The 56,740-nt window shown below is 62.4% G+C and carries 52 protein-coding genes (1 of these 52 cut by a window edge); 19 read left to right on the top strand and 33 right to left on the bottom strand.

Annotated elements, in window-relative coordinates:
- Positions 1-1,211, bottom strand: the 5' portion of a protein-coding gene (locus CO670_RS13150; RefSeq protein ID WP_097590639.1) for a methyl-accepting chemotaxis protein. The gene continues 736 nt to the left of window position 1, outside the view; the window shows 1,211 of its 1,947 coding nt (coding positions 1-1,211); the start codon lies at positions 1,209-1,211; its stop codon lies off the left edge, out of view.
- Between the two features lie 217 nt (positions 1,212-1,428).
- Positions 1,429-2,424 carry a DUF4424 domain-containing protein gene (locus tag CO670_RS13145; protein ID WP_097590638.1) on the bottom strand — a complete coding sequence of 332 codons (996 nt, stop codon included), beginning with the start codon at positions 2,422-2,424 and terminating at the stop codon, positions 1,429-1,431.
- A gap of 130 nt (positions 2,425-2,554) precedes the next feature.
- On the opposite strand from CO670_RS13145, the gene CO670_RS13140 reads away from it, so the two are divergent.
- Positions 2,555-3,301 (top strand): TlyA family RNA methyltransferase, encoded by a 747-nt coding sequence (locus CO670_RS13140; RefSeq protein ID WP_097590719.1) that lies wholly within the window; start codon positions 2,555-2,557, stop codon positions 3,299-3,301.
- On the top strand, positions 3,298-4,548 hold the full coding sequence (locus CO670_RS13135) for a class I SAM-dependent RNA methyltransferase (RefSeq protein ID WP_097590637.1): 1,251 nt from the start codon (positions 3,298-3,300) through the stop codon (positions 4,546-4,548). The genes CO670_RS13140 and CO670_RS13135 overlap by 4 nt, the downstream gene beginning before the upstream one ends.
- Before the next feature lie 59 nt (positions 4,549-4,607).
- On the opposite strand, the gene CO670_RS13130 is transcribed toward CO670_RS13135, so the two are convergent.
- Positions 4,608-5,057, bottom strand: coding sequence for a helix-turn-helix domain-containing protein (locus CO670_RS13130; RefSeq protein WP_097590636.1), 450 nt, complete (start codon positions 5,055-5,057; stop codon positions 4,608-4,610).
- 84 nt (positions 5,058-5,141) lie between these two features.
- On the opposite strand from CO670_RS13130, the gene CO670_RS13125 reads away from it, so the two are divergent.
- Both CO670_RS13125 and CO670_RS13120 read left to right on the top strand, forming a co-directional pair.
- Positions 5,142-5,960, top strand: a complete 819-nt coding sequence (locus CO670_RS13125) for an oxidoreductase (protein ID WP_097590635.1) — start codon at positions 5,142-5,144, stop codon at positions 5,958-5,960.
- 82 nt (positions 5,961-6,042) lie between these two features.
- Positions 6,043-7,047, top strand: coding sequence for an MBL fold metallo-hydrolase (locus tag CO670_RS13120; RefSeq protein WP_097590634.1), 1,005 nt, complete (start codon positions 6,043-6,045; stop codon positions 7,045-7,047).
- A 145-nt stretch (positions 7,048-7,192) separates the two neighbouring features.
- Here the strand turns inward: CO670_RS13120 and CO670_RS13115 are convergent, their stop codons facing one another.
- Together CO670_RS13115 and CO670_RS13110 are read right to left on the bottom strand one after the other, a co-directional pair.
- Positions 7,193-7,945 (bottom strand): crotonase/enoyl-CoA hydratase family protein, encoded by a 753-nt coding sequence (locus CO670_RS13115; protein ID WP_097590633.1) that lies wholly within the window; start codon positions 7,943-7,945, stop codon positions 7,193-7,195.
- Between the two features lie 10 nt (positions 7,946-7,955).
- On the bottom strand, positions 7,956-9,734 hold the full coding sequence (locus CO670_RS13110; protein ID WP_097590632.1) for an acyl-CoA dehydrogenase: 1,779 nt from the start codon (positions 9,732-9,734) through the stop codon (positions 7,956-7,958).
- A gap of 207 nt (positions 9,735-9,941) precedes the next feature.
- Between CO670_RS13110 and CO670_RS13105 the strand changes: the two genes are divergently transcribed.
- Together CO670_RS13105 and CO670_RS13100 are read left to right on the top strand one after the other, a co-directional pair.
- Positions 9,942-10,937, top strand: a complete 996-nt coding sequence (locus CO670_RS13105) for a transporter (protein WP_097590631.1) — start codon at positions 9,942-9,944, stop codon at positions 10,935-10,937.
- A 160-nt stretch (positions 10,938-11,097) separates the two neighbouring features.
- Complete coding sequence (locus tag CO670_RS13100; protein WP_088678492.1) at positions 11,098-11,361, top strand: DUF982 domain-containing protein; 264 nt, start codon at positions 11,098-11,100, stop codon at positions 11,359-11,361.
- A gap of 108 nt (positions 11,362-11,469) precedes the next feature.
- Here the strand turns inward: CO670_RS13100 and CO670_RS13095 are convergent, their stop codons facing one another.
- Both CO670_RS13095 and CO670_RS13090 read right to left on the bottom strand, forming a co-directional pair.
- On the bottom strand, positions 11,470-11,940 hold the full coding sequence (locus tag CO670_RS13095; protein ID WP_097590630.1) for a BA14K family protein: 471 nt from the start codon (positions 11,938-11,940) through the stop codon (positions 11,470-11,472).
- 136 nt (positions 11,941-12,076) lie between these two features.
- Complete coding sequence (locus CO670_RS13090) at positions 12,077-13,321, bottom strand: aromatic ring-hydroxylating dioxygenase subunit alpha (protein WP_097590629.1); 1,245 nt, start codon at positions 13,319-13,321, stop codon at positions 12,077-12,079.
- A 416-nt stretch (positions 13,322-13,737) separates the two neighbouring features.
- Here CO670_RS13090 and CO670_RS13085 point away from each other — a divergent pair, with 416 nt between their 5' ends.
- From CO670_RS13085 to CO670_RS13075, 3 genes are all read left to right on the top strand, one after another.
- A complete protein-coding gene (locus CO670_RS13085; RefSeq protein WP_097590628.1) occupies positions 13,738-14,346 on the top strand; it encodes a DUF6656 family protein in 609 nt (202 codons plus the stop codon).
- 68 nt (positions 14,347-14,414) lie between these two features.
- Positions 14,415-15,389, top strand: a complete 975-nt coding sequence (locus tag CO670_RS13080; RefSeq protein ID WP_097590627.1) for an L-threonylcarbamoyladenylate synthase — start codon at positions 14,415-14,417, stop codon at positions 15,387-15,389.
- A gap of 33 nt (positions 15,390-15,422) precedes the next feature.
- On the top strand, positions 15,423-16,859 hold the full coding sequence (locus tag CO670_RS13075) for an FAD-binding oxidoreductase (protein WP_097590626.1): 1,437 nt from the start codon (positions 15,423-15,425) through the stop codon (positions 16,857-16,859).
- A gap of 12 nt (positions 16,860-16,871) precedes the next feature.
- Here CO670_RS13075 and CO670_RS13070 read toward each other — a convergent pair whose 3' ends face one another.
- Positions 16,872-20,207 (bottom strand): DUF1217 domain-containing protein, encoded by a 3,336-nt coding sequence (locus CO670_RS13070; protein WP_097590625.1) that lies wholly within the window; start codon positions 20,205-20,207, stop codon positions 16,872-16,874.
- A gap of 301 nt (positions 20,208-20,508) precedes the next feature.
- Between CO670_RS13070 and CO670_RS13065 the strand changes: the two genes are divergently transcribed.
- Entirely contained in the window at positions 20,509-21,075 is a 567-nt protein-coding gene (locus CO670_RS13065) for a DUF6101 family protein (protein ID WP_097590624.1), read from the top strand.
- Between the two features lie 84 nt (positions 21,076-21,159).
- On the opposite strand, the gene ubiA is transcribed toward CO670_RS13065, so the two are convergent.
- From ubiA to CO670_RS13040, 5 genes are all read right to left on the bottom strand, one after another.
- On the bottom strand, positions 21,160-22,119 hold the full coding sequence (gene ubiA, locus CO670_RS13060) for a 4-hydroxybenzoate octaprenyltransferase (RefSeq protein ID WP_097590623.1): 960 nt from the start codon (positions 22,117-22,119) through the stop codon (positions 21,160-21,162).
- A 160-nt stretch (positions 22,120-22,279) separates the two neighbouring features.
- Complete coding sequence (locus tag CO670_RS13055) at positions 22,280-23,092, bottom strand: MipA/OmpV family protein (protein WP_097590622.1); 813 nt, start codon at positions 23,090-23,092, stop codon at positions 22,280-22,282.
- Positions 23,093-23,255: 163 nt separating this feature from the next.
- Entirely contained in the window at positions 23,256-23,837 is a 582-nt protein-coding gene (locus CO670_RS13050) for a histidine phosphatase family protein (RefSeq protein ID WP_097590718.1), read from the bottom strand.
- Between the two features lie 37 nt (positions 23,838-23,874).
- Complete coding sequence (locus CO670_RS13045) at positions 23,875-25,134, bottom strand: cyclopropane-fatty-acyl-phospholipid synthase family protein (protein WP_097590621.1); 1,260 nt, start codon at positions 25,132-25,134, stop codon at positions 23,875-23,877.
- A 133-nt stretch (positions 25,135-25,267) separates the two neighbouring features.
- Positions 25,268-27,577, bottom strand: a complete 2,310-nt coding sequence (locus CO670_RS13040; RefSeq protein ID WP_097590620.1) for a Tex family protein — start codon at positions 27,575-27,577, stop codon at positions 25,268-25,270.
- Positions 27,578-27,814: 237 nt separating this feature from the next.
- Here CO670_RS13040 and glyS point away from each other — a divergent pair, with 237 nt between their 5' ends.
- A complete protein-coding gene (glyS, locus tag CO670_RS13035; RefSeq protein WP_097590619.1) occupies positions 27,815-29,929 on the top strand; it encodes a glycine--tRNA ligase subunit beta in 2,115 nt (704 codons plus the stop codon).
- 54 nt (positions 29,930-29,983) lie between these two features.
- Positions 29,984-30,472, top strand: a complete 489-nt coding sequence (locus tag CO670_RS13030; protein ID WP_097590618.1) for a DUF523 domain-containing protein — start codon at positions 29,984-29,986, stop codon at positions 30,470-30,472.
- A gap of 74 nt (positions 30,473-30,546) precedes the next feature.
- On the opposite strand, the gene CO670_RS13025 is transcribed toward CO670_RS13030, so the two are convergent.
- The 10 genes from CO670_RS13025 to CO670_RS12980 all read right to left on the bottom strand — a co-directional run bounded on the left by CO670_RS13025 (position 30,547) and on the right by CO670_RS12980 (position 41,483).
- Positions 30,547-32,370 carry a methyl-accepting chemotaxis protein gene (locus CO670_RS13025; RefSeq protein ID WP_097590617.1) on the bottom strand — a complete coding sequence of 608 codons (1,824 nt, stop codon included), beginning with the start codon at positions 32,368-32,370 and terminating at the stop codon, positions 30,547-30,549.
- A 363-nt stretch (positions 32,371-32,733) separates the two neighbouring features.
- Positions 32,734-33,195 carry a plant virulence effector HPE1-like domain-containing protein gene (locus tag CO670_RS13020; protein WP_097590616.1) on the bottom strand — a complete coding sequence of 154 codons (462 nt, stop codon included), beginning with the start codon at positions 33,193-33,195 and terminating at the stop codon, positions 32,734-32,736.
- Positions 33,196-33,288: 93 nt separating this feature from the next.
- On the bottom strand, positions 33,289-34,572 hold the full coding sequence (gene purD, locus CO670_RS13015) for a phosphoribosylamine--glycine ligase (RefSeq protein ID WP_097590615.1): 1,284 nt from the start codon (positions 34,570-34,572) through the stop codon (positions 33,289-33,291).
- A gap of 65 nt (positions 34,573-34,637) precedes the next feature.
- Entirely contained in the window at positions 34,638-36,572 is a 1,935-nt protein-coding gene (locus CO670_RS13010) for a DUF2207 domain-containing protein (RefSeq protein WP_097590614.1), read from the bottom strand.
- Positions 36,573-36,610: 38 nt separating this feature from the next.
- Complete coding sequence (locus CO670_RS13005; RefSeq protein WP_097590613.1) at positions 36,611-37,873, bottom strand: 3-phosphoshikimate 1-carboxyvinyltransferase; 1,263 nt, start codon at positions 37,871-37,873, stop codon at positions 36,611-36,613.
- A gap of 85 nt (positions 37,874-37,958) precedes the next feature.
- A complete protein-coding gene (locus tag CO670_RS13000; RefSeq protein ID WP_003588211.1) occupies positions 37,959-38,510 on the bottom strand; it encodes a LemA family protein in 552 nt (183 codons plus the stop codon).
- A 61-nt stretch (positions 38,511-38,571) separates the two neighbouring features.
- The gene (locus CO670_RS12995; protein WP_097590612.1) at positions 38,572-39,123 is read right to left on the bottom strand and encodes an AAA family ATPase; all 552 of its coding nucleotides are present in this window, start codon (positions 39,121-39,123) and stop codon (positions 38,572-38,574) included.
- Positions 39,120-40,076 carry a glycine--tRNA ligase subunit alpha gene (locus CO670_RS12990; RefSeq protein ID WP_097590611.1) on the bottom strand — a complete coding sequence of 319 codons (957 nt, stop codon included), beginning with the start codon at positions 40,074-40,076 and terminating at the stop codon, positions 39,120-39,122. Before CO670_RS12990 ends, CO670_RS12995 begins: the two co-directional genes overlap by 4 nt.
- Positions 40,077-40,412: 336 nt before the next feature.
- Positions 40,413-40,604 (bottom strand): hypothetical protein, encoded by a 192-nt coding sequence (locus CO670_RS12985; protein WP_088678513.1) that lies wholly within the window; start codon positions 40,602-40,604, stop codon positions 40,413-40,415.
- An 18-nt stretch (positions 40,605-40,622) separates the two neighbouring features.
- Positions 40,623-41,483 (bottom strand): S49 family peptidase, encoded by an 861-nt coding sequence (locus tag CO670_RS12980; protein ID WP_088678514.1) that lies wholly within the window; start codon positions 41,481-41,483, stop codon positions 40,623-40,625.
- 185 nt (positions 41,484-41,668) lie between these two features.
- Here CO670_RS12980 and CO670_RS12975 point away from each other — a divergent pair, with 185 nt between their 5' ends.
- The gene (locus CO670_RS12975) at positions 41,669-43,009 is read left to right on the top strand and encodes an Nramp family divalent metal transporter (protein ID WP_097590610.1); all 1,341 of its coding nucleotides are present in this window, start codon (positions 41,669-41,671) and stop codon (positions 43,007-43,009) included.
- Here CO670_RS12975 and CO670_RS12970 read toward each other — a convergent pair.
- Positions 43,006-43,782: a methyltransferase gene (locus CO670_RS12970; protein ID WP_097590609.1), complete on the bottom strand. Its 777-nt coding sequence runs from the start codon at positions 43,780-43,782 to the stop codon at positions 43,006-43,008. The two genes, CO670_RS12975 and CO670_RS12970, sit on opposite strands and share 4 nt — an antisense overlap.
- Positions 43,783-43,789: 7 nt before the next feature.
- Complete coding sequence (locus tag CO670_RS12965; RefSeq protein WP_097590608.1) at positions 43,790-44,017, bottom strand: DUF2007 domain-containing protein; 228 nt, start codon at positions 44,015-44,017, stop codon at positions 43,790-43,792.
- A gap of 108 nt (positions 44,018-44,125) precedes the next feature.
- Between CO670_RS12965 and CO670_RS12960 the strand changes: the two genes are divergently transcribed.
- The 4 genes from CO670_RS12960 (at position 44,126) to moaB (ending at position 48,556) form a co-directional block, all read left to right on the top strand.
- Positions 44,126-45,142 (top strand): polyprenyl synthetase family protein, encoded by a 1,017-nt coding sequence (locus CO670_RS12960; RefSeq protein ID WP_088688704.1) that lies wholly within the window; start codon positions 44,126-44,128, stop codon positions 45,140-45,142.
- Between the two features lie 133 nt (positions 45,143-45,275).
- Positions 45,276-47,108, top strand: a complete 1,833-nt coding sequence (locus CO670_RS12955) for a tetratricopeptide repeat protein (protein WP_097590607.1) — start codon at positions 45,276-45,278, stop codon at positions 47,106-47,108.
- Between the two features lie 12 nt (positions 47,109-47,120).
- The gene (locus CO670_RS12950; protein WP_097590606.1) at positions 47,121-48,005 is read left to right on the top strand and encodes a 4-(cytidine 5'-diphospho)-2-C-methyl-D-erythritol kinase; all 885 of its coding nucleotides are present in this window, start codon (positions 47,121-47,123) and stop codon (positions 48,003-48,005) included.
- Positions 48,005-48,556 (top strand): molybdenum cofactor biosynthesis protein B, encoded by a 552-nt coding sequence (gene moaB / locus CO670_RS12945; protein ID WP_097590605.1) that lies wholly within the window; start codon positions 48,005-48,007, stop codon positions 48,554-48,556. The genes CO670_RS12950 and moaB overlap by 1 nt, the downstream gene beginning before the upstream one ends.
- A 38-nt stretch (positions 48,557-48,594) precedes the next feature.
- Here the strand turns inward: moaB and CO670_RS12940 are convergent, their stop codons facing one another.
- Both CO670_RS12940 and CO670_RS12935 read right to left on the bottom strand, forming a co-directional pair.
- The gene (locus tag CO670_RS12940) at positions 48,595-48,909 is read right to left on the bottom strand and encodes a hypothetical protein (protein ID WP_097590604.1); all 315 of its coding nucleotides are present in this window, start codon (positions 48,907-48,909) and stop codon (positions 48,595-48,597) included.
- Positions 48,910-49,091: 182 nt separating this feature from the next.
- The gene (locus CO670_RS12935) at positions 49,092-49,610 is read right to left on the bottom strand and encodes a glycosyltransferase family A protein (RefSeq protein WP_097590603.1); all 519 of its coding nucleotides are present in this window, start codon (positions 49,608-49,610) and stop codon (positions 49,092-49,094) included.
- A gap of 140 nt (positions 49,611-49,750) precedes the next feature.
- Here CO670_RS12935 and CO670_RS12930 point away from each other — a divergent pair, with 140 nt between their 5' ends.
- The gene (locus tag CO670_RS12930; protein WP_097590602.1) at positions 49,751-50,908 is read left to right on the top strand and encodes a PA0069 family radical SAM protein; all 1,158 of its coding nucleotides are present in this window, start codon (positions 49,751-49,753) and stop codon (positions 50,906-50,908) included.
- Positions 50,909-51,164: 256 nt separating this feature from the next.
- Positions 51,165-51,854: a ribonuclease HII gene (locus CO670_RS12925; protein WP_097590601.1), complete on the top strand. Its 690-nt coding sequence runs from the start codon at positions 51,165-51,167 to the stop codon at positions 51,852-51,854.
- Positions 51,855-52,263: 409 nt separating this feature from the next.
- On the opposite strand, the gene CO670_RS12920 is transcribed toward CO670_RS12925, so the two are convergent.
- The 6 genes from CO670_RS12920 to CO670_RS12895 form a co-directional block, all read right to left on the bottom strand.
- A complete protein-coding gene (locus CO670_RS12920) occupies positions 52,264-52,755 on the bottom strand; it encodes a F0F1 ATP synthase subunit B (RefSeq protein WP_097590600.1) in 492 nt (163 codons plus the stop codon).
- 3 nt (positions 52,756-52,758) lie between these two features.
- On the bottom strand, positions 52,759-53,382 hold the full coding sequence (locus CO670_RS12915) for a F0F1 ATP synthase subunit B (RefSeq protein ID WP_097590599.1): 624 nt from the start codon (positions 53,380-53,382) through the stop codon (positions 52,759-52,761).
- 78 nt (positions 53,383-53,460) lie between these two features.
- Positions 53,461-53,688, bottom strand: a complete 228-nt coding sequence (locus CO670_RS12910) for a F0F1 ATP synthase subunit C (protein WP_003588243.1) — start codon at positions 53,686-53,688, stop codon at positions 53,461-53,463.
- 67 nt (positions 53,689-53,755) lie between these two features.
- On the bottom strand, positions 53,756-54,508 hold the full coding sequence (locus tag CO670_RS12905; protein ID WP_097590598.1) for a F0F1 ATP synthase subunit A: 753 nt from the start codon (positions 54,506-54,508) through the stop codon (positions 53,756-53,758).
- A gap of 63 nt (positions 54,509-54,571) precedes the next feature.
- Positions 54,572-54,910: an AtpZ/AtpI family protein gene (locus CO670_RS12900; RefSeq protein ID WP_097590597.1), complete on the bottom strand. Its 339-nt coding sequence runs from the start codon at positions 54,908-54,910 to the stop codon at positions 54,572-54,574.
- Between the two features lie 272 nt (positions 54,911-55,182).
- Positions 55,183-56,358 (bottom strand): cell wall hydrolase, encoded by a 1,176-nt coding sequence (locus tag CO670_RS12895; protein WP_097590596.1) that lies wholly within the window; start codon positions 56,356-56,358, stop codon positions 55,183-55,185.
- Positions 56,359-56,740: the final 382 nt, after the last annotated feature.

Genomic DNA, 56,740 nt, shown 5'->3' with positions numbered 1-56,740 from the left:
TTGCCGACGTCCTCGGCGCGCTTGGCGCTATCGCGGACCGTCGTCGTCACCTGCTCAAGCGCTGCGGCGGTCTCTTCGACGGCGGCGGCTTGCTGCTCGGTGCGGTGGGCAAGATCGTCGGCGGCCGAGCGGATCTCGCCGGCACCGGCGTTGATCGCCGAGGCGTTGTGGCCGACCGACTGGAGAGCCGCCTGCAGCTTTTCGACGGCATGGTTGAAGTCGTTGCGCAGGGTGTCATATTGCGACGCGAACGGCGTCTGGATGCGTGCGGCGACATCGCCCTCGGCAAGACCGGCAAGGCCGCCCGCCAGAGCATCGATGGCAAAGCGGAGCTCGCCTTCCTCGCGCGCCTTCTGTTCGTCGGTTGCCCGGCGCTGACGCTCGGCTTCGTCACGCATGCGGTCGGTCTCGCCGGAAAGGCGCAGCTTCTCGATCGCGGCCTGCTTGAAGACGAGCACCGACTGGGCCATGCGGCCGACTTCGTCGCCGCGGTCCGTGGCCGGAACCTCGATGTCGTTCTGGCCGCCCGCCAGGCGATCCATGGCGGCCGTCATGCCGACGATCGGGCGAACGATGGTGCGCGACATCAGCCAGGCGAGAACGGCGGCGGCAAGCGAGGCGACGATGCCGCCGGCAATCAGCGTCGTTTTCAGAACGCTGTTGGCATCGGCGCCGATCGCAGCCAGCTCTTCAGCCTTCTGACGTGCGGTGGCCTTGATCTTGGCCGAGGCCTGACGGAAGCCGTCGAGCTGACCCTTGGTGGCGTTGACGCCGATCTTGACGACCTCTTCGATCGGCATGTCGGTCTCCTTGCGCGCCTTGGTCTGCGGCTCGGCAAGCTCATGGAAATAGAGGTCGGCAGCCTTCTGCATGCCGTCGATCATCTCGACCAGTTGCGGTTCGCCGGCGGCCGTCTGCTTGGCGGCAGCGATCGCCTTCAGCATACGCTCGCGGTTGGCGAAGACATCGCCGTAGGTGCTGTCGCTGCGGAAGAGGATGAAGCCGCGCAGATTGACCGCCTGCTCGAGCATCGCCTGCAGTGCATCATCGATCTGATTGACGAGCAGCTCGGACTTTTCCTGCTCGGCAGAGGCGGCCGCGGACGCCGTCGCCTTGGAATAGACGAAGACCGAGATGGACATGAAGATGAGGATGAGGGCTGCGAACGTGGCCGCAAGCTTGCCGTTCAAGGATATGTTTTTAGCGGACATCGATGAATCTCTCCTGACGAGTCGACGCGGCGAGAGCCGGCGTCGCGCGAAACACGCAACTGCAAGGCTTCTGAATTTGGAACATGATCGGCGGGAAGACGCCTGCGCCTTCATGGCACGAAGCGGCTCACAGGAACCGCTGCAATCGAGCCGAACCTATGCGCGCAGGCTTTAAATTTGCTTAAATTGCAGGCCGCAGCGGCAGCAAAGCCCGCAATTATTGCGCCTCGGGCGGATTGAGAATGAGGATATCGAAATCCTTCTCCGGATCGAAATCCTCGGCCGTCATCCGGAACGTCGTCGGACCGATCTTCTGAACGCTGCTGCCGCAGAAGCTGATGAGGCTGCCGGGCTTGCCCTTGTCGACCGTCAGCTGGAAGCGCCGGATCGGTCCGGCCCAGTTGGAGCCGGTCGACAGCACATAGGAGATCCAGCTTTCGGTGTAGTTGGCGCCTCCCGCCTCGGCTTCGCTGGCGCGCTGCTGGGCGGTCCTGACGAAGTCTCCGTCCAGGCAGTATTTGCGGGCATATTGTTCGAAACGCTCGCCTTTCGCCTCACCGTTTTCGAGAAAACTGATGGCGACGGTGCCGCCGACGGCCGGTTGGTAACGGTGCTGGACGCTCACTCTCTTCTTCGCCGGAAAGACGGTGCGCCACCAGTAGGTCGAGCGCAGTGTCCAGAGCGGCACCAGATCGACCTTACCGGCGCCATCCGCCATGGGATAGACGAGACCGCGGGCAATCCAGTCCTTCCGGACGGTTTCGGGAAGCTTGGCCAACGCATCGGCCGTCTTCGGGCTCATGGGCATGACGGGAATGCCGAGCTTGGCGAATTCGTCGGTCACGTCGATGCCGAGCGAGACGACGCGCTGCTGCAGGTTGGCCTTGATCGGCCTGCCGTCCTGCACGGTGGAAAAATGCAGGAAATTGTCGCTGTCATAGTCGGAGATGGCGGTATCGCCATCCAGGCGGCCGGTGATATCGGGCATCGGAAAAGCGACCAGGCTCTCGACGTCCTTGTCCGAGCTATTCTCGAAGACATAGTCGACACGCACTTCCGAAGCGGAGATGAAAAGATCCTCTTCCGCCATGCTGACATCGTCGGATTGGGCAAAGATCAGCCCGCCTGTCTTGACCTCGGCCAGCGTGTCGTTCGCCGAAACAGGCGATGCGACCACCGCTGCCGTAACAAGAAGAGTGAAGAGCTTCATCATGAAACACCCCGTTCCTGCGGCCGCCCCGCGATTGCCGCGGCAGGATTATCGCCGAAAGCTTTTGAGGGTCAATGACGATCCCCGGAACAAAATGCTTGCAACCGGCGGCTTTGCCGGTCATTCACAGCCGATGTCCGATCAAAACAGCCAGCGCCTCGACCAGCTTCTCGTCTCCCGCGGCCTCTTTGCCAGCCGCTCGCGGGCCCGCGACGCGGTGCAGCGCGGCACCGTCCGGATCGGTGGCCAGGTGGTGACGAAGGCAGGCGCGCTCTTTGGCGACGACGCTGCCATTGAGATCGACGACCCGGCGCAGGACTATGTCTCGCGCGCCGCACTGAAGCTTGCCAGCGCCCTCGACCATTTCCGGCTCGATCCCGCCGGTCATCACTGTCTTGATATCGGCGCGTCCACCGGCGGCTTCACCGAGGTGCTGCTGCAGCGGGACGCCCGGCATGTCACCGCGATCGATGTCGGCCACGGGCAGATGCATCCGCGCATATCAGGCGATCCGCGGGTGACGAACAAAGAGGGCCTCAACGCTCGCAACCTGACGGCAGAAGATGTCGGCCATCCCGCCAGCTTCATCGTCTCCGACGTCTCCTTCATCTCGCTGAAACTCGCACTGGCGCCGGCGCTCGATATCGCCGAACCCGGCGCCATCGCCGTCCTGCTGGTCAAGCCGCAGTTCGAGGCGGGGCGCGAGGCGATCGGCAAGGGCGGCTTGCTGAAGGATCCCTCGTCCGCTCCCGCCGTCGCTGCGGAATTGGAGCGCTGGTTCATCGAGGACATGGGCTGGACAAGCCTCGGCCTCATCCCTTCCCCGATTGCCGGCGGCGACGGCAATCAGGAATTCCTTCTGGCAGGATTGAAACCGTGAGCACAGAAACCGTCACGATCGAAAAGCTCGGCGCCCAGGGCGACGGCGTCGCCGGCAGCGCCACTGGGCCTGTTTATGTGCCCTTCTCCCTGCCCGGGGAAACGGTGGCGGTCGCCCGCGTCCGGAGCCAGGGCACGATCATGTCGATCGCAACGCCCTCGCCCGACCGACAGGAGCCGCCCTGCCGGCATTTCGGTCCCGATGGCGTCAACGGCACCTGCGGCGGCTGCACGCTCCAGCATCTGGCCGACGCGCCTTACCGCGCCTTCAAGCGCCAGCTGGTCATCGATGCGCTGAAATCCAAGGGGCTTACGCCTGAGGTCGGCGAGGTCGTTCCGGCCCGGCCGGGCGAACGCCGGCGTGTGGTCTTTGCGGCCCGCAAGACCGAGAAGGATATGCTGATCGGTTTCAATCAGGCCGAAAGCCACCATATCGTCGCGATCGAGGAATGTCAGATCTCGTCGGCAGGGATCATCGCCCGGCTGCCGGCGATCAAGGCGATTGCGGCATCGCTGGCGACCGGCGCCGAACCTTTCCGGATTGCCGTGCTCGAAACGCTCTCCGGCCTCGATATCGCGGCCGACGAGGTGAAGAAACTCTCCGACCAGCAGCGGCGAAAGGCAATCGAGACGGTCCTCGGCCTGCGCGGCATCGCCCGCGTGACCGTCAATGGCGAGATCCTCGTCGAACCCTCGAAGCCGCTGATCGATTTCGGCGGCGTCCAGGTTTCACCGCCGCCGGGCGGCTTCGCCCAGGCGACGAAACCGGCGGAAGAGGCGATGGCGGAGCTCGTGCTTGCCCATGCTGGCAAAGCAAAGCGGATCGCCGACCTCTTTGCCGGCGCCGGCACGTTTTCGCTGAGGCTGGCGCGGATCGGCCGTGTGCATGCCGTCGAGGCCGAGGCAAAGGCGCTCGCAGCGCTCGATCACGCCGCACGCAATACGCAGGGACTGAAACCCGTCACCGTCGAGAAGCGCGATCTCTTCCGCCGCCCGCTGATGACGCAGGAGTTCAAGCCCTTCGACATGGTCGTCTTCGACCCGCCCCGCGCCGGGGCAGAGTTCCAGTGCAAGGAACTGGCCCGCTCGGCGGTGAAGAAGATCGCGGCCGTCAGCTGCAATCCGCTCACCCTGGCGCGCGACCTGGCGATCCTCGTCGAAGGCGGCTACCGGATCACCAGCGTAACGCCGATCGACCAATTCCTCTGGACCTCGCATGTCGAGGTAGTGGCGACGCTGGAGAAATAGGCGCCTGCCTTACGCGTCGCATCGACGGGATCGCGATATGCCGGAGCCTCGAGAACATCTTATCGATTGGCCGGCTCGCTGACCCCGGGTAAACTCATGCGCATTGGCCGCGTTCCGAGCTTTGCACCCGTGACGGCATCGATTGCGACCGGCTCGATCTCCAGGCCCGATTCGACATCGATATAGCGGGCGAGTTCTCCATCGCAATGGCGCTGCGCCCAAGCCCCGATCATCATCAACACAGGCAGAAAATCGCGACCGGCTTCCGTGAGGACATATTCTTCGCGGGGCGGCCGTTCGGAATAGAGTCGCCTCTCAAGCAGACCGTCCTCCGTCAGCGCCTTGAGACGCTTGGTCAACATGGTCGGCACGATGCCGAGGCTCTTCCTGAACTGATCGAAGCGGGTGAGGCCCGTATGGGCGTCTCGCAAGACGAGAATGCTCCACGCATCGCCGACTGATTGAAGGCCGCGGGCGACCGGGCACTGGGGAATCGGATTATTTTTCATTGGGTATCTTTTCGATAGTGACATGATATCGAAAAGATAGTAACAGATTGATGGACAACGATCCACACCTTGAAAGCTGACAATATGACCGACAGAAACAGAAAGGTTGCACTGGTCACCGGTGCGTCCTCAGGCATCGGCCTTGCAACGGCGGAATCTCTGGTGAAGGCCGGCTACCGCGTGTTCGGGACCAGCCGCAAACCAGTCGCCAACAGGCCCGGGATAACGATGCTGGTCTGTGACGTGGCCGAAGACGCTTCGGTGCAGGCGGCTGTTGCGGAAGTCGTCCGGCAAACCGGCCGGCTCGACCTCGTCGTCAATAATGCCGGTATCGGCCTTATCGGCGGCGCCGAAGAATCCTCGATCGCCCAGGCCCAGCGGCTTTTCGACGTGAATGTCTTCGGCGTGGCGCGCGTCGCCAATGCCGCATTGCCGGTCATGCGGAAGCAGAAGAGCGGCCGGATCATCAACATGAGCTCGATCCTCGGCCTCATTCCGGCTCCGTACAACGCCTTCTATGCTTCAACCAAACATGCGCTCGAAGGCTATTCGGAATCGCTTGATCATGAAGTGCGCAACTTCGGCATTCGCGTCGTTCTCGTCCAACCCGGCGTCACCAGAACATCCTTCGAGGAAAACCTGACGCGAGCAGACCAACCTCTTCCGGTCTATGCTTCGGAACGCGCCCGCAGCGAAGCGCTGATGCGCAAATGGGTGGAGACGGGCGATGCGCCTGAGGTCGTCGCCGACATGGTCGTGAAAGCCGCAACTGCAAAGACGCCGAAACTGCGCTACTCCGCAGGCAAGCAGTCGCGCCAGGTCCGCTCGCTTCGCCGTTACCTCCCGGAGCGGCTGGTCGACAGCCTGCTGCGGAAGGTCAATGAGTTTCCGGCCTCAGCCTGACTGTTTGATTGAGGACGGGATTCAGATTTCAAGCCGACACGCTTAAAGTCGTCCTGTCCTCGGCCAAGGAAACCGATTCCGAATGCGCAAGACCAGAAGACGCAATCCCTACTATGCCGGCCCGGTGTCCGATCACTTCGACGGCACCTTTTTCTTCAATCCCGAAGGGATTGCGCCGCTTGGTTTCCGCGAACTCTTGCGGTGGCAGTTCGGCGGCGGCCGTCAGCGGTGGCCTCGGTCGGTTCCCAGTCCATTTGCGGCCGTCAAACCGGGTCTACGTGTCGGTGGCGAGGATCTGCGGGTGACGATGGTTGGGCATGCAACCATGCTGGTGCAGGTCGCCGGTCTCAATATTCTCACCGACCCGGTGTGGTCGCAGCGGGTCAGCCCTTTCACCTTTGCCGGACCCAAACGCGTCGTCGAACCGGGCATCGCCTTTGATGATTTGCCGCCCATCGATCTCGTGCTGGTATCGCACAATCATTATGACCATCTCGATATCGCGACGCTGAAACGGTTGCATGCGAAGCATCGACCGAGGGTCGTGACGCCGCTCGGCAACGACACGATCATGCGCCGTGCCATGCCCGATATACAGACGACATCGATGGACTGGGGCGAGCGCATCTCGCACGCCGGTATAAGCATCGATGCGGAGCCTGCACACCATTGGTCCGCCCGCGGCACCGCCGATCGCCGGATGGCACTTTGGGCGTCGTTCGTTTTGTCGACACCAGCCGGCAAGATCTATCACGTCGGCGATACGGGCTTTCACCGCGGCATCAATTACAAAGCGGCACAGCAGAAGCATGGCGGCTTTCGCCTGGCCATTTTGCCCTTCGGCGCATATGAGCCGCGATGGTTCATGGAAGGGCAGCACCAGAATCCGCATGAGGCGGTGATCGGGATGAAGTTTTTAAATGCGGCCTATGTGGCCGGGCATCACTTCGCCACGTTCCAACTGACGAATGAGGCGGTCGACGCGCCGACAAGAGCGTTGCAAGACGCAATGCGCGAGCATGATATTTCCTCGGACCGGTTCCGGCCGCTCAGGGCCGGAGAGGTATTCGATGTGCCGGCGGTCTGATCGCTATCCGTTTGCCCCCGGGTTGTGGTGTCGACTACCTGCCATGAACTTCTCGGAGACGATCCAGATTACGGGCAAGCAGATGCCCGCGGCGGGTTGAAACCTCGCCAAACCATCCAATATGCCGCGGAAGGCTGCCGACCGTTCAGCGGCGCATGAAGGCTTCGAAGGCGGCGCGGGCTTCGGCGCTTTTCAGGCGCGCGGCGAAATGGCGGGCCTCGACATCGATGCGGGCGATGATCTCGTCCCGGGAGCCGCAGATGAGATCGCGGGCGATCTTCAGGGCCTCCGGCGGCTTGGCGGCGAGCTTTGCGGCCGCGGCAAGCGCGGCATTCTCCACCTCTTGCGGCGTCGTCACCTTCCAGACGAGGCCGGCCTCACGCGCTTCCTCGGCGCTGAAGGCCTCGCCGGCGGCCAGCATCGCAAAGGCACGCTGATGGCCCATAACGCGGGGCGCAATCAGGCTGGAAGCCGCTTCCGGCACCAGCGCCAGATCGACGAAGGGCGTGCGGAACTGGCTGCGGTCGGAGGCGATCGTCAGGTCGCAATGAAGGTTGAGGGTCGTGCCGATGCCGATCGCCAGGCCGTCGACCCCGGAGACGAGCGGCTTTTCGGATCTGGCGAGCGCGTAAAGGAAATCGATCAGCTCCTCTCCCATGCTGCCGCCCATGGCGGCGGCAAGAAAATCGCCGATGTCGTTGCCGGCCGAAAAGCTGCCTTCGGTGCCGAGGAAGACGCTCACCCGTATATTCGCGTCCGCATCGGCGGCAGTGAGCGCATCGGCCATGGTGCGATACATTGCCCGCGTGAAGGCGTTCTTCTTTTCCGGACGGTTGAAGCGGATGAGCTGGATGCCGGGATGGGCGGAAGGCTGCTCGACGATGATGTGATCGGTCATTGGGGTCTCCTCAGGCAAGCAGGATGCGGGCGGCAGCGAGACTTGCTGCGCCGTTGACGACCCGGTCGCGAAGGGCCGCGGTCTCGGCGAGCAGGTTTTCGGCAGCGAAGCGGCAGAGCGCGATGCGGCCCTCGCCGGCGCCATCGGAACTCTCGGCGAGAGCGCCCTTGGCGAGATAGCGGCCGGTGAGCGCAAGCCCGAACAGGCGCTGATAGGGCGTGGCGCCGGAGAGCGCCTCGGCGGTCCGGCCATCGGCAAGCGCCTTCAACAGCCAGGCGGTGGTCTCGTCGAGGTTGGCGACGGCAGCGTCGAGCCTGGCCGCCGTTTCGCCGAAGCCATCGAGATTGGAACGGCGGACGTCTTCCGCGATCTTCCTGATCTCGGCGATGAAACCTCTCACATGTTCGCCGCCGGAAAGCGGCAGCTTGCGGGTGACGAGGTCGATCGCCTGAATGCCGTTGGTGCCCTCATAGATCGGGGCGATGCGGGCATCGCGGAGATAGCGGGCCGCGCCCGTCTCCTCGATGAAGCCCATGCCGCCATGCACCTGGATGCCGAGAGAGGCGACATCGACGCCGGCATCGGTCGAGAAGGACTTGGCGATCGGCGTCAGCAGGGCGGCGCGCTCCTGCCAATATTGACGATCGCCGCCTGCCCGGTGCGACATGTCGATCGCATGGGCGCAGGCATAGGCGATGGCGCGCGCGCCTTGTGTCAGTGCCTTCATGGTGAGCAGCATGCGGGCGACATCGGGATGTTCGACGATCGGGCTCATGCCGGCGCCGGTCCATCCGGGCGCCCTGCCCTGCGTGCGTTCCCTGGCGTAGGCGAGAGCCTTCTGGGTGGCGGCCTCCGAGATCGCCACGCCCTGCATGCCGACGGCAAGGCGGGCATTGTTCATCATCGTGAACATACAGGCCAACCCCTTGTTCTCCTCGCCGACCAGCCAGCCGACCGCGCCCTTCTCGTCGCCGAATTTGCCGTCGCCGTAGATCATCGTGCAGGTCGGCGAGCCGTGGATGCCGAGCTTGTGCTCCAGCGAGTGGCAGAACAGATCGTTGCGGGCGCCGAGGGAGCCGTCGTCGTTCACCAGGAATTTCGGCACCAGAAAGAGCGAGATGCCGCGTGTGCCGGCCGGCGCATCCGGCAGGCGGGCGAGCACCAGGTGGATGATGTTTTCGGCAGCATCGTGTTCGCCCCAGGTGATGAAGATCTTCTGGCCAAAAATGCGATAGCTGCCATCGCCGCGGCGCTCGGCGCGCGCCTTCAGGACACCGAGATCGGAGCCCGCATGCGGCTCCGTCAGGTTCATCGTGCCGCTCCATTCGCCGGACACCATCTTTTCCAGATATTTTTTCTTCAGCGCCTCACTGCCATGAGCACTGACGGCCTCGACGGCGCCCATCGTCAGGGTCGGAGCAAGGGCAAAGGCCATGGATCCGGAATTCCACATCTCCAACGCCGCGACATTCAGCATATGCGGCAGGGCCTGGCCGCCGAATGCCTCCGGCGCCGTCAGGCCGTTCCAGCCGCCGGCGATCCAGTTGCGATAAAGATCGCGCCAGCCGTCCGGGAGCCGGACCTCGCCGTTCACCAGACGGGCGCCCTGGCGGTCGCCGATGTCGGCGAGAGGGGCCACTTCCTCTGTGGCAAAACGTCCCGCCTCGGCCAGGATCGCGTCGACGAGATCTTCGCCGAGATCGCCGAGAAGCCCTGTTGAAATCGCTTCGCCCATGCCGGCTACATGCTTCAATGTGAACGCGATTTCCTCGACGGGCGCCTTGTACATGCTTTTCTCCTCCGCAGACCGTTTCGCGCGCGCGGCAAAACCTCTCCAGCGTCAGGGCTAATTGATTTTTACGTAAACGTCAATTTCGATTTCCCGGAGCGCCATGCAATAATTTTTCGGACATGACGCTTGGCTCTTGCACCCTTGCATAAATGGACGTCATGGAGAAATAAGAATGAAATCGCCTTCGCAGAGGACCGGCGAACAATGGACACATTGCCCGTCAACATACCCGGTTTCGTCTGGGCCTACCGCTTTTCGCCCAGCGAAAAGACCGCAGTGCGATTGACGAATAGTGCGACGGTGGCGGAACTGAGCGCCGATGACGGTTTCTACTGGCTGCACCTCAACCTTGCCGATGCCCGCGTGCCGGCATTGCTCGATACGCTGGAGGGGCTGACGGAGGACGCGAAATCGGCACTGACGACGCGCGACACCCATGCGGCGATCACCGTCGACGAGCAGATGCTCTACGGCACTCTCGTCGATTGCCAGCGCGATTTCGCTCAGGACACCAACAATCTCGGCTGGCTGCATTTCGCCATGTCCGACCGCTTCATCATCACCACCCGGCTGCAGCCGTTGCGCAGCGTCGAGCGGGCGCGCGCGCTGATCGAAAAAAATCCGGGCAAATTTACCCTTCCGGTCGATCTCTTCGAACTGCTGGTGATCGAGTTCCAGCGCACGCTGATCGCGATCGTCATCGAACTCACGGAAGAGCTGAACCTGATCGAGGACATCGTCTACGACAATGCGCCGCGCGACGAGCGCCGGCGCCTGGCGCCGGTGCGGCGAACCGTGGTCAGGCTGCATCGGCATCTGCGCACCGTGCTGGCGCTGATGCGCCGAGCCGCGGCGGCCGATGACGACGAGATGCCCTTCGGCTTCGACGACGTCGCGCGGCGGCTGACGAGCCGGCTGGAAACGGTCGACCACGATATTTACGCCCTGCAGGATCGGGCGCGCCTGCTGCATGAAGAAATCGACTCAAAGCAATCCTCCGAGACCAACCGCCACCTCTATCTGCTGTCGATCATGACGGCGTTCCTGCTGCCGCCTACCCTCGTCACGGGTTTTTTTGGCATGAACACCGCAAACCTGCCTTTTTCCATCGGCGACTACGGCACCGAATATGCCGTCGTCCTGATCATCGCCTCGATTGCATTCGCCTGGTGGCTGCTGCGGCGGGTGAATATTCTTTGAAGAGGCGAGAGCTGGGGTGGACGCTGCTGCCCCTCATCCGCCTGCCGGCACCATGGCGGGTAATCTCAGCGACCCACGGGTGATCAACTGGTTCATGCACCTCGCCGGGAATGGTTTTTGCACGGTTACTAATATATTTACCGTGGGGAGACCTAATGTCATGAAATGGTGCACATCCGAAGAGTTTGCCCCTCTGATGCTCGTGGTGAGTGGGCCGGAAAAATACAAGCTTGTTGCGACCCTCGTGCAGGCTGCCGAGATGCTGACGGTTGGCTGGCCGATCGACGATGGAGACGAATATCTTATTGCGATTAGGGCCTGCCGGGATGCAATTCATGGAGAAATTCCGGCAGAGGACGCGCGAGCAGCGCTTATCCGTGCCGCCGACGAAGCCGGCATTTCCGTGATAACAGCCGTTCACTGAGTTTCGCAGCCGACACCAATGGGTTCACGGGCACTCTGATGCCGTCCACTCGCTCATGTTAGAGCGAGTGGGAGTGGCAATAGGGAACGCAGATTTCCGATTCCAGCCTCAATAAGGCGAATAGCACTGCTGGCGCGGGCCGTTATAGGGCTGGAACGTATTGTCGTAAGCCCGATAGGAGCGGTAGCGGTTGGCGCACCAGGCGACGTGAGCCGAGCCCATGCGCGGGGCGGGCACGACGTAACGCGGCTGTGCGGCAATGGCTCCGCCGATGACCGCGCCGGCGCCGAAGGCGGCGAGCGGATACCAATAGCCGTTATAGCGGCGATATCCCGGGCGATAATAGGAATATCCGCGATAGCCGCCGTAATAGCCGGGGCGATAATAAGCGCCGGGGCGATAGCCGGGCCGGTAATAATCGCCGCGATAGTAACGGCGGTACTGGACGCTCTCGACCGCGGAGGATTTCTCCACCTGCGGTGCTGTGGGCATCTGCATTGCCTGCGACGGCGCGAAGCCCGTCACAATGACGGCGGCTGCCAGAACTGCGGTTGCGATCTTGTTACTCAAACTGAACATTTCTCTCTCCCATTCAACAGCGAGCACCGCCTGCTCAGCAACGCTTTCGCCCCCGAATGGTTCCGAAAGCGGCCGGGACCGGCTGCTTTCGTTTTTTTAAAGAAATCGAACTGAACCGGAGATTAACCGGGAGTGCTCAGGCAACGGCGGAAATTTTCGCCTGATCGCCCTGCAGGCGGTTCACCATGAAGTTCGAGTACCATTCCAGGAACTGCATGACGCCGCCCTCATGCACGGCGGAATAGGGGCCGGGCTCATAGGCGGGCGAGTGAATGCCGAAGGCGTTTTCCTCGACGATGCGGCGATCCTGATCGTTGGTCTCGGTCCAGACGTGCGTCAGTTCTTCCAGATTGTAGTCCACGCCCTCGACCGCGTCCTTGTGGACGAGCCACTTGGTCGTGACCGCCGTCTCATTGGCGCTGAGCGGCAGCACGCGGAAGGAGATGGCGTGGTCGCCGAGCAGGTGGTTCCACGTCGTCGGATAGTGGAAGAGCAGCATGGTGCCGATACGGTTGATCGAGATATCGTCGGAGATCCGGCGCTTGACCGCGGGCTTGCCCGACATGGTGTAGCTCTCGGCATCCTCGATCAGCGGCATGCGGGCGGTGCGGAACTGACCGTCCGGCGAAATCTGGAACTTGCTCGGCAGGCCGGCGGCCTCGCAGCGGGCCCAATGGCCGGCGATTTCCGGATCGTCGGCGCCGCCATCCGTACCGGTGACGCTCGGCGCTTCGGGATAGGTGCGGCAAAGCTCGGGATGATTGGCGGCGCAATGATAGCACTCGCGATTGTTTTCCCAGACGAGCTTCCAGTTGCCCTTCTCGATGATCGTGCTCTGGAAGGCGACCTTGGTTTCGCCGATCCCGTGCGGCGCCATATAGGGCTCGATCTTGTCGCGCACCGTCTTGAAATCCGGGGCGGAGTCGGCGAGGCAGATGAAGATGTAGCCCGCAACGCTTTCGCAATGGACGGGCTTCAGGTTGAAGCCGGTCTTGTCGAAATCGTCGCCCATGTGACGGGCGAAGGCGAGCTTGCCGTCGAGATCGTAGGTCCACTGATGATAGGGGCAGACCAGGCGCACGGAAGAGCCGTGCTCCTTGGTGCAGACGCGCGAGCCGCGATGGCGACAGCTGTTGTGGAAGGCGCGGATGACATTGTCACGGCCGCGGACGATGACCACAGGGTAGCTGCCGATCTGCACGGTGAAATAGGCTCCGGGCTTCGGCAGCTCGCAATCATGGCCGATGAACAGCCAGTCGCGATAGTAGATCATCTCCATATCGAGCTGGAAATAATCCTCGTCGGTATAGAACGGCTGTTCGAGGCTGAAGCCCTCGCGGCGGTTCTTGAGCTGACGTAAAACGTTGCTGCGAATATCCATCTTCTTGTCCTCGTGCACCCGGCTACCGCCTTCGAGAAAGAAGGCCGGCGGAAGCGCGCCCGCTTCCTTCTCCTTCGGGAGAATTGTTTACGGCGTCATTTAATCACCTGGTATGGCCGCCGCTTGGTTACAATGCGACATCGGCTTCGAAATTGACGACAGGATGCAAGACAGTGCAAACGTTGCAACCCCGATCGATCAATTCGCCCGGCTTTCCGGTATTTATCGCCAATTGCGACACGACGTAAAGACTATACCTGCCAAACGATTGACCGGTCGGCATCGATAATCATCCTGTTTACGACATCGACAGACACGCAAGGCCCGACCGGCGGCCGCCTCGGCCGCTTTAACACCGCCTTAAGCATACGGTCCTATCCTCCCGAGGATTACAGATCGACCGAAGAACGCGAACCATGGCCAAACTCCGTTATTTCGACGCGAAAATACCGAGCAAATCGCCGGAGCGGCAGCTGATCGCCGCGCATTCGGAGTTCTTGCGCACCGGCCGCATCACCCGCGACCGGCGCCATTGGCTGGCCGAGGAAAAGCGTTACCTCACCCATGAGGAAGTGGCGGCGAAAACCGGCCGCAAGCTGGAGGCTGCCGGCGAAAAGACCCATCAGCATATCAACGGCTTCCACCGCTCCATCCAGTTTCCGAAGATGATCTTCCACCGGACGCTGGAAGACAGCCCTCATCTCGGCTATTGCCACGTCACCGCCGCGCGAACGAAATTCGCCCATTACGAAGACGTCAGCTGGGCCTTCTACATCGCCAATTTCTATTCCGACATCGGCGACAACGACAATTTCTTCGAACGCATCGATGTCGGCTATTCCAGAATGTATTTTGCCGTGGCGATCAAGCCGGGCGAGGATTCCACGGAAAAGATGAGCATCGACCGCTCGGTGCGCGGCAACGGGCTGCTCTTCCGCACCCATGATCCGCAGGCGGCGATCCGCAATATCCTGCTGCTCGGCGCCCGCAACGAGCAGCTGCGCGAAATCATCCGCCAGCTGTGAGTGAACAAGGCGATTGATCGCGGGCGGCGGAAAGCCTAATGACTGCCGGAACCGGACACAGGCAGCATATGGCACGCATCATCGACATCAGGGCAGACAGGCAGACGGCGCTGGAAGCGGCCTGCGCCGCGCTTGCCGACGGCTTCGCCATCGCCATTCCGACCGAGACCGTCTACGGCCTTGCGGCCGACGCCACCAATCCGGCGGCAATCACCCGCATCTACGAGACCAAGGGACGGCCGCGCTTCAACCCGTTGATCTGCCATATGGCCGATCTCGAAATGGCCGAAGAACATGCCGAATTCGACCCGGTCTCGCGGGCGCTCGCTATCGCCTTCTGGCCCGGCCCGCTCACGCTCGTGCTGCCGCTGAAGCCTGACAGCCCGATCCACTCGCTGGCGACCGCCGGGCTCGACAGCGTCGGCGTTCGCGTGCCGAAGGGTTTCGCAGGCTCCTTGATCGAAGCCTTGGGCCACCCGCTCGCGGCCCCGAGCGCCAATACTTCGGGCGCCATCAGCGCGACGAGCGCCGCCCATGTCGAAGCCGATCTCGGGACGAGAATCCCCCTGATCCTCGATGCCGGCCCGAGCACCGTCGGCGTCGAATCGACCATCGTCAAAGTCGAGGACGGCCGGCTGAGGCTGCTTCGGCCCGGCGGGCTGGCCGCGCGCGAAATCGAACGCGTCGCAGGCCAGCCGCTGCTGCGTCCGAAGACGGCATCGGCCGCGATCGAGGCGCCGGGCATGCTCGCCTCGCATTATGCGCCGGGCGCTTCCGTGCGCCTCAATGCGACGGCGGTGGAACCCGGCGAAGCGCTGATCGCCTTCGGCAGCGCTGCGGTCTTAGGAGCCGACGACGCGCGGATCGTCCTCGATCTCAGCCCGCGCGGCGATCTTGCCGAGGCAGCCGCAAATCTTTTCGACTACATGAAGCGGGCCGATGCCAGCGGCGCGTCGAGCATCGCCTTTTCGCCCATTCCCGAGGAAGGACTGGGCGAGGCCATCAACGACCGCCTGCAAAGGGCTGCCGCCCCGCGCGACTGACAGACCTGATAGAAGCGACAGAGGATCGACCCTATGAGCAGCCCCGGCATTTCCACCGATCTTCTCGACCGCTTCGCCGCCATCGTCGGCGAGAAATACGCGCTTCGCAGCGAGGCCGACCTTGCGCCGCATCTCATCGAAAACCGCGGCCTCTATCACGGCGCCTCCCCTCTCCTTTTAAAACCCGGCTCGCTCGAGGAAGTCTCCGCGATCATGAAGCTCGCGACAGAGACGGGAACGGCAATCGTGCCGCAGACCGGCAATACCGGTCTCGTCGGCGGCCAGACGCCGCGCGCGGGCAAGTGCGATATCATCCTGTCGCTCGAGCGCATGAACAGGATCCGCGACGTCGATCCGGTGGCGAACGTGCTCGTGGCCGATGGCGGCGCCATTCTTGCCGAGGTGCAGAAGGCGGCCGAGGCGCATGGGCGGCTCTTTCCGCTGTCGCTCGGTTCGGAAGGCTCTTGCCGCATCGGCGGCAACCTTTCCACCAATGCCGGCGGTACGGCCGTGCTTGCCTACGGCAATATGCGCCAGCTCTGCCTCGGTCTCGAAGTGGTGCTGCCGACCGGCGAGATCTGGGATGGCCTGCGCCGCCTGAAGAAGGACAATACCGGCTACGATCTGCGCGATCTCTTCATCGGCGCCGAAGGCACGCTCGGCATCATCACGGGCGCGGTGCTGAAGCTTTTCCCGCAGCCGCTCGGCCATCAGGTGGCATTCGCCGGCGTCAACTCGGTCGAAGATGCGCTCGCGCTTTTCAACCTTGCCTCCAGCCTCTGCGGCGCCTCGCTCACCGGCTTCGAACTGATGCCGCGCTTCGGGGTCGAGATCACTGCCCGCCACATCGACGGCGTCCGCGATCCGCTGGAAGCGGCCTATCCCTGGTATGTGCTGATCGATATCTCGACCTCGGACTCGGCCGAGACGGCGGAGCGGATGATGAATGGCCTGCTGGAACAGGGTTTCGAGGCCGGACTGGTGCTGGATGCCGTGATCGCCTCATCCGTGGCGCAGCAGAAAGCGATATGGCACATGCGCGAGAGCATGTCGGATGCTCAAAAGCCCGAGGGAGGCTCGATCAAGCACGATGTTTCCGTGCCCGTATCGAGGATCCCCCATTTCATGGCCGAAGCCGAGACGGCAGTGATGGCGGCGATGCCGGGCGCCCGGATCTGCGCCTTCGGCCACATGGGCGACGGCAATATCCATTACAATATTTCCCAGCCGATCGGCGCCGACAAGGCCGCTTTCATCGCCCGCTGGCATGAGATGAACCACATCGTTCACGGGCTGGTGCTCGCCCACGGCGGCTCGATCTCGGCCGAGCACGGCATCGGACAGCTGAAGCGCGACGAGCTGGCGGCGATCCGTCCGGCGATCGAAATCGAGCTGATGCGCCGCATCAAACGCGCCTTCGATCCGGCTGATATCATGAATCCGGGAAAGGTCGTCAGCCTCGACGTGTGAGGCTGACCACGATCAGGCCGACTGCGTACCGCCACCAGTCAGGATCTGCAGCGCCGGCGATTGCTGCGTGCTGTTCTGGACGTCGTACATTGCCGTGAAGCGTCTCAGCAGCTTGTCGACCTTCTTCGGATCCTGGAGATCCTCCAGCTTGACGAAGCGGTTGATGAGATCGGCCTGCTTGGCGACGTCCATGCCCGAGATCTGCGACGGCAGGCTGTAGGCGGTGGTGATGACCTGGTAGAGCGCCCTGTCGCCGAGGATCGAATAGATCGAGGTGATGCTCGAGGCCTTGCGGCTGAAGTAGAGCGCCAGGCGCACGCCGTCGTTGGTTTCGCCTTCCTGCGTTTCCATCGTCTGCTGCAGGTAGAGCTGCTGGGTGCGATCCTCGGACGCCTTGTTCTGGATGGTGCCGATCTTGGCGCGGGTCAGATTGCCGTCCTTGTCGAAGTTGAAGGCAGCGACGATATCCTTGAAGCGCGCGTCCGCCTTGTCGTTCAGGTAGCTCTTCTTGTCGTCGGGATCCGAGGTGAAGATCTTCTTCAACGTGGCCTTGTCGTAATCCTTCGGATCGAGATTGTTCGCCTTCAGCACCAGATCGGTCAACCGGCTGTCATCCAGGAAATCGTCGAGCGACTTCACCTTCGCCATGCCCTTTGCGAAATAATCGACTTCGGCCGTCGCGTCCTTGGCTGCCTTGTCCTTCACCGGACCATCCTTCAGCAGCATGGTCATATGCGCCTTGTAGTCGGTGGCATATTTGGCCATGGTCGCGTCCGGAAGCGCCTGGAAAGGCGACGCCGCCTTGCCGTCGGGACCGAAATTGAAGGCGCGGGCGAGGTTGGTGATGCGTTCATCCTTGAGGGACGCAATATAACCATTCGGGTCGTAAGCATCGCTCGTCAGGATCTTGCGCATCATCGAGCGCGGCACTTCCTGATCGGTCAGGCCGAAAGCCTGCAGCGCCACATGATAAAGATCCGGCAGATTGTCGTTGCTCTTGGTGAAGTCCGCTGCCGAATTGGTGCGTAGGAAATCATTGACGCTTTTGATCTCGGAGAAATCCAGCAGGCTGGTGCTGTCGGCCATCATTTTCTGGTAATTGGAGGCGACCTCGTCGATCGCATCATCGCGCTCGTCGTCATAGCGGGCGGCATAATTGTCGTTGGTGGCCTGCGCCTGCGCGGCGGTCTGGACCGAGCTGACGGCCGGGAGCGATCCATCGGCGGCGAAGTTGAAATCGGCATTGAGATCGGCATAGCCAGCCGCCGCGGCCGCGGCCGAGTCGGTCAAGATGCTCCTGAGGTCGGCATCCGAGATACCGGTGGGCAGATTATATGTGCTCTTCAGGAAATTGGTGATGGCGGGATCGGCGATCAAATCATCGACGTTCGAAATCGCCGCCATCCGGGCGGAATAGTCGTCCGTGCGCGCTGCGGCGGTCAACTTCGTGTTGGTGACCTGGCTGCTCGTCTGGGCGGACATACCGTCCTCGAGCGTGCCATCCGCCTTGAAGTTGTAGGCGGCGGCAACGTCGGCATAGGTGCCGGTGCCGCTCTGGTCGGTCAGGATGGCACGAAGAGCGACGTCGGTGACGGTCGACGGAATGCCATAGGCGTTGCGGACGAAATTGTTCAGCCTTTGATCCGCCAGCAACTGATCGACATTCGAGATGCCGGCGATGGTCGACTGGTAGTAGACTGCCGCATCGTCGGCCTTGCCGGCGGTGCTCGCGCTTTGCGCCGCGCTCTGCGAGGCATAGAGGGTCGCGACCGACCCGTCCGTCTTGAAATTGAAGAGCTCGTGGACGTCGCTGTAGCCCTGGGCGCTCGCCGCCGCAGGATCGACGAGGAAAGTCCTCAGCGTCGCATCCGAGACGCTGTCTGCGATCTGCATGCTGGTTCTGATGTAGCTGACAGAAACAGGATCGGACATGATGTCGTCAACATTGGTGACGTTGCCGATCATGCCGTTGAAGTGCGCTGCATTCGCCGCCGACTTGTCGGTGGTCGACTTGCGCTGCGTCGCGGTCTGGATCACGGAGCCGTTGATCGAGCCGTCCGCATTGAAGTTGAAGTCGGCATTGAGGCCGGCCTTCCCCTGGGCGGCGGCATAGGCCGGGTCCGTCAGGATGTTCTTCAATTCGGCATTGCTGAAATTCACGCCGAGGCCATAGGCATCCTTGATGTAGCGCGCCATGACGCCGTCGGCGAGCAGGTCGTCGACATTGGTGATGCTGCTCGACTGCGAGGTCAGGGTATAATAGTTGGTAGTGCTCGACGCTGCCGACTGCAGCTTGTTCGCCTGCTCGATCGTCTGAGCGCGCGCGGTGTTCGAGGTCGTGCCGTCAGCCTTGAAATTGAAGGCGTTGTAGACATTGGTAAAGCCCATCAGCTGGGCATAGCCCGGATCGGTCAGCACCGTGCGCAGCGCCGCCGCGGTGAAGTCGGCGCCCATGCTGTAGGCCGTCTTGATATAGGAGGTCAGGCGGCTGTCGGCGACCAGATCGTCGACATTGGTGATCGTGCCGATCTTGGCGGTATAATAGGCCTTGTTATATTCGGCCGCCGTCTTGCCGACATAGTAGACGTCGGAGCCGACCGAATTGTCGATGATGACCGACTGGGAATTCAGCGTGTAGGTCTCGATGACCGAGGCCTTCTGCGCCGCCGTCTGGGCCGTGCCGGTGACCGTACCGTCGGCATTGAAGCTGAACTGGGCGGCAAGCGCCTTGTACTTGTCGCCGCCCTGCGTGTTGACGAAGCTCGACGGGTCGCTGAGATCGCTCGTCAGCACCTGCCGCAGGAAATCCTTCGACGCATAGGTCGGATCGATCTTGAAGGTCTTCAGTACATAGGTGCGCAGCCGGGTGTTGTTGAGCAGGTCGTCGACGGTCTGCACGCTGTCGATATTGTTGCCGTAATAGGTGCTCTCGGTGGCCGCGGCCTTGTCGGCATCGACAAAGGACTGCTTGTAGAGGCCGATCAACTCGTCCTCCTGCGCATCCGTCTGCACGTCCTTCTCAGGCGCGTTGAAATTGAAAGCGGCGGCGAATTCGCGGTAGCGCGTGTCGGAGAGCTTGTTAGCGTAGCTGTCGGGATCGGTCAGATCGCTTTCCAGCACCTTCTTCATGAAGGCCTTGGCGTACGTCATGTCCTCGAGGCCATAGGCCTTCATCGCGTAGCTGTAGAGCTTGTAGTCGCCGAGGAAGTCGTCGACGTCTTTGACCTTGTTGATATTGTCGGCGTAGTACTGAGCGTCCTTCTTGACCGTCGACTGGGACGCAACCTTGTTCAGGCTCGACGTCATATCCTTCGACAGGATCGAATATGCGAGGGAAGCCGTAATCATCAAAAGCGCCCTTTTCGGCAAAATCTCTAAAAGAACGACGAACTGCCGGTAAGCCCATTTTGCCACGCAAAACTTACCCGAGACTTACCTCTGGGTTGCGTCATTTCAGGACAGGACACCGTTCACCTTCCGGAAACCCTGCCGGATTCGGTTTTGATAACCATCGTAGGAGGCAAAGTTTTCTTAACCGCAATTTTTAAGCTGTACGGAAGGGGGGCCGCCTATTGTCGGCCATAGAGGACGAAAAGTCCCGAGGAGAAGACCGGAAATCGGCTCTCAGGTAAGACAAGGGTAGAATGAAATGAACAATCCCGTTATGAAGCCCGCATGGGCTGGCACGACGCTACGCCTCGATCCGTCCCACTTTCCCCAGCAGGTCAGCTACGCCATCCATGATTGTTCGGATGACGTCAGCATCACCATAGACGAGCGCGGCGCCGTCCTGCGCAAGATCCTTCCCTCCAGCGGCCTGCCGCTGTCGATTGCCCTGCCGAAGCGGGTCTTTCAGGGTGTCGCGGCCCGCGCCATAGATCATGGCGACGGCGAGGTTACGGTGACGCTCGAACTCCACCATGCGGATCCGGAACTCTGCATTCCGCTGCTCGTCGCCCATGATCTCAGCGACATCGCCGCCGACTGGCGCAGCTGGTCGGAGGCCTTCCGCATTCCGATGCTGATGGTCGAAGCCGATGGCGTCGCACGGCCGCTCGAAGACCATATCGGAGCCCTGCGTACCGGCGATCTCAAGCCGCGCCGCCGCCATTCCTACTTCGCCAATCGCCGTCCGCGCTTCCTCGTGCGCCGCACCACCGGCCGGCTGGGCGTTGCGATGAAGATCGAGGGCAAGGAAATCATCGCCCGCAACTGAGCGAAATCGCGACAGTTCCATGCGGCGACGCCGCTTCGGAACCATTTTGAAACCCGGCGCCCGCGCCGGGTTTTTTCGTTCCATTCAGGGAATGGCGAACAGCAGCGAGACGAAAAGGCCGAAGAAGATGATCAGGCCGACGCGGTTGTTCGATTTGAAGAGCGCCAGGCATTGGACGGGATCATCGATATCAAGCCGGACGATCTGCCAGGCGAACATGCCGGCCGCGCCGATGAGCGCCAGGAAAGCGATGAGATTGGCGTCGCCGAGCAGGAAAGCGGCAAACATCAGCACCAGCGTCAGCCCATAAAGGCCGATCAGCCAAAGCCTCGTCCTGTCGCCGAAGAGCCGCGCGGTGGAGCGCACGCCGATCAGCTCGTCGTCTTCCTTGTCCTGATGGGCGTAGATCGTGTCATAACCGATCGTCCAGGCGACGGAGGCGGCATAAAGCAGGATCGCTGCGAAGGAGAGGCCGCCCGATATGCCGGCCCAGCCCATCAGCGCGCCCCAGGAAAAGGCAAGTCCCAGGAAGAATTGCGGCCAGTCGGTGAAGCGTTTGGCGAAGGGATAAAGCGCGACGATGCCGAGCGAGAGAATGCCGAGGAAAACGGTCAGCCAGTTGAACTGCAGCAGCACGAAAAGGCCGACCAGCGCCTGCAGGCCGATGAAGATCTTTGCGTGGGCGCGGGTGACGCGGCCGGACGGAAGCGGACGCGAGCGCGTGCGCGCCACTTCCATGTCGATCTCGTGGTCGACGAGATCGTTGTACGTGCAGCCGGCGCCGCGCATGGCGACCGCGCCGATGAAATAGAGGATGAGATGGGAGACCAGCAGGCTGCCGGAATAGCGTCCCTCGCCGATCGCCGCATTGGCAGCGAGGCTCGCCGACCAGAAGCACGGCCACATCAAGAGCTGCCAGCCGATGGGCCGGTCCCAGCGCGCCAGTTGCGCATAAGGCCAGAGCCATGGCGGCAGGATCCGGTAGACCCAGTTATCGGAAGGTGCGTCGGAGACGCGATCGTGAAAATGATCGGTATCTTGCATGCCTTTCATCTAGCGGCGGGCTGCCGATCCGGTCAAGAAGCGATCGCGGCGTCACGGGAGCAGCTTCGCTTTTCTTCGAACCGCGGAAATGCTTTATCACTTTGTTTTCTCTCAATTCCTGACGCAAAACCCGTGGATGCTTTTGCCGAAATTGCTCCAATCACTGCAGTGAGAAATTGAACCTGTAAGTCGCCGAGACGCCGATCAGGACCTGGTTCTTCGAGCCGCGCTCCCTGACGAGGCTGCTGTCGGCAGCCGGGCCTGCGAGCCGCTTATATTCCAGGAAGGAACTCGCCGACAGGTTTTCCGTTGCCTTCCATGTCAGGGCTGCACCCGCGCCGTAAGACTGGATACCCGATGACGGCTTGTAGGGATCGAGGCCGCTTGCCGCAGCCTGCTTGGCGTTGACGCCGTAATAGGCGTCGTAATAACCGCTGGTGGCGAATGTCGCGCGCGGACCGCCGGAAAGCTGCAGATCGGGCGCGATGTCGGTGAAGGCATCGACGGCGAGATCGGCGACGACGCCATCATGCGAGCGGATGCCCTGGCGGACTTCGGCGCGGGCGCGAATGAAATCGGTCGGATACACTTCGACGAAACCGCCGGCTTCCGCTCCCCACTTGACCTTCTTCATGCCCTTCAACTCATGGCCATCGCCATCATCGCGCGAAGGCACGAACCGGCCGACGATACCGGCGCGGAGAGTGCCGTTGTCGACGAGGGCGAAGGAAGGATTGTCGTTGCGCGAGGAAAAGCGCGGCGCCGATCCTTGCCGGCCGGCCGAGATCAGCGGGCTGAACCTGAATTCATAACGCCGTGAGCCTTCGAACTTCGGAGCGGAGAAACCGGCGACGCCGACGCTCAGATACCAGTCGCCAGACCAGAAATGCTGGCCGCTTTCCTGTGCGGCCGCCGAACCAAAGGAAGAAAAGGCAATAAGCAAAGAAATCGATACGACTGATCGACGAGACACGTCCGCACTCCAGAAAACGCAAAAACAAAGCCGCGGAGGGCGGCGGTCGCTACATTTATCGTGAGGTCGTTACGCCAATGTTAACCACGGCCAAAGGGCCCGTGAAAGCTGTGCCGTGCGGCCCTCACCAACGGCTATTGGCCCATCCCGTCCCCGCAGGTCCCTATCTCTGGTTCCACCGGCGGATGACCGGTTCGGTCAAATCGTGCTCATAGCCGAGCACGCTGATGCTCGCGGTATCCAGCACGAAATGCGCGCCGCCCTGCGGCGGCAGGCCGAGCCAGCGGGCGGCGAGCACGCGCAGGAAATGCGAGCTCGAGAAGATCAGGATGCTGGCAGGCGCCTGGCGAAGCCCGTCGATGACGGCATCCGCGCGGGCGCCGACGTCGGCGGCGCCTTCACCGTTCGGGCAGCCGTCGCGAAAGAGCTGCCAGCCGGGGCGATCCGCCAGAATAGCCTTCGTCGTGATGCCCTCGTAGGCGCCGTAATCCCATTCGGCGAGATCCTCACGGATCACCACTCCGGAGCCGAATCCGGCAAGCATGCAGGTTTTGCGGGCACGCTCGGAGGGACTAGACCAGATGGCGGAGAAGGAAAGACCCGCCAGCCGGTCGGCAAGCTTGCGCGCGGCGGCCTCGCCATTTTCCGTCAAGGGAATATCGCTTCGCCCGGTATGACGCCCGGAACGGCTCCATTCGGTTTCGCCATGCCGCACGAGATAGATTTCGGGAAACGCACTGCTCATCGGCATGCCCTTTCATGACCGGCACAAATACTGACTGTCAGAACGTCACCTTCTCCAGCGGTGGGCGGTTCGCCTCGAACTCCTTCAGCTTCGCTTCGTTCCGGGCAATGTAATTGCGGTTGTCGGGAACCGTGAACTGGTTCTTGGCGATCTGAATCTGCAGGATGAAGAGTTCGTCCCAGCGGAAGCCCATTTCCGAGCCGGCGAGATAGAATTCCCACATGCGGAAGAACTGCTCGTCGTAAAGCGCCACGGCTTCGGCCTTGCGCGCCACGAAACGCTCGCGCCAGTGGCGCAGTGTATAGGCATAATGCATCGGCAGGATTTCGACGTCTCTAACCAGAAGTCCGGCCTTTTCGAGCGGCGGCAGAACCTCGCCGACCGAGGGGATGTAGCCGCCGGGGAAGATATATTTCTCGATGAAGGCGTTGGTGCCGAAGCTCGGCTTCGGACGGCCGATTGAATGCAGGACCATGACGCCGTTGTCGTCAAGCAGGTCCGCTACCTTGCGGAAGAAATTGCCGTAATTGCCGATACCGACATGCTCGAACATGCCGACCGAGACGATGCGGTCGAACTTCCGGCCGGTCATGCTGCGGTAATCCTGCAGCTCGAACCGCACGCGATCGCCCAGGCCGCGCTTTTCGGCGCGCGTGCGCGACACCTTGAGCTGCTCTTCACTCAGCGTAATACCGGTGAAATCGGATCCTTCCGCCGCCTCCGCCAGATACATGCCCATGCCGCCCCAGCCGGAGCCGATCTCCAGGATGCGCTGGTTCGGCTCGAGCAGAAGCTTGGCGGCGATATGGCGTTTCTTGGCAAGCTGCGCCTCGTCGAGGCCGATGCCCGGCGGCTCGAAATAGGCACAGGAATATTGCCAATCCTCATCGAGGAAAAGGTCGAAGAGCTTGGCCGACAGATCGTAATGATGAGCGACGTTGTGCTTGTTGCGATTGACGGGCACGCGGCTCTTCAGCTGCTGCCAAGCAATGCGGCCGACGAGCAGCGCCGCCATCTTGAAATCGAAAATCTCGTTGGTGGTGTTCTGCTTCACCAGCGACAGGAAATCGTAAATATTGCCCTTTTCGAGAATGAACCGGCCCTGCATGTACATTTCGCCGAGCTTCATCGTCGGGTCGTGCCGGATGGCGTCCTCGGCCTCCTGATCGGCAACGCGGGCGGCAACCATGTCTCCGCTGCCGTCGCCGATCATGTGGGTGTCGCCATTGGCAAGGGTAAGTTTCAAGGACCCCTTGCGGATGATTTGCTGGACGATCGAAAGGAAAGCCGACGCCATGGACGCCTCGCAAATGTGACAGGATGGTCACATCAACTTAATAGCTCTCCTTCGCCTTACAAGCGCCGGATTTAGCACTCTTTCGAGAACTTTGCCAAACTGTTGCATTTTTGCCGAAAGGCAGGCTAAGCCATTATTTTCGCTTCATGGCTTCGGCAAGTGCCGCGCCGAAAGCGCCCTGGCTTTCCTGTTTCGGAGCGGCCGGCCGGCGATCGTTCTGCGGCCGCGAACCCTGACTTCCGCGAGAATCACCGCGCGGGGAAGGCGCCGAAGAACCGTCGTCGCGCCGCATCGAAAGACCGATCCGCTTGCGTTTGGCATCGACCTCGACGACGCGCACCTTGACGACGTCGCCGGCCTTCACGACCTCGTGCGGATCCTTGACGAAACGGTCGGCAAGCTGGGACACATGCACGAGACCATCCTGGTGCACGCCGATATCGACGAAGGCGCCGAAGGCCGCGACATTGGTCACCGTGCCTTCCAGCACCATGCCGGGCTTCAAATCGGAAATTTCGTTGACGCCTTCGGCAAAGGTCGCGGTCTTGAAGCTCGGGCGCGGGTCGCGGCCGGGCTTTTCCAACTCGGCGATGATGTCGCGAACCGTCGGCAGACCGAATTTCTCGTCGATGAACTGGCGCGGATCGATCGATTTCAGAACGGCGCTGTCGCCCATCAGCGCCCTGAGATCGCGGCCGCAAGCGGCGACGATCTTCTTGGCGACGCCGTAGGCCTCCGGGTGAACCGATGAGGCATCGAGCGGCTCCTTGCCGTTCGGGATGCGCAGGAAGCCGGCGCATTGCTCGAAGGTGCGACCGCCGAGCCGGGCGACCTTCAACAGATCGCGGCGCGTCTCGAAGCGGCCCTCGCTGTCGCGGTGGCGCACGATCGCATCGGCGATCGACGGCCCGAGGCCGGAGACGCGGGCGAGCAGCGGCGCGGACGCGGTGTTGAGATCGACGCCGACGGCATTCACCGCGTCTTCGACCACGGCGTCGAGCGAGCGCGACAGCTTCTGCTGGTCGACATCGTGCTGATACTGGCCGACGCCGATCGACTTCGGCTCGATCTTGACGAGTTCGGCAAGCGGATCCTGCAGGCGGCGTGCGATGGAGACGGCGCCACGCAGCGACACGTCGAGATCGGGGAATTCGGCAGCACCTGTCGCCGAGGCGGAATAGACCGAGGCGCCGGCTTCGGAAACGATGACCTTCGTCGGCTTCGGCGCTGGCAGTTCGGCCAGCATGTCGGCCACCAGCTTTTCCGTTTCGCGGCTGCCGGTGCCGTTGCCGATCGAGATCAGTTCGACATTGTGCTTGCGGATCAGCGATGCGAGCTCGACCTGGGCGCCGCGCACATCGTTCCGCGGCTGGAAGGGATAGACGGTCGAGGTCGCCACCACCTTGCCGGTCCCATCGACGACGGCAACCTTGACGCCGGTACGGATGCCGGGATCGAGGCCCATCGTCGCGCGCGAGCCGGCGGGTGCGGCAAGCAGCAGATCCTTGAGGTTGCGGGCGAAGACATGGATCGCCTCCTCTTCGGCCCTTTCTCGCAGTTCGCGCATCAGGTCGAGCGAGAGCGACATGGATAGCTTCACGCGCCAGGTCCAGCTTGCCACATCCATCAGCCAGCGGTCGCCCGGGCGGCTCGCGCCGATCTCGTAGGCAGCGGCGATCATGCGTTCAACAGGCTTGTTCGGCGAGACGGCCTCGGCGTCCGCCTCGATCGTCAGCGTAAGCACTTCCTCGTTCCAGCCGCGCAGCATGGCGAGCGCGCGGTGGCCGGGGGCGGTCGCCCAGCGTTCGGAATGGTCGAAATAATCGGAAAACTTTTCGCCCGTCGCCTGCTTGCCGTCGACGACTTTCGCCTTCAGCAGCGACGCTTGGCGCATATGGGCGCGCAATCTGCCGAGCAGATCGGCATTTTCGGCAATGGCTTCGGCGATGATGTCGCGCGCGCCTTCGAGGGCCGCCTTCACATCGGCCACATCAGCGGTGATGAAGCCTTCGGCGAGCACCGCCGGCTCCCTGATGCGGTCGGCAAGGATCACCTCGGCGAGCGGGCCAAGACCGCGTTCGCGGGCAATTTCGGCGCGGGTGCGGCGCTTCGGCTTATAAGGCAGATAGAGATCCTCGAGCTCGGCCTTGGTTTCGGCGCCGGCCACTTTGCCCATCAGTTCGTCGGTCATCTTGCCCTGACCGGTGATCGATTCGACGATCGCGGCACGCCGGGCTTCGAGTTCGCGCAGATAGACCAGCCGCTCGGCGAGATTGCGCAGCTGCGTATCGTCGAGCCCGCCCGTCACCTCCTTGCGGTAGCGCGCGATGAAGGGCACGGTGGCGCCCTCGTCGAGCAGCTCGATCGCGGCTTTGGCCTGATCCGGCCGGGCATTGATTTCGGCCGCGATGCGGGCTGCGAGAAAACGGAGGTCTGCGGCCATAGGCTTCCCTGAGATTTCCTGTTTCGACGAAAGTTGCGGGACCATAGCGGCGAAAAGCGGCAAGGCAATGCCCGACTGTGGTTTCCACAGCGGAAGTTGAGTGATTGGGGATCGGCAGGCGTGTCGCCCTACCCCATCGCTCTCTTCCGTTTTTGCGGTTGTGCAGATGCGCCATTCTTTGATAGCAGAAGCAACGTTTTGGAACGCCCTGCCCGCAGGCGCAAGGAAAAGAGTGACATGCCAAACCTTCTTCTCGAACTCCGCTCCGAAGAGATTCCGGCCCGCATGCAGCGCAAGGCTGCCGGCGATCTGAAGAAGCTCGTCACCGATGCGCTTGTCGAAGCGGGTCTGTCCTATGAGGGCGCGCGCGAATATTGGACGCCGCGCCGGCTTGCGCTCGACATTCACGGCCTGACGGCACGCTCCGCCGATGTGCGCGAGGAGCGCAAGGGGCCGCGCACCGATGCCAACGAGAAGGCGATCGAGGGCTTCCTGCGCGGCGCCGGCCTTTCCTCGGTCTCCGAGGCGCAGGTGGTGAGCGATCCGAAGAAGGGCGATTTTTACGTGGCGGTCATCTCCAAGCCGGGCCGCGCGGCGGAAGAGATCATCGCCGAGGTGATGCCCGGCATCATCCGCGATTTTCCCTGGCCGAAATCCATGCGCTGGGGCAAGGCCTCCTCCAGGCCGGGCGCGCTGCGCTGGGTGCGGCCGCTGCAGTCGATCATCTGCACCTTCGGCCCTGAGCACGAGGAAACGGTCGTCATCCCCTTCGAGATCGACGGCATCACTGCCTCGAACGTCACCTACGGCCATCGCTTCCATGCGCCCGAGGCCATCACCGTGCGCCGTTTCGACGATTATGCGGCGAGCCTCGAAAAGGCCAAGGTCATCCTCGACGCCGAGCGGCGCAAGGACATCATTCTGCACGATGCCCGCGACATCGCTTTCGCCAACGGGCTCGAGCTGGTGGAAGACGAAGGCCTGCTGGAGGAAGTCTCCGGCCTCGTGGAATGGCCGCAGGTGCTGATGGGCAGCTTCGAGGAAGATTATCTCTCCATCCCGTCCGAGATTATCCGGCTGACGATCAAGACCAACCAGAAGTGCTTCGTCACCCGCAAGCAGGGTGAAGACGGGCTATCGAACAAATTCATCCTCGTCTCCAATATCCAGGCGACGGATGGCGGCAAGGAAATCGTTCACGGCAACGGCAAGGTCGTGCGCGCCCGGCTTTCGGACGCGCTGCATTTCTGGAAGCGCGACCAGGGCAATCTGCCGGATCTCGAAACGCTCACGGCTTCGGCCGAGAAGTTCGGCCTCGACCTGAAGAAGCCGCTCGATCAACGCATGGCCAAGCTCGATGCGCTCGACGTGACGTTCCACGCCAAGCTCGGGACGCAAGGCGCGCGCGTCGCCCGCATTCGCGCGCTGGCATCCGAGCTGACGAAGATCACCGGCGCGGACGCGGCTCTTACCGATCGCGCCGCTGTACTTGCCAAGGCCGATCTGCGCACCGAAGCGGTCGGCGAATTCCCGGAGCTGCAGGGCTTGATGGGCCGCAAATATGCGGTGCTGCAGGGCGAGAATGCCTCCGTCGCCGCGGCCATCGAGGATCACTACAAGCCGCAAGGGCCGTCGGACCGCGTGCCGGAGGACAAGGTGGCGATCACGGTCGCGCTTGCGGACAAGCTCGATACGTTGACCGGCTTCTGGGCGATCGATGAAAAGCCGACCGGCTCGAAGGACCCGTTTGCGCTGCGCCGCGCGGCGCTTGGCGTCGTCAGAATCCTGCTGGAGCGCAGGATCCGCCTGCCGCTTCTGGCGACGGCCAGGGATGCCGACCTGCTCTCCTTCTTCCATGATCGCCTCAAGGTCTATCTGCGCGATCAGGGCGCCCGCCACGATCTCATCGATGCCGTGCTGACGCCCGAAGCCGACGACCTGTTGATGGTGGCGCGCCGCGTCGAGGCGCTGACGGCCTTCATCACCTCGGAGGACGGCAAGAACCTGCTTGCCGGCACCAAGCGGGCCACACAGCTGCTCGCCGCCGAGGAAAAGAAGGGAACCGTCATCGCCGATGCCGTCGCGGAAGCGCTTTTGAAGCTCGACGCTGAAAAGGAACTTTTCGCGGCCATATCGAGCGCCTCCAAGGATGCGGCGGATGCCGTCGCCGGAGAGGACTTCCGCTCGGCGATGGCGGCACTTTCCAAGCTGCGTGGCCCTGTCGACCGCTTCTTCGAAGACGTTCTCGTTAACGACGAAGACGCCGCCATCCGCGCCAACCGCCTCGCTTTGCTGCGGCTGATCCGCGAAGCGACGGGAACGGTCGCGGATTTCTCGAAGATTTCGGGTTGAATGCCGGCATCGGCGGTCTGGCATTGCGACCGCCACGGCGTTATTCAATGAGGCATGCAAAACAGGATTCTCGTCAGCGCCTGTCTCATGGGCCAAGCCGTTCGGTATGACGGGCGGGCGAAGCCGTTGCTTCATCCTGCAATCGAGAAATGGCGGGCCGAAGGGCGGCTGGTGACGATCTGTCCCGAGATGTCGGCGGGCATGCCGGTACCGCGGCCGCCGGCGGAGATCGGCGATGGCGCGACCGGCGAGGATGTCTTGGCCGGCTCGGCGCGCGTCATCGAGAGCACCGGGGCAGATGTGACGAAAGAGCTCCTGCAGGCGGCGGAAAACGCCGTCACGCTCGCCAGGCAGGCCGGCTGCCGCTATGCGCTGCTCATCGACGGCAGCCCGTCCTGCGGATCCGATTTCATCTATGACGGGTCGTTTTCCGGCCGCAAGCAGGCCGGCAACGGCGTGACGGCGGCGGCGCTGAAAGCGGCCGGCGTCGAGGTGTTTTCCGATCGCGAGATCGAGCGGCTGATCGAACGCATTTCCGAATGATCATCAAACGGCACGGCCGCCGGAAAACCGGCGGCCGCTAAGGCTCTGGCGATGAAAACTTGTATCCCGGTCTCTTAGGCGGCGCGGCGGCCTCGATGCATGACCGGCTGAGCGCCGGCGGCGCCGACGCGGAAGCCGCGGATAAGATCGACCAGCTCGTCGGTATCGCTGGCCAGCGTTTCGGCCGAGGCCGTGGTCTCTTCGGCCATGGCGGCGTTCTGCTGGGTGGCAGCGTCGAGCTGGTTCATCGAAGATGAGATCGACCGCAGCGTCGTGTCCTGCTCGGAGGCGCTGTGGGCGATCTTGGCGACGATCTCGTTGGCGGCCTTGATCTGGTCGGAGATGCGCTTCAGCGCCTCGCCTGCCTCGCCGACCAGACGGACGCCGTGATCCACCTGGGTGGAGGAGCGGGCGATCTGGTCCTTGATCTCCTTTGCCGCGGCGGCGGACCGCTGGGCAAGTTCGCGCACTTCCTGGGCGACGACCGCAAAGCCCTTGCCGGATTCGCCGGCGCGGGCCGCCTCGACGCCGGCATTCAGCGCCAGGAGGTTGGTCTGGAAGGCGATCTCATCGATGACGCCGATGATCTTCGAAATTTCCGAGGACGACTTCTCGATACCGCTCATCGCCTCGATCGCCTGGCTGACGATGGCATCGCTATGGGTGGCCTCGGTGCTGACGGAATGGACGCGCTGGCTGGCTTCGTGTGCGCCATCGGCTGTCTGGCGGACGGCGACTGTCAGCTCGTCGAGAGCGGCTGAGGTCTCCTCCAGGCTTGCAGCCTGGCGTTCGGTGCGCTGCGACAGCTCGTTGGAAGCGCGGCGGATTTCTTCCTTGCTGGTGCCGATATCGCTGCCCTTGGCGCTGACCTTGGCCATGGCGGCTTCCAGATGCGACAGCGCATCGTTGAAGTTGTCGCGAAGGGCGGCGTATTTCTGACCGAGATCGGCGCAGCGGACGGTGAGATCGCCGCGGGCGATCATCTCCAGCGCCTGGCCGATCGTCGCCACGACCCGGGCCTGAAGTGCGGCTTCGTCGTGCTGCTGGCGCAGATTGTTTTCACGCTCGCTTTCCAGCGCCAGCTGCTGGGCCGCTTCGCGATCCGACATCGCGTGACGCTCCCTGATCTTTTCCTGCAGCGACTGTGTCGCCTTCGCCATCATGCCGACTTCATTGTTCATGGCCGTATGCGGGATGGCGATGGAGACATCCTCTTCGGAGACAGCCTTCAGGGCGGCATGGACGTTGTTGAGAGGTCCTGAAATACCGCGGATGACGACGTAGGCGGCTGCCATGGCAAGGAAAAACAGAACGATGCTGCCGGAGAGCGCGGTCAGGATCGTGCTGTCTATCTGCGCATCGAGATCGTCCATGTAGACGCCGGTGACGACGACGACTTTCCAAGGGTCGAAAGCCTGTCCATAGGCCGTCTTGCGGTAATCGCCGGCCGGTTGGCCCGGTTTGCTGGTGGAATAAAATTCGACAAGGCCTCCGCCCTGCTGACCGAGCTTGACCAGCTCTTCGCGATAGAGCTTGCCCTTGCTATCTGCCTGCCCCTTCAGGTTCTGTCCGACTTTCGCGGCGTCGTAGTGGAACAGCATCTGGACGTCGTAGCTATAACCGAAGAAATAGCCGTCCGGATCGTATTTCATTCCGTTGACGGTGGTATAGGCCTGCTTCTGGGCGTCCTCGAGCGTCATTTCGCCCGCAGTGACCTTGGCCTGGTAAAGCTTGAGAACGGAGACCGCCGACTGAACCTCGGCGCGGAGCATGTCGTAGCGCTCCTTGTAGATCGCATCGACCGACGAGCGGATCTGCAGGGAGGTGGCGACCGCAAAGGCGATCATCAGGCCGACGACCAGCAATATGAGCTGCTTCGATATTTTCAGATTTTTCATGATTCCTCGCAACGGGAACGGCAAAGTACATTCCGGTGCGGTCTTCTACCGCCTGTGCGAGCGCCGAAGGGACGACGCGTCTACCGCTGCTGAATAACATGCTGCGACCGGCGAGGAAGCATCGCCGCTTACCCCATAAGAAAGCTTTAATTTAACGAAAAACGATGCAAAGTTTCCCTAAAAATCCGGGGTGGGAATGACGCGGAAAATCTCGGATTTTCATCCGCTGGTCGTAGACCGATCAATTTTCGGAGAGCGTCTCAAAGCAAGAATGCACCCCCGCTTCTCTTCGAGGGTGCATTCGGTCCACCGAGGTGGAACCCCAAACGATCGAAACCTTGATCGGGCAGGGGCAGGGAACTTTTAAAACCGCAGCTTGAACTGGGAAACGTCGAGAGGGGCCGTTTGTTGCACCATGCCGGCTGCCACGTGCCTGGCATCGCTGCCGATGACGGCGGCGGTCTTGGCATTCATGTCGATCCCCTCGGCCGGCACGACCGAAGGCTCGGCGGCAAGCTGCGTTTCCGGTGTCGCCTTGCTGACGAAGAGAACGGGCGAGCCGCCCATCCAGTTTTCGGTGCGGTAGATCTTCTTTTCGCCGTCGACATCGCGGACTTCGGTAGCCTGGAAGGCGCCGGGCTTCAGCTCCGGGACGGTATAATCCTTCTTGGTCACATCGGCCTGGAGCGGCGGGCAATTGGGGCAGGATTCGCTGACGATGCTGCCGTCACCGTGTGGCGCAGCCGTACCGATCACCTCTATAGAGGATGCCATCGCCGAACCCGCCATCAGCAGGATTGCCGCACCGAAGAAAATCTGCCGCATCAAAGCTACTCCGTCTCACTTCAGGAGCAAAATAGCGCAGCTTTGTTTCCATCCCGTCAGGGCAAAAGGTAAAAATTTAAGGAAGGCGACAAATTATGCTTTGTTCGAGGCTGTTTCGCGCTCGACCGCGCGCCAGCCGATGTCGCGTCGGCAGAAGCCGTTTTCCCAGGAAACCCTGTCGAGCAGCGCATAGGCGCGGTCCTTGGCCTCGGCGACCGTGCCGCCTGACGCCGTCACGTTCAGCACGCGGCCGCCGGTCGCGACCAATGCGCCGTCCTTGAGAGCCGTGCCGGCATGAAACACCTTCTCCCCCTCGCCTGCCTCAGGCAGCGAGAGGATCGGCGTGTTCTTTTCATAAGCGGCGGGATAACCCTTCGAGGCCATGACCACCGTCAGCGCCGGATCGTCGCTCCATTCGGCGCTCACCTGATCGAGCGTGCCGTTGGCGGTGGCGAGCAGCAGCGGCAGCAGATCGCTTTTCAGCCGCATCATCATGACCTGGCATTCGGGATCGCCGAAGCGGACATTGTATTCGATGAGCTCCGGCCCCTTCTTCGTGATCATCAATCCGGCGAAAAACACGCCGGAGAAGGGATGGCCGCTTTCGGCCATGCCACGCATCGTCGGCTCGATGATCTCCTTCATCGTGCGCTCGACCATCTCGGCCGTCATGACGGGCGCCGGCGAATAGGCGCCCATGCCGCCGGTATTGACGCCGGTATCGCCCTCGCCCACCCGCTTGTGATCCTGGGCGGTTGCCAGCGGCAACGCATGTTTTCCATCGCAGAGACAGAAGAAGCTTGCCTCCTCGCCGTCGAGATAGGCTTCGACGACGACTTCGGCGCCGGCGGCGCCAAAAGCACCCTCGAAGCAGTCGTCGACCGCATCAAGCGCCTCGTCCAGCGTCATCGCAACGGTCACGCCCTTGCCGGCGGCAAGGCCGTCCGCCTTGACGACGATCGGCGCGCCTTGGGCGCGGATATAGGCTTTGGCCTTTGGCGCATTGTTGAAACGCTGGTAGGCGCCGGTGGGAATGCCGTAGCGGGCGCAGATATCCTTGGTGAAGCCTTTGGAGCCCTCGAGTTGGGCGGCAGCGGCGGAAGGGCCGAAAACCGTCAGACCATCGGCGCGCAGCCGGTCGGCGAGGCCAGCAACGAGCGGCGCTTCAGGGCCGACGACGACGAAATCGATCGCCTTCTCCCGGCAGAAGGCAGCAATCGCTTCATGTTCCTCGATGTTGATCGGCACCAGGACGGCATGTTCGCCAATGCCGGGATTGCCGGGGGCGGCGTAGAATTCGCTCATCAACGGCGATTGCGCCAGCTTCCAGGCGAGTGCGTGCTCGCGTCCGCCCGATCCGATCAACAGAACCTTCATGCGCCACCCTTTCCTTTTGCCTCTGGCGGTTAAGGGCGAAGGGCGGAAAGGTCAAGCGGGAAAGCTCACCAGCCGCCGCCACCACCGCCTCCACCCCCTCCGCCGGACGAGCCGCCGCCGGAAAAACCGGAGGATGAGCTCGACGGTGGCGGCGAAGGTATCGTCGAAGCGATGGTCGAGGCCATCGAAGAGGAAAAGCCGCCGACACGATCGGAAAAACTGTCACCGTCGAAATTGCCGGAGTACCAGGAGGGCGCATAGGCCGCGGCCGCACCGGCCGCTGCTGCCGCAAGCCAGGTCTCAAAGGTGCGCGACCAGGGCTTTTCAACACCCAACGCCACCGCATAGGGCAACAGTGTCTCGAAATGCTGCGGCGACATCTCAGGCGCGCCCGCCATGTTCATGCGATCCTTTTCGGCCAGCGTCAGATATTGCCGCAGGCCGTCTACGCCGTCCATCATCCTGGCGCCGAGCGGGGTCGGCGCGCCCATGATGAAGAAATAAAGGATGTTCAAGAGCACGATGCCGCCGACGGCAAACAGCATCGGGGTTTCGTGCAGCTCCACCAGCGAAGAGGTGAGCATCAGGACCATGGTCGCCAGAATGCCGATACCGACGAAAACGCCGACCGCCGCGGCGATGACGGCCATGATCTTGCCGAACAGCGAGCCGCCGCGATGCAGCGATTTGACCAGGCCGGCGGCAAAGACGGCAACAAAGACCGAGACGGCGATTGGGATCAGCATCAGCGCGATCGTGTCGGGCTCCAGCGAACCGTAGACGAACAGCAGCACCAGAGCGGCGGCGCTGAGCGCGATGCCGCCGCCGGTATAACCGAGATTCGAGTTGTAATATTTGCCGCGATGCTCCTTCTCGATCGCCGAGCGGAACGATTGGCCGACGGATTTCACCCGTTCGCCATTGGCTTTGTCGATCCGCAGCGTCGCGCCGGCGCCGCCGGCAGCCTTCAGCAGTTCGCTCTCACCGGCCTGGAATTTCTCCTTGCCGAGCGGCTTGCCGGTGCCGCGGATGACGATCGAATTCTTCAGGTCTTCGAGCTTGACGTAGCCGCGGACTGCAAGGTTCAGCGCGGTGGCGGCAAGCGCTGTCCAGCCGCCGCCGGAGAAGCCCTTATTGTCGATATAGTTGACCAGCGCCGGCGAGATGCCATCCGGTGCATCCCAGCGCGGCACGACGACGCCGCGGGCGGGATCGCGGCCGACCTTCAGCCATGATCTGAGATAATAGGCGAAAACCAGGATCAAGCCGCCGAAACCGATGAAATAATTGCGGTTGTCCTTGAGCCACCATGTGCCTTCCATGTCCGCGCTCGGCGAATCGATCGACCCTTTCGGCATACGGATCGCGAAGGTCAGGCCTTCGCCTGCGCCGAGCGGCGCAGTCGTGGACAACAGAAGGCCGGCGCTGGTCTCGCCGACCCGGGCATTCTTCTCCGTCGCGCCTTCGGGGCCGGTGAAGAACGTCGTCTCGGTGGCGGCGACACCTGGCGGCAGCTTCACCGTCGCCGCGGCAGCGCGGATCGGGAAGATCCAGCCATTGCCGGTGACATTCCAGTAGAGTTCGTCATGATCGTCGAAATAGCGGATCTGACGGTTGGTCCTGTAGGTGAAGACATATTGATGACGGCCCGGCGTTACCGTCACATCGGCCGAACCGGCATAGATGCGAATGCCACCGGTGATCGATTCGGTATGCCAAGGTTCGTCCTTGCCATCGCGCTTGACCGACACAACGTCGAAATCGACGCTGCGGCGACGGCCTTCGGCATCGGTGAAATAGAGCGGGAAATCACGGAAGATGCCGTGATTGATGCGATTACCCTCGGCATTGACGGTGATCGTTTCCGCCACCGTCATCGCGCCGTTCTTTTCGAGGACGATCAAGGAGTCGAAACTCTCGATCACTTCGGCGGCAAAGGCCGCCGGAGCGGCGAGCATCCAGATGAGGGCCAAACAAAATCCGAAAAACCGACGCCTCATCCCTGTCTCCCCGCCGGCAGCCTCGGCTGCGCGCTACCTCAATCCTTGTCCTGATATGTCACGCCGAGGGCGGCGAGCGTCCGCCAGTAGGCCGGGAAGGTCTTGCCGACGCAATCGGGGTCGAGAATGGTGATTCCGTCGATCTTCAGCCCGGCGAGCGCGAAGCTCATGGCGATGCGGTGATCGGCGAAGCTGTCGATCTCGGCCGGCAGATGCTGGCCGGCGAGAGCAGGATCGGAATGGACGATCAGATCGTCACCCTCCTCGACGGCCAGGCCTTCGCGGATATTGTTGAGCCCGGTCGAGAGCGCCCGAATGCGGTCGCATTCCTTGACGCGCAGGTTGGCGATGCCGACGAAGCGGACCGGCGTCTCGTTGAAGGCGGCAAGCACGGCGATCGTCGGAACGGCATCCTGCATCTGCGAGCCATCGATTTCAGCCGGCAGATGCGGAAACCTGGCGATCGTGTCGTAGGCCTTGGCATCCGGCTGGGTGAAGGCATCGTTCGGCACGCCGAGATCGATCTTGCCATCGCTCAGCACCTCGGCGGCCCAGAGATAGGTCGCGGCGGATGCATCCGGCTCGATGACGAAATCGGCGGCGCGGTAGCCGGTCGGCTCGACGCGCCAAGTGACGGGACTGGTCTTTTCGACCTTGGCGCCGAAGGCCTTCATCGCCGCCGTGGTCAGATCGATATAGCCAAGCGCGCCGATATCCTCGCCGACGAGTTCGATGTCGACAGGACGGTCGCCGCCCGCCGCCATCATCAGCAGCGCCGAGACATATTGGCTGGACAGCCCGCCATCGATCAGGATTCGGTCGGCCTCGAAGCGGCCTGTGCCCCGAACGGTGACCGGCGGGCAGCCGGTCTCGGCGCTCACATCGATGCCGAGCGTGCGCATCGCCTCGACCAGCGGGCCGATCGGGCGCTTGCGCATGTGCTCATCGCCATCGACGATGACGGTCCCATCCACCAGAGCAGCAGCGGCCGTCAGGAAGCGCGTCGCCGTGCCGGCATTACCGAGGAAAAGCGGCGCCTTCGGCGGCGCGAGCCGGCCGCTGCCCGTGACCACGAAGGTGGTATCGTCTGGCTCATCGATCGCAACGCCCATGGCGCGCAACGCATCGGCCATATAACGTGTGTCGTCGCTCTTCAGCGCGCCGGTCAGCCGGCTCGTGCCCTTGGCAAGGCCGGCGAGCAGCAGTGCGCGATTGGTGATCGACTTCGAACCCGGCGGCATGGCGCGGCCCGAAAGCGGCCTGGCCGGCGGGATGATCGTGAGTTTGGCTGTGCGTGTCATGCTAAGTCTTCCGTATAGGCGAGCCTTCGGCCGCAATCTGCCCCTGCTCTTATTCGCTTTTTCGCAAAGGCAAAATGCCGGATCGTCAGAATTTGACGCTCGGGACGGCGCGATCGGCCTCATTGGTGATCTCGAAATACTCGCGCTTGGCAAAACCGAACTGGCCGGCGACGAGATTAGAGGGGAAGCTCTCGACCTTGACGTTCAGATCGCGGGCAGCCCCGTTGTAATAACGCCGCGCCATCTGCAACTCGCCTTCCATGGTTTCGAGCGAAGCCTGGAGTTCAGCAAAATTCTGGTTGGCCTTGAGATCCGGATAGGCTTCGGCGAGCGCAATGACCCGGCCGAGCGCCTGGCCAAGCAGCCCTTCCGCCTGCGCCCTGCCGGCAACATCTCCTGCCGGCACGGCCTGCGCCTTGTTGCGGAGCGCGACCACCTCTTCCAGCGTCGACTTTTCGTGAGCGGCGTAGCCCTTGACGGTCTCGATCAGGTTCGGGATCAGATCGGCACGGCGCTTGAGCTGCACATCGATACCGGACCAGGCTTCTTCCGCCATCTGCCGCGAGCGAACAAGGCCGTTGTAGATGAAGACGACATAGAGTGCGACCAAAACGATGACGCCAAGCGCAATATACATCGCGAATCCTCTGCAACGAAGTAATGTTTGCGCAAAGACTATGCAGGATTCCCGACTGTCGTCAAACAGCGATATGCGCGAGAATTCGGGCCGCCGTCCGCTCCGGCGAAAGGTCCGTCGTGTCAATTTCGACTGTGTGTTCAGCCAGTCCACGCAGCAATTTATAGTTTGCCCGGAGCTGTTGCAGCATCGCCGTATCCGTCAGCTTGAGCGCCTCGGATCGGCCGGGAAAGACGAGGCGCCTGGCATTCTCCTCCGGCGCGCAATCGAGGAGAACCGCGACCAGATCCGCGCCTCTGGCGGCAGCCAGATCGAGATACCAGGAGAACATCGCACTATCATGCTCGTCATCGGAAAGAGCATCGGTAAAAACGAAGCTTTCAGCCGGATCGGCGCGCACGGCGTGGTCGAAAACCGCCCGCCGGATCTGCTCACGCAGCGATGCATGCAGAGGGTTGCTGCGGGTGAAAAGCGCTTCGGCCGGATTGAGCAGAATGTGATTGTCGATGAGCCGCGCGCCAAGCTTTTTCGCCAGCAAACGGCCGACCGTCAGCTTCCCGGTGCCTGGCCAGCCGTTGATGTGGACGATACGGCTGGCAGGCTTTTGCGTCACGCCGCCTCTTTGCCCAGATTGACGCCGCCGGCGTCGGTCAGCAGGAAGGCTTCGCCGCAGGCCTTGGCGAGCGTGCGCACGCGTAGGATATAGCTCTGGCGCTCGGTGACCGAAATGACGCCGCGGGCATCCAGCAGATTGAAGACGTGGCTGGCCTTGATGCACTGGTCATAGGCCGGGAAGACGCATTTGTGGAGGCGCTGGTTGGCATTGTCGCCGGGGGCGCCGGCATCGAGCAGCGCCCGGCATTCCTTCTCGGCATCGACGAAGTGGCGATGCAGCATCTCGGTATTGGCGAATTCGAAGTTATGGCGCGAATATTCCTGCTCGGCCTGCAGGAAGACATCGCCGTAGCTGATCTTCTCGTCGCCTTCGCGGCCATTGAAGTTCAGGTCGTAGACATTGTCGACGCCCTGGACATACATGGCGAGGCGCTCGAGACCATAGGTCAGTTCGCCTGCGACCGGCGAGCATTCGATGCCGCAGACCTGCTGGAAATAGGTGAACTGCGAGACTTCCATGCCGTCGCACCAGCATTCCCAGCCAAGACCCCAGGCGCCGAGCGTCGGGCTTTCCCAGTCATCCTCGACGAAACGGATGTCGTGCAGCAGCGGATCGAGACCGATCGCCGCCAGCGAGCCGAGATAGAGTTCCTGCAGGTTGGGCGGGTTCGGCTTCAGGATGACCTGATACTGGTAATAATGCTGCAGGCGGTTCGGGTTTTCGCCGTAGCGGCCATCCGACGGACGGCGTGACGGCTGGACATAGGCGGCCTTCCAGGGCTTGGGGCCGAGGGCGCGCAGCGTTGTGGCCGGGTGAAAGGTGCCGGCGCCGACTTCCATGTCGTAAGGCTGCAGAACCGCGCAACCCTTATCCGCCCAGTAGCTATGCAGGGTCAGGATCAGCGCCTGGAACGAGCGCTTCGGGTTCATATGGTCGGGAAGAGCTGACATGGGATGACACCGGTTGCGTAGGGATTATCGGCGCGACTGGTGCCATGGAGGGCCGCAGGGGTCAAGGCTTTTGCAAGAGTGGGCCGGCCTGTATGGAGAGACTCTCTGCCCGCAAACGGGGCGAGGGTGTGACGACGTCGGTGAGGGACGGATAGGTCGCGGCACATCCCTTCTCCCCAGCGGGGAGAAGATGCCGGCAGGCAGATGAGGGGGTGAGCGGCAAAGCCGCGAATGCGCTGAGCGTAAGCGAAGGGCAATAAATGTCGTGCCGTGCTGCCCCCTCATCCGACCCTTCGGGCCACCTTCTCCCCGCTGGGGAGAAGGGAGAATCGGCGCCTATTCCCCATCCCGCTTCAGCCGGTATTCGCCGGTCACCGGATCCTTGACCAACGTGCCGATCGCGCCGGTCTGGCGCTCCTTTTCCGTGCGGCGCGACTTCTCGGCGAGCTTGCGGGCATCGGAGACGAAGCGGCGGTAGAGCCACCAGGCGGAAAAGACCAGGACCAGGATCGTGATAAGCTGCGCCATGTCCCTCTCTTGCTCCTCTCAAAGCCCGAACCGGCTCCACAATGCTCTCTCTTCCGCCGCTTCGACAAGCCCCGTTGCGAGACTGGATGCGGCGCCGTCGAGTGTGACGGACGAAACGCCGGGAATGCGGCGGCCGAGCAGGCCGCGGCCGGCGGTGACGAGTTCCAGCCTGGCCTTTTGGCCATAACGTCTCTTCAGTTCCTGGCGCATGTCGCCGAGGCCATCGATGAGGCCGAGTTCGAGGCCGCGCGTGCCGCTCCAGAACAGGCCCGAGAAGACCGTCGCATCGTCCGTCAGCTTGCCGGCGCGGCGTTCGCGCACCATCGCTATGAAGACCTGATGGATTTCGAGCTGCAGGCTCTTCAGATATTCGATGTCCTTTTCCTTTTCCGGCTGGAACGGATCGAGGATCACCTTGTTTTCGCCTGCAGTATAGACGCGGCGCTCGACGCCGATCTTCTTCAGGAGTTCAGGAAAGCCGAAACCGCCGGAGACGACGCCGATCGAGCCGACGATGGAGGTGGCGTCGGCGATGATCTCGTCGCCGGCAAGCGCGATCATATAACCGCCGGACGCGGCGACATCCTCGACGAAGACCAGCACCTTCTTCTGCTTTTCGCGGGCGAGTTCGCGGATGCGGGTGAAGATCAGGCGGGACTGGACGGGCGAACCGCCCGGCGAATTGATCGAAAGGGCGACCGCCGGCGCATCTTTCATGGCGAAGGCTTTTTCCAGAACCGGGGCGACATTGGCGAGATTGAGGGTCGGCCGGAACTGGCCGCCGCCGCTCATGATCGCGCCCTGCAATCTGACGACCGGAATGACGACGCCATCCTTGCGGAACCGTTTCGGCATCAGCTTTCTCAAGAATCCGGCCATTTCCCATCCTTCGCTTCGGGTCGCACGATCGCTCAAACCGCAATCGGCATCCATGTATGCGCTGGAACGACAAACGCAATGGCCGCGTTCCTGAAAACCGCGAGATGATTTTCTTGTTGCGAATGACTTGCATTATCATTCTTAATGATCATAGTGGCGACCATGGCCAAACAGGTGGAAATCGCATGGATATCCTGAATCCCAATACAAAGAGCGGCTGGCGGCATGAACGCGGAGAGGGATCGCTGTCCGATGTCTACCGCACGGTGGGAACCGGACGTCACAGTTCGATGTGGCGCCGGGCGGCGGCCTTTGCGGGGCCGGGCTATATGGTCGCCGTCGGCTACATGGATCCCGGCAACTGGGCGACCTCGCTCGCCGGCGGCTCGAAATTCGGCTATGCGCTGCTCACCGTCGCATTGCTTTCCAACCTGATGGCGATCGTGCTGCAATCGCTCTGCGCGCGCCTTGCGATCGCCTCCGGCCGCGATCTCGCCCAGGCCTGCCGCGACGCCTTTCCGAAATGGGTTTCGGTGCCGCTCTGGGCCTTTGCGGAAATCGCCATCATCGCCACGGACATCGCCGAGGTGATCGGCACGGCGATCGGCCTCAACCTGCTCTTCGGCGTCCCGCTGGAACTCGGCGTCCTGATCACCGCGCTCGACGTCTTCCTGATCCTCTTCCTGCAGAAGCTCGGCTTTCGCTGGGTCGAGGCCTTCGTCATCGCACTGCTCGGCATCATCGCGACGTGCTTCAGCATCCAGATCTTCCTTGCCGATCCGGAATGGGGCGCCGTCATCACCGGCTTCTTCCCGACGACCGAGATCGTCACCAATCCCGAGATGCTCTATCTCGCGCTCGGCATTCTCGGCGCCACCGTCATGCCGCACAATCTCTATCTCCACTCCGGCATCGTGCAGACGCGAGCCTACGGCCATACGGTTCCGGAGAAGAAGGAGGCGCTGACCTATGCGACGATCGACTCGACGGTCGCCCTCTGTTTCGCACTGCTGATCAACGCCGCAATCCTGATTCTCGCGGCCGCCGCCTTCAATGCGCATGGCAAGACCGACGTGGTGGAGCTGGGTGACGCCTATTCGCTGCTGTCGCCGCTGCTCGGACTCGCCATCGCGCCGACGCTCTTCGGTATCGCGCTTCTGTGCTGCGGCCTCAACTCGACGGTGACGGCGACGCTTGCCGGCCAGATCGTCATGGAAGGCTTCCTCAAGATCAGGCTGAAGCCTTGGGTGCGCCGCCTGATCACGCGGGCCATCGCCATCGTGCCGGCAGCGATCGTCACCATCTGGTACGGCGACCAGGGCACGGCGGAGCTCCTTATCCTGACGCAGGTCGTGCTCAGCCTGCAGCTTTCCTTCGCCGTCTTCCCGCTGGTCATGTTCACGGCCAGCAAGGCCAAGATGGGCGAACTCGTGTCGCCGCTCTGGCTGAGCGGCATCGCCTATCTGATCGCCATCGTCATCGCGGGGCTCAACATCAAGCTGCTCCTCGACTTCGTGACCGGCTAAAGCCTGGCGTATGCCGCCCGGCCATTGTTGAAATCGTCGACGAGAGGGGAGAATTTGTGGCTCCCCTCTTCATGCATGATGAGCGGCGCGCGCAGCGACAGCCGCGCTCGCGATCCCTTGATAGCCGTTACCAGGATGCGGACGGCGCTTTCGCGCTCGCGCGGATGGATGGCGGTGATTTCAATGCCGCCGAAGCGCCGGCCGCAGGCGTCGATGATCTCGGCGATCGATTGCGGTCTGGCAATCAGCGACAATTGCCCGCCCGGGATCATGATGGCGCCGGCCGTGCGGATCCAGCTCTCGAACAGTCCATCCGTCATCGCATGGGCTTCGGCCTTCAGCGCATCGGGCGTGCGCCGGTCGCCGGCATCGTTGAAGGGCGGGTTCATGATGACGTGGTGGAAGCTCTCGTCGGCAAGCCCGGCATCGTTGCGCGCCTTGGCGGTCAGCGTCACATCGGCCTCGACGACGCTGACGCGGCCCGCGATATGCGCATTTTCAGGCAGGAGAATGCTGCGGCGGGCGTAATCGGCCATCTCGGCAGAGCGCTCGAAGAGCACCACCTGCGCATTGGGAAGGCGAGAAGCGACGGCAAGGCCGGCTGCACCCGCACCGGCGCCGAGATCGGCGACCCGGACGGGACGCTCATCGGCGACGAGGGCCGCAAGCAGCATCGCATCCATGCCGGAGCGATGGCCCCTGCCCTTCGGCTGCACCAGATGAAAGGCGCCGCGATGGAAGGCATCGACGGTATCGGCGGGTTTGCCGGTCATCGCCTGCTCACTTCCGCTCGCGCAGCTCGCCGCCGAGGCCGGCGTCGATCAGGATGCGGCGCGCCTGATCGGCCATCTCCTCGTCCACCAACAGGCGGCGCGGCAGCATGCCGAGCGAGCCTTCCAGCACGCTCATGCCCTGATCGGCGATGAAGCAGTGAATTCCCGCATCCTTCATCAAACTCTCGGCAAAGGAGAGAAGAACAGCGTCGTTGGCGCGGATAAGTTCATGCATTTGCCGTCGTTTTCCTTCCAATTTCGCCTAGCGCGACAATTCACCCCTTGCCGCGCCCATCGCCCCTTTCTATTGTCAGCTACAATGAATGAACAGGAGTCCGGGTCGTTGGGCGTGGTCATACCGCTTGAAGAAAGCAAAAACAAACTGGCATCCATAAAGCCATTGGTCGATCTCACCAAGGCCGACATGGAGCGGGTGAACCAGCTCATTCTATCCAAGGCCGGCTCCGACGTGCAGATGATCCCCGAAGTGGCGAACCATCTGATTTCCTCCGGCGGCAAGCGCCTGCGGCCGATGCTGACACTGGCGGCCGCCTCGCTGTTCGACTATCGCGGTGAGAACCACGTCAAGCTCGCCACGTCGGTCGAATTCATGCACACGGCGACGCTGCTGCATGATGACGTCGTCGATGAAAGCGACCTGCGCCGCGGCCGATCGACGGCGCGGATGATCTGGGGCAACCAGGCCAGCGTGCTGGTCGGCGACTTCCTGCTGGGCCAGGCTTTCCGCATGATGGTCGATGTCGGCTCGCTCGATGCGCTCGACGTTCTCTCATCCGCCGCCTGCGTGATCGCCGAAGGCGAGGTGCTGCAGCTGTCCGTCGCCAAGAACATGGAGACGACCGAGGACGATTACCTCGCCGTCATCCGGGCCAAGACCGCGGCCCTCTTTGCCGCCGCCGCCGAAGTCGGACCGATCGTCGCCGATGCCGGCAAATCCGGCCGCAACGCGCTGAAATCCTATGGCATGAATCTTGGGCTGGCCTTCCAGCTCGTCGACGACGCGCTGGACTATGGCGGCAAGGCGGCCGATCTCGGCAAGAATGTCGGCGACGATTTCCGCGAGGGCAAGATCACGCTTCCGGTCATCCTCGCCTATCGCCGCGGCACCGAGGATGAGCGCGCCTTCTGGCGCGATGCGATCGAAGCCGGCAACAGCAGCGATGCCAATCTCGAAAAGGCGCTGGGGCTCATCACCAAATACGGGACGCTCAGCGATACGATCGGCCGCGCCGTGCATTACGGCACGATCGCGCGGGACGCGCTTGCACCGCTTCCCGACACAGTATGGAAATCCGCCCTGATGGAAGTGATCGATTTCTGCATCGAACGCGTCAACTGATCAAACGTCCTCGATCGCAGTCTGATTTTCTTGCGGCGCCGCTTCAAAAAAGCCATCCTGTTATGAATCAGTGATCGCAACTGGTTTTGCGACCGGCGCCATGGCCGGGACGCTCTCGAAGAAAGGTTTGCTAATGCGGCAGAGATTTGCCATCCGTCTTCTTGCGGGCGCAGCGCTGGCGGCGGTTCTTTCGCTCGGCAGTGTCGGCGGCGTAAGTGCCGAGGATGCGGCCAAGGCGGATGATGCCGGCAAGGCCGAGAGCTTCGATGCCGACAGCGTCACAACCTTTTCCGGCGCCTTCCTCGCCGCGCGCACGGCCGATGTCGATCACGATTACGAAACGGCGATCGAGCTTTACAAGAAGGCGCTGCAGATCGAACCCGGCAATCCCGAGATTCGCCAGCGGCTGATGATCTCGCTGCTGCTCAACGGCGACATCAAGGACGGCGTCAACTATGCCAACGACCTGAAGGGCGATCCCTCCGTCGAGCGCATCACCACGATCGTGCGCGGCATGGATGCCGTGCGCCGCGGCGACTACAAGACCGCCGAATCCATTCTGAAATACAAGGGTCCGAACGATCTCGACCGGATGATGAACGACCTTCTGCTCGCCTGGGCCCGCGTCGGCGCCGGCCGCGGCAAGGAAGCGCTTACCGCGGTCGAGAAGATGAAGGGGCCGGACTGGTTCCGCATTTTCCAGAACTATAATGCCGGCGCGATCGCCATCGTCACCGGCGATGTGAAATCCGCCCGCCAGCATCTGAACGACGCCGTGCTCGACAAGGAAGGCGGTGCTACGGCGCCCGACACCTTCATGCGTGCGGTGATGGCGCTTGCCCGCCTGGAAGCCACGCAGGGCAACAAGCAGAAGGCGCTCGACGCCGTTTCCGTCGGCGACAACCTGCTGCCGAACTATGCACCGCTGAACGCGCTGCGCGATAGCATCGAGAAGGGCGAGAAGCAGGAACAGCAGGTCAAGACGGCCGAAGAAGGGGCTGCCGGCGTGCTCTTTTCCGTTGGCGGCGCGCTGAACCGCGACGGCGCCGAGGACATCGTCTCGCTTTACCTGCAGACGGCCAATGCGCTCGATCCGAACAGCGCCGATACGCTGGTGCTGCTCGGCGGCATCGCCGAAAAACAGAACCAGATGGACCGCGCCATCTCGCTCTACAAGAAAGTGCCGGAGAATTCGCCGATGCGGCGCATCTCCGAGCTGCAGCTCGGCCTTGCCCTCGCCCAGGGCGGCAAGGTGGAGGAGGCGCGCAAGCACCTTCAGGCGCTGATTGCCTCCGATCCGAAGGACATCCGCAGCTACCTCGCCTATGGCAGCGTTCTCTCCGACGCCAAGGATTACGAGGCGATGGCCGTCAACTACGACAAGGCCGTCGAAGCAATCGGCCCCTTCCCCGGGCGCGCCAATTGGAGCGTCTTCTTCCAGCGCGGCATTGCCTATGAGCGGCTGAAGAAGTGGGAGCAGGCGGAGCCGAACTTCCGCAAGGCGCTGGAGCTCAATCCCGACCAGCCGCAGGTGCTGAACTATCTCGGCTATTCCTGGATCGACATGAACAGGAACCTCGACGAGGGCCTGAGCATGATCAAGAAGGCCGTCGATCTTCGCCCTGACGACGGCTACATCATCGATTCGCTCGGCTGGGCCTATTTCCGCCTCAACCGATTCGACGATGCCGTCGACGAATTGGAGCGGGCGGCCCAGATCAAAGCCGGCGACGCGACGATCAACGACCATCTCGGCGACGCCTATTGGCGCGTCGGACGCAAGCTCGAGGCCGTCTATCAGTGGAACCGGGCGCTCAGCTCCGAGCCCGAGGCAGCCGAAATCCCGAAGATTAAGGACAAGATCGCCAACGGCCTGCCTGCCGTCAGCGACGATGCCAAGGCGGCCGACAAGAAGCAGCCGGACCCGGCGCCCGTCACCCCGCCGCCCGTCGACAAGAAATCCTGACGGGCGAGAAGCATGCCTGACGAGGGCTTGGCCAGCGCGTTCAGCGTCACCGAAGAGGCTCGCGCGAAGATCAACCTGGCCCTGCATGTGACGGGCCAGCGGCCGGACGGCTATCATCTGCTCGATATGCTGGTGACCTTCGCCTGTTATGGCGACCGCCTGGGGTTTACGCCGTCGCAGGCCGATGCCTTCACCCTGTCCGGCCGTTTCGGCGGGATGCTCGCCGACGACGGTGGCACGAACCTGGTGCTGAAGGCGCGCGATCTTCTGCGCGAGCAATTCGGCTCCCTCGCCTTCCCGGTCCATATCCACCTCGAAAAAAACCTACCGATCGCCTCCGGCATCGGTGGCGGTTCGGCCGATGCGGCCGCGACGCTGCGCGGGCTGATGCGGCTCTGGGGCGCGACCTTGCCCGAGGAGAGGCTTGCCGCGCTCGCGCTGAAGCTCGGCGCCGACGTGCCGATGTGCCTTGAAAGCCGGCCGCTGATTGCCCGCGGCATCGGTGAAAAGATCGAGTCGGTGCTTGATCTGCCGGCCTTTGCCATGGTGCTCGCCAATCCGCTGAAAGGGGTGTCGACGCCCGATGTTTTCCGCCGGCTGACGACGAAGAACAATCCGGCTCTGGAACTATCTCAGAGTGCAGGCTGGCTCGCGGCAATTGCCGCTGCCCGCAACGACCTTGAGCCGCCGGCCCGCGAGCTTGTGCCTGAAATCGCAACAATATCGGCCATGCTGCAGGCCCGTGGCGCAGTCATGACCCGCATGTCGGGCTCCGGCGCCACCTGCTTCGGGATCTTTGCGACCATGGCCGAGGCGAACGACGTAGCGGCAGCCCTTCACGGCAAGCGGCCCGACTGGTATTTCCAGGCGACGGAAACAATCCCGGGAGGCGCATGATGGCAGGTCTGGACGAGAAGCGGCCCTTCATCGCCGTCGGCATCGCGATTCTCACCGTCTCCGATACGCGCACGCCGGAGACCGACAAATCGGGCGATACGCTGGCGGCGCGAATCGCCGAGGCAGGTCATAAGCTCATCGACCGGGCGATCGTGCCAGACGATCGGGAGAAGATCGCCGCAACGGTCAAGGCGTGGACGGAGCGGGACGAAATCGACGTCGTCATCACCACGGGGGGCACCGGCTTTACCGGCCGCGACGTGACGCCCGAGGCGCTGGAGCCGCTGTTCGAAAAGCGGATGGATGGCTTTTCGGCCATCTTTCACCGCATCTCCTATGAAAAGATCGGCACGGCGACCATCCAATCGCGCGCCACCGGAGGCGTTGCCAATTCCACCTTCATCTTCGTGCTACCGGGCTCGCCGGGCGCCTGCCGGGATGCCTGGGACGGCATCCTGAAAGCCCAGCTCGACTATCGCCACACCCCGTGCAATTTCGTCGAGATCATGCCACGGCTGGACGAGCACCTGAAACGCGGCGCGGCGAAATAGGCCGGCCAGCACCGGCGCCGGATCAACGGCACCATTGCCTATGTGCCAATGCCCGGCAGAGCGGGCATGGTATCCCAGCTGTCACCCGACAGCAGGAAGCAGCTTATGCCGTGAACATCCGTTACGATGAGCGTCCAGGTGCCGCTTTCGGCGGCATAGACCTCAAGAATGGCGTTCTGATTGATCAATCCGACTGCCGTGAGCTTTTCGCCGAAATTTCTGTCCAGGAAATTGACGATCTCGGATCGGCCTGCGCAACTGCGCACCATCTGCGATGCAGCCGGATGCGGATGCGCGATCAGCGATATCGGCAATATGACGGCCAGCAGGCCGTAAATCATACCGCGTACCATGACGCACCTCCTTTCGCCGGAGCCCGGCAGAAGAGGAGATTTCCGCTGACCTGTTCTGCCGTCCACCGGCATTCCATGGCCATCCGTTACGAAGCGAGGCGCTTCGACGGCGCCATGCGGAAATTATAGCGCGAAATCGTATCGGACGCCATCTTTTGCGAAGCGACGGGAGGGGTGCGGCATCACCGCGCGGCGCGGGCGACCCAGGAGGGAATCAGTTCGCTGGAGAGTTTGCGCGGCTTCTGCCCTTTGACGAATTCGGCAAGGCGCATACCGCTTCTGGCCGCAGCGAGCGCCTGGTGCTTCGGCATCAGCAAACCGAGCTCCAGCGGCGGCGCGGCGCGGCGGACGCGCTGGAAGAAAGGGCGCCGATAGCCGCGCGAGGCGGTAAAGTGCGCCGGCAGCTTGTTCAGCGCAACATATTCGGAAATCTCGTCGATCCAGCCGGCCTGGGGCCTTGCGCCCGGCTCGACGAAGAGCAGCCACTCGCCGCGCGCTGAGCGGACGATGTCCTTGATATCCCATTTGGAATAGAAGCGGCAGCCGGCCGCGTCCGCCACCCGCGAGGTGCCGTCGGATGAGCCGTGATCGAGCACGACCACATCGCTCACGAGCCCCTCCACCGCGCCCGCCACCAGCACCGACAGGGTCTGGGCCAGCTCGGATTCCTGATCCTGACATTCGAGAACAACCGTCAACATCGGCTATCTATAATGCGCCATCCAAATTTCCGCCAGCAGCATTTCCCATATTTTGTTCTTGCATTGTTCTCGTTTTGCGGATAGGAATTTAATCATCAAAACGGACGGAAGCACTGGCTCTTCCGCCGCGGGAGAATCCGATGAGAGAGCAGTCCCTGGCAGGGCAGGCCGCATTCGCGCCTGCCAATACGGCAGATATTGCCGATGCGATGATCGTTTCCTCCGGCCTCAGGATCGAGGTCGATCGCCGGCGCGGCCGTGGCGCCGGGCTGAACCCGACAGGGCGGTTCGAGGCGCTGCAGCGGGAGACCTTCGACGACGGCTGGCAGACGCTGGAAGACCTGCCGCCTTTCAAGACCGAAGTGCAGGTCGAAAAGCCGCGCACGGCCATCACCCGCAACGAATCGCCTGATATTTCCTTCGATCGCTCGATCAACCCCTATCGTGGCTGCGAGCACGGCTGCATCTACTGCTTCGCGCGGCCGACGCACGCCTATATGGGGCTTTCCGCCGGGCTCGACTTCGAGACGAAGCTCTTCGCCAAGCCCGATGCGGCGAAGCTGCTGGAGCGGGAGCTCGCCAAGCCGGGCTACAAGGTGCGGGTCATCGCGATCGGGACCAATACCGATCCCTACCAGCCGATCGAGAAGGAATGGCGCATCATGCGCGGCATTCTCGAAGTGCTGAACAAGGCGAACCATCCGGTATCGATCGTCACCAAGTCGGCGATGATCCTGCGTGACCTCGACATCCTGCAGGAGATGGCGAAGAAAAACCTGGTGCGGGTCGGCATCTCGGTGACCACGCTCGACCGCAAGCTTGCCCGGGCGATGGAACCGCGCGCCGCCACACCGCCGCGGCGCCTGGAGACGATCCACGCGCTCGCCGAAGCGGGCATCCAGACGGCTGTCATGGCCGCCCCGCTCATTCCGGCGCTGAACGACCATGAATTGGAACGTATCCTCGAATCGGCCAAGGCCGCCGGCGCCGCGGAGGCGAGCTACGTCATCCTGAGGCTTCCTCTCGAAGTCAGCCCGCTCTTCCGCGACTGGCTGCTGCAGCATTATCCCGATCGCTACCGGCATGTGATGTCGCTGGTGCGCTCGATGCGCGGCGGCAAGGATTACGATGCCGAATTCGGCAAGCGCATGAAGGGTGCGGGTCCCTATGCCTGGCAGATCGCGCGCCGCTTCGAAATGGCGGCGAGACGCTTCGAGCTGACGCGGCGCAGCGTGCCGTTGCGCGACGATCTGTTCGTGCCGCCCGACGGCAGCGGCGTGCAGCTGTCGCTGCTCTGATTGCTGGAGCGGTTCGGCTTTCAGGGAAGCGCAGACCGCTCAAACCCTTTGTTTCAATCAACTTCGGGGATCTTCTTACTTTTCCCGGAATTGCTTCAAGCTTGCGCATCGGCCCATCGAGAAACCGCCCTGTTTTCGAGCCCGAGCGCAATTCCCGCGGATGGCCCTGACCGCCACCATCCGCCGGACCGTCCCCGGCCGCCGCCCTGATCCGGGGACTTGCGGGAAATCGGGTTGGCGTGCGAGGTTCAGCCGCATGAAACGTCGCACGCCACCCGATTCTCCCCTGCTTTTCGACACGGTTCCGCTCGTGCCGGATTTCCGTCTGGAACTGAAAGCCCGCAAGGCTGGCCATTGGCCGGTTGCCGGCGCCGACGAGGCAGGCCGCGGGCCGCTGGCCGGGCCTGTCGTGGCTGCGGCCGTCATCCTCGATCCGAAACGCATCCCTGAAGGTCTGAACGATTCCAAGCAGCTTTCCGCGCAACGGCGCGAGGAACTGTTCGCACAGATCCTGGCGACCGCTACCGTCTCCATCGCCTCCTCCAGCTCCACGCGCATCGATGAGACTGATATTCGCAAGGCGAGCCTCGACGCCATGCGCCGCGCCATCTGCAGTCTTGCCGTTCCGGCAAGCTACGTGCTGACGGATGGGCTGGACGTGCCGCCCGGGCTCGATTGCCCCGGACAGGCCGTGGTCAAAGGCGATGCCCGATCGGTCTCGATTGCCGCCGCCTCGATCGTTGCCAAGGTGACGCGCGACCGGATGATGGCGCGCGCGCATAACGTCTTTCCGGACTACGGCTTTGCCGCGCATGCAGGCTACGGCACGGCGCAGCACCGTGCCGGCATCGAGAAACACGGTCCCTGCTCGCTGCACCGGATGACCTTCAGGCCGTTGCGGAAGGGTGAGGATGGTCCTGAGACGGATGGGCTGATTCCGGGATAGGTCGCCCACAGAGAATAAGAAGCCAGGACTGCCGGAGGCAGCGCAAGGAACGGTGACGGCACGGCATGATCTCTTCTCCCCTCGGGGAGAAGGTGCCGGCAGGCGGATGAGGGGGCCGCACGGCACATACACTCACTGAAAACCTCCGCGACGCTAAACAATAGCGCCCAGCGCCCTGAGCATGGTCGAGACGACAACGGCACGTAAGAACGTTGTTGGAAAAGACCGGCTTCGCCGCCCCCTCATCCGCCCTACGGGCACCTTCTCCCCGCTGGGGAGAAGAGGGGATCGAGTGGGAGCGGACTGTCTCTTCGCCCGCAAGCGGGCGTCCGAAGGACCGGCGAGACCGAGCATTCAACGAAAAAGGCCGGGACATGCCCGGCCTTTCACTCATTCTATTCGATACCGCTCAGTTGAGCCGCGTCTTGACCTGCCCGACAGCGTTGCCGAAGAGCTCGGACTGGACCTTGCCGTCCGCCTGCTTGGCAAGCACGGTTTCGGCGGCGGCGATTGCCAGATCGACGGCGGCGGAACGGACCGCCTTCATCGCATCGGCTTCGGCCTGCTTGATCTTCTGCTCGGAGAGCGCGGTGCGGTTGGCGACGAATTCTTCCGTCTTCTTCTTCGCCTCAGTGGTCAGCATTTCTGCTTCGCGCTCGGCGGCGGCAACGATGTGGGCCGCTTCGGCTTCCGCTTCCTTGCGCTTGCGCTGGTATTCGGCGAGCAGATGCTGGGCTTCCTCGCGCAGGCGCTTGGCTTCCGCCAGCTCATTGCGGATCTGATCGGCGCGGTCGTCGAGCGACCTTGCCATCATGCCCGGAACCTTCAGGTAGACGACCAGCGCCAGGAACAGGACGAGGCCGACGAAAGCGAAGAAAGTCGCGTCAAGGTGAAATTCCATTGATCAAGCCTCCTTCTTGGCGGCCGCGACGGCGGCGGCGACATCTGCCTTGGCGGCCGTGCCGCCGATCAGCTGTTCGACGACGGCAGCGGCCGTTTCCTCGGCAATGGTGCCGACATCGGCAAAAGCCTTCGCCTTGATATCGGAGATCCGGGCTTCGGCAGCCTTGATCTTTTCCGACAGGCTCGCTTCGACGGCGCGGCGATCCGCTTCGGCCTTGACCTTGGCGGCGTCGCGCGCGGCGGAACCGATCGCATTCGACTTGGCGCGGGCAGCGGCCAGCTCGCCTTCATAGGTCACGACAGCAGCGTCGGCTTCCGCTTTCAGGCGGCCTGCCTCTTCCAGATCCTGGGAGATGCGCGTGTGGCGCTGATCGAGAATGGCCCCGATGCGCGGCGCGATGACCTTTTGCATAAGGAGGTAGAAGACGCCGAACGTGATCACCAGCCAGAGCAGCTGGGATGCGTAGGTCGTCGAATCGAAGGGCGGGAACGGGCCGCGGGCGTGTTCGCCTTCGGCAACGCCGGTCTCGGTATGGACCTCGCCTGCGGCCGGAGCGGCATGCGCATCCGTGCCGGTCGCTGCCGCCGGTGCTTCTTCAGCGTAAGCCGGGGTCACAAAAAACATGCTCACCTCCAGGTGGACTGCAAATGCAAAGGATCACGGCTTGCGGTCAGCAGGCCGTGATCCATCTATCCGCCGATATCAGACGGCGAAGAGGAGGAGGAGAGCGACGAGCAGCGAGAAGATGCCCAGAGCTTCCGTAACGGCGAAGCCGAATACCAGACGGCCGAACTGGCTGTCAGCGGCAGACGGATTGCGCAGAGCGCCGGAGAGGTAGCTGCCGAAGATGTTGCCGAGGCCGAGAGCCGTACCGGCCATACCAAAGCAAGCCAGACCTGCACCGATGAACTTTGCTGCTTCCGCTTCCATGTTGAACTCCTTTGAAATGGTTGTTGCGGCGAATGACTGACGCCCTTTGACGTCGATGTCGTTATCCTTAGTGCCCGCCCGGATGGATCGCGTCGTTGAGGTACATGCAAGTCAGCACCGCAAAGACGTAAGCCTGGAGGAAGGCAACGAGGAACTCGAGACCGGTCAGGGCGACGGTCATGATGAGGGGAAGAATGGCTCCGCCGATACCAACGGCACCGAGGGCTCCGAGCGAGGCGACGAAGCCTGCGAACACCTTCAGCGTGATGTGACCGGCGAGCATGTTCGCGAAAAGACGAACAGAGAGCGAAATCGGACGGGACAGGAAGGAAATGATTTCGATCGCGACGACCAGCGGCAGCAGAATGCCCGGCACGCCCGAGGGCACGAAGACATTCAGGAAGTGGAAGCCGTGCTTGTAGAAACCGTAGACGAGAACCGTGCCGATGACGAGCAAGGCAAGGGCGAAGGTCACGATGATCTGGCTCGTCACCGTGAAGAAGTACGGGAACATGCCGAGTAGATTGGCCGTCAGAACGAACATGAAGAGCGAGAAGACCAGCGGGAAGAACTTCATTCCCTGCTTGCCCGCGCCTTCCTTCAGCATGCCGGCGATGAATTCATAGGACATTTCCGCGACCGACTGCGAGCGGCCCGGCACGATGGCGCGGTTCGAGGTCGAGAAATAGAGGAAGCCGGCGGCAGCAGCTGCCGAGGCGACCATGAAGAGCGACGCATTGGTGAACGAAAAATCAATTCCGCCGATTTCGATCGGCACAATCTTCTGGATCAGGAACTGATGAGTCGGATCGTTAGACACCGCAGGTTCTCTCTCTTTGGCCCGCAGGACGCGGGGTCATTGCACTGGACCGGGAACCGGTCCTTATTTCTTGCCGTCCTCGCGCTCCAGGGGATGAGACACCTTTCCCGCGGAACGCAGCACGTTCAGAACGCCGGCACAAAATCCGAGAAGCAGAAGTACAATCAAACCCCAAGGCGCCGTGCCGACAAAACGGTCGAAGAGATAGCCGAGCAAGGCGCCAACGACGATGGCGGAAATGAACTCGCTGGAAAGCTTCATCGCCTGGGCATAGCCTTTACGGCTTTCCTCAGCGTTGGCTTCCCTGGCCCTGTCCTCTCCTGCCTCGATGCGCTTGGTCGCGAGTTCCGCTCCCAGTTGCGCACGGCGCTTTTCAAGACTTTCTTCGCGGTCGTCCGCCATGGATCTCTCCTCGCCTGCCCGTCGCCCGCACTCCCGCTACCCCGGTCATTCGGACTTAGGACGCGAAGGTTGAGAACCTTCCGGCCCGTTCTGAAGTCGCGCGCAACATAGTTTTAGGGATTAGTATAGTCAAGGCGTAGACAGCTTCTGTCCAGCCAGAAAATAATTCTGCCGAATCAAAGCGTTAGGCCGATTTCTGAGCGATCGGGCAAATTCGATTGAAAGAATCCGCTTTTCCTGGCCGGAAAACGGCTTCGCCCGGGCGGTTTATCTCAGCTCCAGCCGCCGCCATAGGTGCGATAGAAGACATGGAGACCGATGCGGCCGACCTTTTCCATGGTCTTGGCCCATTTCGGGCGAACGTAGACGGCGTGATAGTGCGTCGCCGAGCCCACCTGCGGCAGCCAGATCTTGCCTGCCGTCACCGCCATTGCCACGTCGCGGGCGACTCGCCAGTGATATTCCGAATTCACCCGGTCCTTGATGCTGTCGCAGGCGAAGGAAAACTGGCAGCGGTTGCGCCAATCCTCGTTCTGATAGACGACGCCGCAGATCGTCTTGGGATAGGCGGGGTTGCGAACGCGATTGAGAATGACCTGCGCGACGGCCGCCTGGCCTTTCACCGATTCGCCGCGCGCCTCGAAATAGATGCCGGAAGCAAGGCACTGCTGCTCGCGGGCGGAAAAGACATCAGGCGACAGCACGCTCGCGGCCCAGGCGTGATCGCGCGGGCCGATCTCGGGCACGAAGCGGCCGCTCTGCTGATCGGCCAGAATGGAATCGAACGGCGACTGGCGGGAATAATCGGGTGCTGCCGGCGCATAGGCCGTGGCAAGCACGTCCGCCTTGCTGCTGGTGATCAGGCTTGCCAGCATCGCAGGCACGCCGCGATCCGGCATCACCGGCTGCTTCCTATAGAAGGAGGTGGCGATCTCGATTTCCTTGCCCAGGATCTTCGGCTTGACGAAGGCCGACCTGTCCTTGAGGTCGAGGCTCGGCGTGAAGAGCATTTTCGTGCGCTCGAGGATGGAGCCGGCGGAAAAGTCCTTCGGCGGCTGCATCTTCTCGACCGCGACGATGCGGCCCTTCTTCGTGCCGCGGTTGACGCGATCCTCGTCCGGGGTGTCCTCGTGGCCCTTGTCCTTGGCAGTAAAAGCAACCTTGCGGCCATCCGCCAGCACCATGCCGGCGCCTGAAGAGATCGAACCCGTCACCGCCGGATCAGCAAAAGCCAATTCAGCCTGATGGATGGAGCCGGCCGGCGAATTGGTCAGCACCATGCGCCAGTTCTCCCCTTCCCGGTCGAGACCGGCAAGCATGGCGGCGAGATCGGCATGGGATGCGACACTCGGAAAAATCAGCCAGCCGGCGAGCCCGAAGATGACAGGCGACACCCAGTTCTCGGGAAGAAGACGCAGCTTGCTACGGGAAGAGCTCTTTCGACGCAACACGAACTCCGGGCATGGGACGCGGGAACATTCCCCTATAAATCCCGCATTAACCTTGATGTCTGGTTAACGGAGCGTGCCGGAATGTGACCATGCGCGGTTTCGGATATTCTGATGCTGGTGGTGTTCTCCTTGCGTATGGGCGGCGGTGCAAGTCCCCGGTGACGGACCAAACAGCAACTTCGTCCAATCTCTTACTCTGGCTCGGGAAAAAGGGGACGAAGGCGCTACGGCAACTCCCTTCTCCCCAGCGGGGAGAAGATGCCGGCAGGCAGATGAGGGGGTGAGCGACGACAGGAGCGATGCGCTGAGCGCAAGCGAAGGGCAATGAAGGGCGTGCCGTGCGGCCCCTTGCATGTTCAATTTGCGCTGATTGTTGGAT

This window comes from Rhizobium sp. J15 (genome assembly GCF_002531825.1).
GTDB lineage: Bacteria > Pseudomonadota > Alphaproteobacteria > Rhizobiales > Rhizobiaceae > Rhizobium.
This window is presented reverse-complemented; position numbering and strand designations above follow the sequence as displayed.

Bases quoted from the DNA above. Each gene is read 5' to 3' on its own strand.
- CO670_RS13145 (WP_097590638.1), bottom strand. From the start codon at position 2,424: ATGATGAAGCTCTTCACTCTTCTTGTTACGGCAGCGGTGGTCGCATCG.
- CO670_RS13140 (WP_097590719.1), top strand. From the start codon at position 2,555: ATGTCCGATCAAAACAGCCAGCGCCTCGACCAGCTTCTCGTCTCCCGC.
- CO670_RS13130 (WP_097590636.1), bottom strand. From the start codon at position 5,057: ATGAAAAATAATCCGATTCCCCAGTGCCCGGTCGCCCGCGGCCTTCAA.
- CO670_RS13125 (WP_097590635.1), top strand. From the start codon at position 5,142: ATGACCGACAGAAACAGAAAGGTTGCACTGGTCACCGGTGCGTCCTCA.
- CO670_RS13120 (WP_097590634.1), top strand. From the start codon at position 6,043: ATGCGCAAGACCAGAAGACGCAATCCCTACTATGCCGGCCCGGTGTCC.
- CO670_RS13115 (WP_097590633.1), bottom strand. From the start codon at position 7,945: ATGACCGATCACATCATCGTCGAGCAGCCTTCCGCCCATCCCGGCATC.
- CO670_RS13110 (WP_097590632.1), bottom strand. From the start codon at position 9,734: ATGTACAAGGCGCCCGTCGAGGAAATCGCGTTCACATTGAAGCATGTA.
- CO670_RS13105 (WP_097590631.1), top strand. From the start codon at position 9,942: ATGGACACATTGCCCGTCAACATACCCGGTTTCGTCTGGGCCTACCGC.
- CO670_RS13100 (WP_088678492.1), top strand. From the start codon at position 11,098: ATGAAATGGTGCACATCCGAAGAGTTTGCCCCTCTGATGCTCGTGGTG.
- CO670_RS13095 (WP_097590630.1), bottom strand. From the start codon at position 11,940: ATGTTCAGTTTGAGTAACAAGATCGCAACCGCAGTTCTGGCAGCCGCC.
- CO670_RS13090 (WP_097590629.1), bottom strand. From the start codon at position 13,321: ATGGATATTCGCAGCAACGTTTTACGTCAGCTCAAGAACCGCCGCGAG.
- CO670_RS13085 (WP_097590628.1), top strand. From the start codon at position 13,738: ATGGCCAAACTCCGTTATTTCGACGCGAAAATACCGAGCAAATCGCCG.
- CO670_RS13080 (WP_097590627.1), top strand. From the start codon at position 14,415: ATGGCACGCATCATCGACATCAGGGCAGACAGGCAGACGGCGCTGGAA.
- CO670_RS13075 (WP_097590626.1), top strand. From the start codon at position 15,423: ATGAGCAGCCCCGGCATTTCCACCGATCTTCTCGACCGCTTCGCCGCC.
- CO670_RS13070 (WP_097590625.1), bottom strand. From the start codon at position 20,207: ATGATTACGGCTTCCCTCGCATATTCGATCCTGTCGAAGGATATGACG.
- CO670_RS13065 (WP_097590624.1), top strand. From the start codon at position 20,509: ATGAACAATCCCGTTATGAAGCCCGCATGGGCTGGCACGACGCTACGC.
- ubiA (WP_097590623.1), bottom strand. From the start codon at position 22,119: ATGCAAGATACCGATCATTTTCACGATCGCGTCTCCGACGCACCTTCC.
- CO670_RS13050 (WP_097590718.1), bottom strand. From the start codon at position 23,837: ATGAGCAGTGCGTTTCCCGAAATCTATCTCGTGCGGCATGGCGAAACC.
- CO670_RS13045 (WP_097590621.1), bottom strand. From the start codon at position 25,134: ATGGCGTCGGCTTTCCTTTCGATCGTCCAGCAAATCATCCGCAAGGGG.
- CO670_RS13040 (WP_097590620.1), bottom strand. From the start codon at position 27,577: ATGGCCGCAGACCTCCGTTTTCTCGCAGCCCGCATCGCGGCCGAAATC.
- glyS (WP_097590619.1), top strand. From the start codon at position 27,815: ATGCCAAACCTTCTTCTCGAACTCCGCTCCGAAGAGATTCCGGCCCGC.
- CO670_RS13030 (WP_097590618.1), top strand. From the start codon at position 29,984: ATGCAAAACAGGATTCTCGTCAGCGCCTGTCTCATGGGCCAAGCCGTT.
- CO670_RS13025 (WP_097590617.1), bottom strand. From the start codon at position 32,370: ATGAAAAATCTGAAAATATCGAAGCAGCTCATATTGCTGGTCGTCGGC.
- CO670_RS13020 (WP_097590616.1), bottom strand. From the start codon at position 33,195: ATGCGGCAGATTTTCTTCGGTGCGGCAATCCTGCTGATGGCGGGTTCG.
- purD (WP_097590615.1), bottom strand. From the start codon at position 34,572: ATGAAGGTTCTGTTGATCGGATCGGGCGGACGCGAGCACGCACTCGCC.
- CO670_RS13010 (WP_097590614.1), bottom strand. From the start codon at position 36,572: ATGAGGCGTCGGTTTTTCGGATTTTGTTTGGCCCTCATCTGGATGCTC.
- CO670_RS13005 (WP_097590613.1), bottom strand. From the start codon at position 37,873: ATGACACGCACAGCCAAACTCACGATCATCCCGCCGGCCAGGCCGCTT.
- CO670_RS13000 (WP_003588211.1), bottom strand. From the start codon at position 38,510: ATGTATATTGCGCTTGGCGTCATCGTTTTGGTCGCACTCTATGTCGTC.
- CO670_RS12990 (WP_097590611.1), bottom strand. From the start codon at position 40,076: ATGTCAGCTCTTCCCGACCATATGAACCCGAAGCGCTCGTTCCAGGCG.
- CO670_RS12985 (WP_088678513.1), bottom strand. From the start codon at position 40,604: ATGGCGCAGCTTATCACGATCCTGGTCCTGGTCTTTTCCGCCTGGTGG.
- CO670_RS12980 (WP_088678514.1), bottom strand. From the start codon at position 41,483: ATGGCCGGATTCTTGAGAAAGCTGATGCCGAAACGGTTCCGCAAGGAT.
- CO670_RS12975 (WP_097590610.1), top strand. From the start codon at position 41,669: ATGGATATCCTGAATCCCAATACAAAGAGCGGCTGGCGGCATGAACGC.
- CO670_RS12970 (WP_097590609.1), bottom strand. From the start codon at position 43,782: ATGACCGGCAAACCCGCCGATACCGTCGATGCCTTCCATCGCGGCGCC.
- CO670_RS12965 (WP_097590608.1), bottom strand. From the start codon at position 44,017: ATGCATGAACTTATCCGCGCCAACGACGCTGTTCTTCTCTCCTTTGCC.
- CO670_RS12955 (WP_097590607.1), top strand. From the start codon at position 45,276: ATGCGGCAGAGATTTGCCATCCGTCTTCTTGCGGGCGCAGCGCTGGCG.
- CO670_RS12950 (WP_097590606.1), top strand. From the start codon at position 47,121: ATGCCTGACGAGGGCTTGGCCAGCGCGTTCAGCGTCACCGAAGAGGCT.
- moaB (WP_097590605.1), top strand. From the start codon at position 48,005: ATGGCAGGTCTGGACGAGAAGCGGCCCTTCATCGCCGTCGGCATCGCG.
- CO670_RS12940 (WP_097590604.1), bottom strand. From the start codon at position 48,909: ATGGTACGCGGTATGATTTACGGCCTGCTGGCCGTCATATTGCCGATA.
- CO670_RS12935 (WP_097590603.1), bottom strand. From the start codon at position 49,610: ATGTTGACGGTTGTTCTCGAATGTCAGGATCAGGAATCCGAGCTGGCC.
- CO670_RS12930 (WP_097590602.1), top strand. From the start codon at position 49,751: ATGAGAGAGCAGTCCCTGGCAGGGCAGGCCGCATTCGCGCCTGCCAAT.
- CO670_RS12925 (WP_097590601.1), top strand. From the start codon at position 51,165: ATGAAACGTCGCACGCCACCCGATTCTCCCCTGCTTTTCGACACGGTT.
- CO670_RS12920 (WP_097590600.1), bottom strand. From the start codon at position 52,755: ATGGAATTTCACCTTGACGCGACTTTCTTCGCTTTCGTCGGCCTCGTC.
- CO670_RS12915 (WP_097590599.1), bottom strand. From the start codon at position 53,382: ATGTTTTTTGTGACCCCGGCTTACGCTGAAGAAGCACCGGCGGCAGCG.
- CO670_RS12910 (WP_003588243.1), bottom strand. From the start codon at position 53,688: ATGGAAGCGGAAGCAGCAAAGTTCATCGGTGCAGGTCTGGCTTGCTTT.
- CO670_RS12900 (WP_097590597.1), bottom strand. From the start codon at position 54,910: ATGGCGGACGACCGCGAAGAAAGTCTTGAAAAGCGCCGTGCGCAACTG.